This window comes from Peribacillus sp. N1, from assembly GCF_054600815.1.
Map to the genome: position 1 here is coordinate 230686 of NZ_BAAHZO010000006.1, position 57671 is coordinate 288356.

The following is a 57671-nucleotide window of genomic DNA, read 5'->3' on the forward strand; positions in this document are numbered from 1 at the left end:
CCTTTTCACCAAAGCCTTCAGTGCACGCTCTGAATCATTTTTATAAACTTCTGCACGGTCTGAAAACTTGCATAGTTCCAAATTGGCCTTAACCGTTTGATTTGCTTTAAAATCCCGGTCGACAAATATGGCTTTATCCATGCCTCTGCTTAACGCTTCAATTCCCAGTCCACCGCTCCCGGCAAACAAGTCGAGGACCAGCCCTCCTTCGAAATAAGGACCAATCATATTGAAAATGGATTCCTTGACTTTATCAGTAGTCGGCCGGGTTCCTGTACCCGGTACAGCCTTAAGTGGTCTTCCTTTGCAAATTCCGGAAACGACCCTCATAATCCTCACCACATTTTATGACAAATTTCTGTTACTTTCCTATCCTAACATATTAGAAAAAGCTAGCCAATATTTAAACCCATTTGGCTTCATTTCCAAGATGAAAATCAACGTATCATTTTGGACCATGGATTCTTTTTATAAATCTTTTACATTTTGAATAATAATGTGGTTTTTGGCAATAATGTGAATAACAACATTCCTTTTTAGGTGTTGTTGCCAACCGCGGAGAAGGCTTACGTTTCCCCATAAGCTCTTCCTCCGGTTTCTCCTCTCCCTTTGCCTTCTGGTCCTTAGTTAGACATAGAAGGACCCTGCATATTTTTGCAGGGCTTTTTTTTGTTAAATCTCTGATATCTAAGTGTCTTTGTCATGCTTCATCTATGAAGTTGTCCTTCTCTTTTATGAGGGATAATGATAAAGTAATGAATAATAAGTTAGTTAGGAGAGGTTTAATTGATTCAACGTTTTATTGAAATTGGACAAGGATATTCCGATATATATGAGTTGCTGGAAGTAGGACGCAATCAGAAACATCGAGTTGCAAGGCTTTTGTCCATGCATACTACTATAAATGATAAAAAGGTAACGTCATTGGTAATCGTCATGCACCCAACGGATCCCGGGAAATTCCAGCCGCTTTACATTTGCCGCGAAGGTATACCGAACCCTCATGCCACCAAAAACAAACGCTATGAGCTTTTTGAGAGCTTGGCGGAGGAACTGGATAGACCGATTATTGAAATCGACGTGAAACCTTCGGTGCTCTTTGCAGAAATCGAGTTGTACTACCAACACTTAATCGGCATTTTGCGAATGAATAGATATCTGCCCCCATTAGGTTGAGAAATGTTGATGCCCTGAAATGAAAAAGGCTGACTCCGCATGAGTCAGCTTTTTTTAAATTCCCATTTTATAATCATATTCTTTCGCTTTATCCGGTTTGGAGTTTTCGAACTCCACCTTCAAAAAAGGCTTGTAAGAAAGGTCCACTTTTTTAACGAACGAATAATTATTCAGCTTTTCCACTAGTGGCTCCACTTCATCCATATTCGTATAAAGCACCACATATTTCAACTTTTTTGAAACATAATGGATATTTCCAAATTTCCTAAGCATTTTGGCTTGTTTTAATGTATGTAAATAGACGATGATTCCCTGTCTCGCTCCAAGCATATCAATAACTCCCTTTTATAAAGGTTTTAACTAAGTGTAGCATAGCAGAATCTTTACTTTCAACCAAGAAAAAAGATTATAAACGAAATTCTCTCACTATTATGAATATATACACTGTGAAGGGAGCCTAACAAACGATGGATTTAAACCAAATTTGGCATCAATTTATTGATCATCTATTAGATAATGATGAAATTACCCAAGCTTCGATAAAAAAGTTCACAGGTATACCATTTTTATATATCCATTATCAACCGGCTCAAAATAATAATAGTAAGCTTTCTTTTTTAATAAAAAAAGCCGCAAGCCTTTCAATGCGTGGCAAGCAGCTTCATTGTGAAACCATTTTCGTACGGCAGGAAGAACATTTATATGTATTCCGGCACCGTTTTTATGTGCCGCAGCAAAAGATGTTTTGCTGCGGCAACCTATGTCCGGATTGTATTTTATATCGCAGTTAATCCCTTTGTCACGTATCCGGAATATAAATAACAAGAAAATCTTTATACATTCATCGGTTCATTGAACAATGTCTCGACGAAGGTTCCTTACATGACACAGCCACCGAACTCCGTAGTAATTTCGAATTTCGATGGCTGCATTCAATATACCGGCCTATTGTTCACAATATGGCCATTACCTTAAGCAGAGCATCCGCAGCTTCCGCCGGTTCCGCAGCTTCCCGTTGAACATCCACCGGATGAAACAAAAAATGGATTCCCCGCTGGAGTTTTGACCTGTTCAGAAACCGCTCGGCCAATCCTTCCGCTTATTTCATCAAGAACGGATTGCAATTCGGTCTCAGCCCGCTTAAACTCAGCAACGGCAGGATGCATATCCATGTCTCGTTTAGCTTGCCTGGTTTCTAAATTGATGCGTTTATAATCCGGATGATATTTACCGAACCTTTGAACATCTTCAAATAGATCCTTTAGCGAAGTAAACTTGGAAATTTTCCGCTGGGCCTCTTTGTCGCTTTGTAATTTATATAAACTAAGGAGGTATTCTTCCCCTATTTCAGAATGAAGGATCATTTCAGCTAATCCATCAGCCTGTTGTAAAATGTCGATGATTTCCATAGTAGCAAGCATTAACAAGCTCACCTCCACAACCATTTTACCATTTCTCCCTGTTAGATGCTAATGGTTTGATTAAATCGAGGAAGTGATATGTACCTCAATCTCTTTTTGCAGCCCCGTTTTTTCACCTGAACCATTCAAAATCTCCAGCTTGATTTTATGCTTGCCATTCGGGACTTCCTTTAAGATAAATGCTGCCGTTTTCATATCGACCTTCTTTTGATTATCAATAAATACGGACACAGTTGCCAACTGTTCTGGATTTGATTCAGAAAAACCATAGTTTTTCAAGTAGCACTCTACATAGACAGAGTTGCCTTTTACAAAAGTTTTTACCCGAAAGTCCTCATCTGAATTTCGGATGCCCGATACAGTGGTGGCAGCTTTAAGTGCAGAAACACTCTGCATGGCTACTCCTGAATTCTCAGGTTCCGGTATTTTCTTCCCACAACCCGACGCTGCCATCAACACTGTTAGAGCCAATATCAACTTTCTCATTCCATCGTCCCCCTTTTGCCTTTATTGTTCGCCAAAAGGAGTAAATTACTCTTTTTTTCTTCATTCACCTGAAACATTCATCGCTTGAAACATATGAAGCATCATGGAGGCGACCTGAACGCTTTCCGAAAATTTAGAGACCCGATGCGGAATCGACTTTTCAAAATAATATTTCGCCTCGGTTTCAAACACATCCACTTCATGGGGATTACGCATTAACCTTCTGTACCATCCAGGCTGAACCCTCAAGTAATTTCGCATATCTTCGTTTGTTTGGATGAATTCATATATATTCTGACGCATGAAAAACCCTCCTTAATCTTTTGTGAATAAAAAAGGGTTAGCTCTCTGCTCTTTTTCTTTTGGGGGAGGACTTGTATCACCTGATTTATTCCCTTGGAAAGCAGATAGCACTCCTTGGATTGCACCGATAGCCTGATTGGCATTCGTAATATATTGTTGAATCTGCCCCATATCCATATTTTTAACTGCACTCATTAACGAACCGATCAACTCAGTGCTTTGGTCCCCCTTTTCGTCCGGCGGTGATGGGGATTCTGTATTCACTTTGGTCTCACCCACACTGCCTTCAGCCTGCCAGCGTGGATGATCATCCCCGAGTAAATACCACTCTTCAAAAAGTTCCTGCCATGTTGCTTGTTTGCTTCTCACTTCATTCACTAAATGAGGATGCTCCTTTACAAACTCCCGAAATCGATCCACGGAGGGCCGTTTTCTTTTTGCCATTACTCTCACCTCACACTTAGACATCGCCTATTGCACCATATGCTAAAGGTAAATAAAAAGTGCATCACATTCCATTTTAAATCCAATTGGATGTTCCAAAGCAAAAAAGGATGTATTTTCATGCGCGTGAATGTGATTTAATCAAAGACATCCAGAACCTGCCTGAAGCTGCAGATGAAATAGAGTTATCTGATTCATCGGGAATTGTTTCAGGGTTAAAAGCCAAAGTAGAGCAAGGGAACCGCTCTTATTTTTCAATCCCGCTGCAATTAAATAAGGATGTAAGCGAACAGGGGACGACACTCACGATGGCCATGCCTTACACACCTCTTGATTGAACATGACTCATGAAGGCATGATGGCCACCTTCCGTTACTGCGGATATCCAAGTTCGTTACGTAATACCTTCCATTGCCGTTTGCGTGCAAATGAGGGAAGGTCCAGCGCGAGGATGGATGGGGAACTTTGCGCTATATCCAGAACAAGAAAACGGACCCAAATCGGATCCGTTTTTTTTATCTCTTTATGAAATTCTGAGTGTAATACTTTTTATATACCCCGACGCCCAGACCTGTAAATTCCTCGTTCAGCATCGCATCCCGATGACCTTTGCTATTTAGCCAGCCTTCCATGACTGCAGCTGCGTCCACATAATTAGCCGCTATATTTTCACCTGCTGCCCTGTATTTTACATGACCTGCATCGAGACGCTTTTCCAAATCCCCATTTGTTTCAGAAACATGGGTTCCTTCAGGTGTGTCTGTCATTTCACGGCTATGAAGGTAGGCAACCCTTGCTGTTGGAGCATCCCATTCTAAAGGCTCCAAATCAAACCGGCTGCGCATTATATTCGTAATATCGAATATTTGCTGCTCATTGCCATCTTCCACTTTCGCCATGTCTTCCTCAGAAAGATCCTTAATTGTCACAAGCTCACCATGATAGGTCAACTCATACGGCTGTTGTTTCAATAGGGCCGAATCATTCAAAAATCGGATGCTTGAAACAGTCCCTGTGAATTTATCCAAATAAAGCTGAACATTGATATTCCCTAAATCAATCAACGGTCTCATGTTCATGTCTTCCTCCGACAATTCGAAACGATAGGAACTGTCACCCACTTCAATATCAACAGTAGGTTCCACATATAAGCTGGAATAGATGGCATCAATCGATTGTCCAATTTTAAAAGGAGCGACATTGACCTCATCACCGATCCCATAAGCAGATACCACTTTTTCATTTTCAACGGCTAATTGAAAATAATTATTATAATTCTTTTTATATACCCACCATTCATATCCATATGCGGACATATCAATTCGATCTGGCTTACCGTATTCCTTTTCTATCTCTTTTGCATTTTTCCCGATTGTTACTGCCAGACCTTCTGTCACTTTAGTAACCCCTTCCTTTTCAGAGGAAGGGCTTTTTTCATTTATATGTCCATTGGGGTTAACACCTTTGTTACCATCAATAAGAGGGTTCCCTTCATCTTCATCGCCGATATTAAGATAAATACCGATTACGAAAAAAATAACGATCAACACCAACACCTTACCTAAATTGCGCAGAGGAACACTCCCTCTCTCTATCTAATTTATGTATCCAATGCAAAAAACCTTTCTTTCCTGATTATATCACTGTTCAATCATAATTTTCTAATTTACGATAGACTACCCCTTCATTAAATTTATTTTAAAAATGGAACTTTTGTGAATGATTGAAATACCATGGTTGAGTTCATTGCAACTTCCACCATTTCGTACTATTATAAAATATAGGATAAAATGGTATATTATAAACATACTTGGAGATTTTTAATATATTCATGTACATAATATTTTCCCGGTATGTCATTTTAATTCCCAATAGTAAACATAGGAGGTACTACTCGTGAAATTTGAAAGCTTTGGAATCGAAAACATCACAGCCGACTTAAACCGATTAGATGACCTAATGCCGCAATATGGTTTAATACGTGCAGAACAATGGGATTACGAAAGAGTCAGTTACGATCGTAAGTTCGAATTAAAAGAAGGCACGTTTTACCTGAGAATACTTGGCTATGCTACAGAGGGCGATGTAGGCTCTCACAGGGCCGTCATTAAACTTATGGTCCCTCTATTAGGAAAACACTATTATCCACACGGAGTTGAATATGGAGAAGGAGAGGATTTCCCTGCATCACTAGTTAAACAAAGTGAAAAAATCCTCTCTCAAATCAAAGAAGAACTTACACAATTCAACGGCCTGTAAAAGCCGCAAGTTAAAAGTGAGGTACAAAGAGAGAGGATCATGTGTGATGCTCTCTTTTTTCGTATCCATTACAAAAGCCTGATGCTTTTTTGCACCAGGCTTTTTCGTTATTTTAAAATCCTAGGATCGCCTTTATTAAAGATGTTGTTTCGCCGCCATGATAAATGACATAAAGCAGGATGTAAACAGCTACACCTGTAATCCCAGTGAAAAACCAAATGATGCTGGTAGCAGGTCCGATTTTTTTATGAATGGCGAATTTACCTTTAAAACCAGTGGTAAGCATGATGATCCCCAAAACTGCTCCAGTTGTCGCAAGCGTTATATGGAAGATCAAAAAAATTGTATAATAAATTTTAATGTCATCGGGTCCGCCAAATGACGTACTGCCAATGAAGACCGTCCGGGAAAGATATATAGTGAAAAAGATTACCGCAAAAACCGCAGCTGCCATCATGGTTTTTTTATGGGTCTCGATTTTGCGTTGTTTAATTTGATACCAGCCTATTGCAACAGTGATTGCACTTAATACAATGAAAGCTGTACTTATCGTTGGAAGGATTGGTAAAGACATATGTATTGTAGTCCTCTCTATATTTATTAATCAACTACCATTTTATAAGAGGCAATCATAAAATTCAATAAAATCAAGGATTATTAACAGAATGCTCACTTTTATAGAATAGCCAAGTCGAATCACTGGCTATTTGCTTTAAATCAAAAAACAGGCAAGGCAGATAAAAGACTTGTCCGTCCCAAGACAAGTCTTTTATCGTACAATTATTCTACAGTCTGAAAATCCGAAGGTATCGGATCGATATCATTTTGGCCGCCATTCTCCTTTTTGAACCAAGCAAAGAAAATGACACCTAATACATAGCCTAAAACAATTTCTTGGATTACCTTCATCAGAACCCCACCAAGCTGTTGATCCTCAAGCAATGGCAGTCCATTGAACATTTCCGGGCCACTGAGCGTTAAGCCGGACAGTGCTGAAGCCGGAACGCAAAGCTCCATGGCACTCGCCCAAGATTCCGCATTGGTGAATGTATCATACATCGGATCATTAGCAAAAATGATCAAAGCGCAAGCAGGGGTCATTAGAATGCCACTGCCGAAAATATAAGCTACTTTTTTCACACCTGATAGACTTTCACGTTCCGGAAGTTGATTGACAAGCGGGAACCACATCAAAACAGCAGTGGTAAATAAAAGGACCGTGTATCCGGCATGAAGCCACATCCCCGTTTTGATAAAGTCGAACACTAACGGGATATGGTACAACGAGAAAAGAACATTAAACAGTAAAAGGGCGACAAGAGGTTTCGTGAAAAATTGAAATAACTGCTTCACTCCCCTTGAGTTTATGAAAGTTCTCATAAGCCAATCTGGAATCGCTATGATAAATAAAGGCGGAATCACGAGATAGAGCAGTGCCATTTGAAACATGTGCGCACTGAACATGATATGACTCAATAAATCCAGTGGCGATCCTTTTACTGCATATAGAAGGAACATGGCTATCAAAAAATAAGTTGCCTGTTTAACGGATAGGACTGAACTGCCCGAAAACTTCTCCCTTTTTTTTGTCACCAGCCAAAAATAGCCAACGGTTATAAGTACGAGGACGGCAAAATAATAAGGACTCCACAAAGCGCGAAATCCGAAAATATCAATAGACAAAAAAATCACCTCGTTCATAAACTTTTTCTTACTTTCATTATACCTAAAATGAAACATGGTAACAAATATAGATAAACTTGGATTCTTTTTCTAGCTAATCAACACATAAAGAAAACCGGCTATCATTCAATAGCCGATTTCCTTTATGGTTTATAACCAAACAATCGTTGTGAACACAAGGACAGTTATCAAGCCGACTGCAAGGCCCGAAAATAAGAACAATGCAATGGTGCCATGCCCTTTATGCTTCATATGCATGAAATAATACAATTGGAAAATCACCTGTACAACTGCCAGCAGCAAAATGACTGGTTTAATGAACCAATGTGAAAAACCCTCGATTCCTACAGCAGCAAAAGCAAGTAATGTAAAGAAAATCATAAGTGTAAATGATATCACTTGGTGTTTCATCTCTTCAGCATTTTTCTTACGGCGATATTTTAAATCGACATTCGGGTTCGCTGAATTTGATTGTTCATTCGCCATCAGTTATCCCACCATTCCCATTAAGTATACGACAGTAAAGATAAACACCCAGACTACGTCAATGAAATGCCAATAAAGACTCGCGACATAAAATTTAGGAGCGTTATATAAATTCAAGCCCCTTCTTGCATTACGAACCATAAGAGATATGATCCAAACCAGACCGAAAGCAACGTGTCCTCCATGAAAACCAACTAACGTATAAAACGCGGAGCCGAATGCACTGCTCGTAAATGTATGATGGAATTCATGAACATAGTGATTAAATTCATAAATCTCGAGACCTAGAAAAGCAAAGCCGAGTGCAACTGTAATCACAAGCCATGCTTGCATTTGTTTAAAATGGTTATTTTTCATATGGTACATCGCATATACACTGGTTAATGAACTGGTCAATAAAAGCATGGTTGCTACAAAAGTCAGCGGTAATTCGAATAAGTCTTTAGCTAGGGCTGCATCACCATTTGGAACTTTATCCTTCAATGCAAGGTAAGTTGCAAAAAGTGAGGCGAATAGTACCGTCTCTCCACCAAGAAACAACCAGAATCCCAAATACTTATTTTTACCTTCTAAAGTCGCTTTCTCGGGAGATGCAGGCCAAGTGGCATCCGTGAATCTTTCATCTGCTTGCATTATGCCTTACCTCCCTTGTCTTTATTGTCCATAAGGTCTTCTTTATGAATGTGGTATCCATGATCGTCTTTAACGGAACGGATAAGCATTGAACCGAATGTGATCAAAAGTCCAACAATAATTATTGGCAGGGTCCATGTCTTATCATCCATATTATATAAAGCACCGAATGCGGCAACAAATAAACCCAAGGCAATCGTTAAAGGTAGTATGGATGAATTCGGCATATGGATATCCCCCAGTGGTTCTGCAGGAGTCATTTCCTTTTTCCCTTCCATTTTTTCAACCCAGTAAGGATCTAATCCGCGGACAAGCGGAAGTTGTTTGAAATTATAAAACGGCGGTGGTGATGGGATGGCCCATTCCAGCGTACGGCCGTCTCCCCATGGATCATTGCCGACCTTCTCATTCTTCACGGATGTAATGATTATATTGATGACCATAACCAAGACCCCAAATGCCATTAAGAAGGCTCCAACTGTACTAATCATATTACCTGTATTAAGACCTTGATCGTCCAAGAATGTAAATACGCGACGAGGCATCCCCATCAAACCTAAGAAATGTTGAATGAAGAATGTTAAATGGAAACCGATCAAGAACGTCCAAAATGTGATTTGTCCCAATTTTTCACTTAACATCGTTCCAAACATTTTCGGCCAATAAAAATTGATTCCAGCCAGTAAACCCAATACAACCCCACCAACGATTACATAGTGGAAATGGGCAACAACGAAATAACTATCATGGTATTGATAATCAGCTGGTGCTGATGCGAGCATGATACCTGTCACGCCACCCATGGTAAATGTAGGGATAAAGGCAACTGCATAAAGCATCGGTACCGTGAACTTGACGCTTCCGCCCCACATCGTAAAAATCCAGTTGAATATCTTAATACCTGTCGGCACTGCAATAGCCATGGTAGCCACGGCAAAAATCGCATTCGCGATAGGTCCCAAACCAGTCGTAAACATGTGATGCGCCCAAACCATGAAACCTAAGAAACCGATTAAAACGGTTGCAAATACCATCGATGAATATCCGAATAATCTTTTTCTTGAGAATGTAGCGAAAATTTCGGAAAAAATACCGAAAGCTGGAAGAATCAGGATATATACTTCCGGGTGACCGAATATCCAGAATAAATGCTCCCAAATGATCGTATTCCCTCCCGCTGCTACATCAAAGAAATTCGAGCCGAACATCCTGTCGAACATCATTAACACCAATCCTACGGTAAGCGGAGGAAAAGCGAATAATATCAATGCGGAAACAACGAAAGTTGACCATGTGAACAGCGGCATACGCATATATGTCATACCAGGCGTACGCATATTAATAATGGTTACAAGGAAATTGATCCCCGCAATTAATGTTCCCAATCCTGATATCTGTAATCCCAGGACGTAAAAATCAATACCATGGCCTTCGGAATGCAGGGAAAGTGATGCATATGATGTCCAGCCTGCATCAGGAGCCCCCCCTAAAAACCAAGAAAGATTCAAAAAGACTCCTCCAAAGAAAAACAACCAAAAACCTAACGAGTTCAAAAATGGGAACGCGACATCACGTGCCCCTATCTGTAAGGGTACAACCGCATTCATTACAGCAAACACCAATGGCATGGCTGCCAGAAATATCATAGTTGTACCGTGCATGGTCAATATTTCATTATAAAATCCGGCACTTACGAAATCATTATTTGGGATTGCAAGCTGGATACGGATAAACATCGCTTCCAAACCGCCGATTACAAAGAATAATCCGCCAGAGATAAGATATAAAATGGCGATTTTCTTATGGTCCACCGTCGTCAGATAATCCCAAAGCGTAGCGCCAAATCCTTTTTTATTAGCGTACGTACTCACGATTTAACCTCCTTAATCAATGTTCTATTTGTCTTCCACCTTAAGCTCTAATAGATAAGCTGCCAGTGCATTAATATCTGAATCCGAAAGTTCGCCGTAAGTACCGGTCATCGTGTTGCCCGGTTTATACTTCTCAGGATCCTTGATCCATTTTTTCACATTCTCTTCCGTATGATCCAATACGCCAGCCACTTTTTGGCGTTCACCGAATGTAGCGAGATTCGGAGCCTGACGAGCAGCTTCAGGCCTGCTGTCATTTGGTGTCACCGCATGGCAGCCTATACAACTTTGATTAAAGACATCTTCACCCTGTTTGGCTAGATCACCTTCAACGACAGGTTCCTTCGCGGCTTTCATATCTTTAGTCCAAGCTTCAAAATCGCTTTTGGACTTCGGTACGACCTTAAAATCCATCAAAGCATGTGAAGGACCGCAAAGTTCAGCACATTTTCCGTAAAACAAGTTGTTTGAATCTTCAGCCTTTTTACTATCGAATTCTAAGAAAAACTGATTGACCCCTTCTGTATTGGTATCCATCTTTCCTCCGACAGACGGTACCCAGAATGAATGCTTAACATCTGAAGCAGTTAGATTGAAATACACTTTTTGATCGGTTGGCACAACCAAATCCTGACTTGTTACAACGCCAAGGTCCGGATATTCAAACTCCCACCAATAAAGGTTCGCCCTGACATTCACGACAAGTGCATCCTTTGTTTTTCCATCCTTATCTTTCTTATCCATTGCCTTTGTGTCGGCTAAGTCGAAAGTCGTGACGACGGTTGGAACAGCCAGAACAATTAAAAGAAGGATAGGAATAACAGTCCAGATAATTTCGAGTTTATGACTTCCTTCAATTTGTTTCGGTATTGTTTCGTCGCCTTCCTTCCGACGGAAGCGTAGTAAAACTACAACGAACAAAATAATCACAACAATAATAACCAGTACCATGATTAGTGTACTCAATATCAGTAAGTCATACTGAGATTGCGCAACATCGCCAGCTGGCTTCAGCGCGGATAGAAATGGTTCGCCGCAGCCCGAAAGGACAAGTCCTACAATACCCAGCAGAGCAATTAGGCGCCATTTGTGCAGCCTTTTTTTCATAGCTTCAGAAACCCCTCTTTCGTCAAAATTTTCTCACAAAAATAAAAATGGGCGCAATTGCGAATATTCTCTCTATGTCAATTTCTAAAAAGAAAGAATCCCTAAACTAAGGAATTATTAAGATGATCCATGTAACCGCTCTTATGTATGACCCCGTTGGTTCCGTTAATATGTATGAGTCGCGGTCAGTGCAATATATATCAGTAAGCTGGAGCCTGTAAAAGAACAGGCCGCCAGCTTATTTTAACCAAAACTAGATGAGAGTGACAATAACCATCGCTACAAATAAAATGGTCATATAATTTAAAGAATATACAAACATGGATGTTGCCCATTTAACATCATCTTTCTTTTTATACCCCTTAATTCCCAAAATAAGCCACCCCGTACTCAATAATGCAGCAAGAATAACTAGCGGTGTTCCTAATGGAGTTAAAAAGAAAGGTACAAACATTAAACAGACGATCCATAGCATGATCGACCTTTTTGCGGCCTTGAAGCCTTTTACGACCGGAAGCATAGGTACCCCGGCTGCACGATATTCTTCGACACGCCTCATTGCTAGAGCATAAAAATGAGGCGGCTGCCACAAGAACATGATCGCGAACAGGACCCAGGCGATCTTATCAAGGCCCGGGTCGACTGCAGCCCACCCGATAAGTGGAGGCACGGCTCCGGATATACTGCCTATAATCGTATTCGATACAAATCTACGCTTGAAAACCATGGTATATAAAACAACATAGGCGAAGACGCCGAATGCACCTAGTATGGCAGTTGTCATATTAGTCAATGCAAGTAAAATCAGCCCTGCAGCAATTAAGCCGAAACTTAACGCCAATACCTTTGAAGGCTGTACTTTTCCAGTTACCGTTGGACGGTTTTTCGTTCTTTCCATTAAATGATCGATATCTCGGTCATAATAATTATTGAAACTGCAAGATCCAGCCATAATGAGCGCCGAACCTGCAAGTGTATAAAACACTACATCTAGATTGTTTAAGAAGCTAAGCCCCGAAAAATGAAGAGCTAACCACACGCCGGTAAAAGCTGTAATTATATTTGAATTGACAATCCCCACTTTTATAAGTGCGAGAAAATCCTTCCAAGCTGTTGTTTCAGGTATATCCGATTGAAGGGCGGCTTTACTGTCCTCCATGACAGCTTCTGACAAACCCCTTGTTTCTGACATTTGTTTTCCTCCTTTAAATCATTCAGCACAGACGCAAATGCAAAAAAATACTTACATATGCTATAGAACATTATTTCATACTTTTCGATATTTGTAACCAAGGAAGCGTAAACAAAAAGTAAATTATTTACCAATGACCGTTGTCAATGGAATCCATCGAGAGCTATCATTCTTAATATCATGCTTAATAACAGTAAAATTTAGTAAAATCATTTCTTCAATATATTAAAACACATTTTTGGAAGCTTTTGTGAAAATTTTTCGGATAATTTTTGACCAATTTGTGTCTCAATAATTTACTGCTGTTAATTAGATGTTCATCAAGAACATGAATAGTATGCTGTTATCATCATCCCCTAGGCTCTATCCCTATTTTGCTCCTACTTGAAGGTTTACACTCCCTTTATTTCTATCAAAGTCTTTTGCAACTTTCAACTATTTCAGGCATTTTAATTAATAGCTATAATATAAACTGAACTTGTAAAATCATTCTATTTTGTGTAATATCGAGGAAGTTCGACAAATATTATGAAAAACCTTATGCTATTATTAATTTTAAGAACAATCCTATTTGCTACAGAGAAAAAGGTGGGACTACTAGTGAAATCGTCTCTTAAATGGTTTGCTGTTTTAACAACGATTGTAATGCTTTTCATCTTACTTGGTGGAGCTTTAGTCACGAAGACGGATTCCGGCATGGGTTGCGGCAGGTCCTGGCCATTGTGCAATGGCCAATTGATCCCGGACAAAATCACGATTGAATTGGTCATTGAGCTTTCCCATCGGCTCGTTTCAGGTGCTGGAGGATTCTTGGTTTTAATTTTATCGTATATGTCTTGGAAAAAAATCGGTCATATTCGTGAAGCGCGTTTCTTATCCGTCCTTTCTTTTGGTTTTCTGTTACTGCAAGGGTTGATTGGAGCCGCTGCCGTCATTTGGTCACAATCCGATTTCGTCCTTGCCCTTCATTTTGGCATATCGCTCATTTCCTTTGCTTCCGTCTTTTTACTGACATTGTTGATTTTTGAAGTAGACAAGAAGTTCGAAGCCGAAAAACTTATAGTTGACAAACGTATGAAATTCCATATTATCGGCGTATTGATTTTTTGTCTGGCAGTCGTCTATACGGGTGCTCTTGTAAGGCATACAGAATCCAGTCTTATCTGTAAGGATTGGCCTTTATGTGTAAATGACAGCGCTGCACTCCCCTCCAACCTTTATGAATGGATTCAAATGGGGCACCGTGCAATGGCAGGCGCTATTTTCATTTGGGTATCATATGTGGCTTATATCGCCAAAAAACATTATAAAAATCAAAAAGTTTTATATGGCGGTTGGATTGCTGCATTCATTCTCGTATTTTTACAGGTTACCGCTGGAGCCTTTATCATTTTCTCAAGGCAAAACTTATATATCGCATTGACACACGCGTTGTTCATTGCCTGCTTTTTTGGTGTAATGAGCTATTTGATGCTATTGACATCAAGAAGTAAAAAAAATGCCCTAGCTCAGCAAAAAGGGAACTCCACGCACGCAGTCAAAGGGCAGGATGAACAGGATATAACACCAACGGTACCCGCCCGTTAATGTCTGATTGTTCAATCAAATTCAAATAGACAAAACAAAAACCACCATTCCCGGGAATGGTGGTTTTTGTTTTGTCTCAAGATGACAGTACATTGCCTAAAAAGAGGGTACAGAGCAGCTTGAAATCTCAAGCATACCCCATATACCCCAAATCATTACAAGGTCACAGTCAGCTAGATTACTTAGTTATTTCAATCAATAAGTCTCCAGTACTGATCGCTTCTCCATCTTTAACATAAATATCTTTAATGGTCCCGGAGAATGGTGCTTGCACGGTAGTTTCCATTTTCATCGCTTCCGTAATGATTAGGTGATCACCCTGCTTGACCTGATCGCCTTTCTCGACAACTACGCGAATAACCGTACCTGGCATTGTCGCACCGAGTTGTTCTTTATTTTTTGGATCTGCTTTCATTTTTGATACAACGGAAGATTTAATGTTTTCATCCTTGATGATCACTTCACGTGATTGACCATTCAACTCAAAATAAACGACCCTTGTTCCATCAGCCAATGGCTGACCGATTGAAACCAATTTTACGATGAGCGTTTTACCCTTTTCAATTTCAACTTCGATTTCTTCCCCTAGCCTCAAGCCATATAAGAAAGTAGCTGTATCGAGGTTGGAAACATCTCCAAACAGCTCAATCGTTTTATTGTAATCCAGGAATACTTTTGGATATAGGGCATATGCAAGCACATCGAAATCAGTGACTGCCCGTCCCAATTCCTTGAATAATTCTTCTTTAAGTGCTGCAAAGTCCACTTCTTCCAGTAATTCACCCGGTCTTACTGTTATAGGTTTCTTCCCTTTCAAGATAACTTCCTGAAGCTCTTTAGGGAATCCCCCAACTGGCTGACCTAGATAGCCTTCGAATAACTCTATGACTGAATCAGGGAAATCGATGGAATTTCCTTTTGTCAGAACATCTTCTTCAGACAGGTTATTTTGTACCATGAATAAAGCCATATCCCCAACAACTTTGGATGAAGGAGTTACTTTAACGATATCGCCGAACATTACATTGACGCGCTGGTACATCTCTTTCACTTCATGCCAGCGGTCTCCCAGCCCCACTGCTTTGGCTTGCTGCTGCAGATTACTATATTGACCGCCTGGCATCTCGTGTTTGTAAACCTCGGTATGAGGTGCATTCATGCCGCTTTCGAAGTCATGATAGAATTTCCTGACCTCTCCCCAGTATTCTCCTAAACGCTCTAGAGAATCGACTTCCAATTTAGGCTGTCTGCTTGACCCCTCCAATGCATAATGAAGTGTTTGTACACTTGGCTGCGAAGTCAGTCCAGCCAAAGAACCAATCGCCGTATCAACGATATCCACACCAGCTTCGATCGCTTTAGAATACATGTAAATTCCATTTCCGCTTGTATCATGAGTATGCAGATGGATCGGAAGGGATGTCGATTCTTTCAGTTCCGATACAAGGCGGTAAGCAGCTTCAGGTTTCAAGAGGCCGGCCATATCCTTGATCGCTAAAATATGGGCACCGGCTTGTTCTAATTCCACCGCCATATTTTTATAGTATTCGATATTATACTTGCTGCGTGATGGGTCATTCAAATCCCCTGTATAACAAATGGCAGCTTCCGCAATTTTGCCTGATTGACGGACTGCATCAATAGCCAATTCCATTCCTTTAACCCAGTTTAAACTATCGAAGATACGGAAAACGTCAATGCCTGCATCCGCTGATTTCTCTACGAATTCACGAATAACATTATCAGGGTAATTTTTGTAACCAACTGCATTTGAAGCCCTTAATAGCATTTGCAAAAGGACATTCGGAGCTTTTTTCCTGAAACTTAACAGCCTGTCCCATGGATCTTCTTTCAAGAAGCGATATGCGACATCAAAAGTTGCCCCGCCCCACATCTCCATTGAAAATAAATCAGGAAGGAGTTTTGCTGTAGGCTCAGCGATATCAAGGATATCTTTCGACCTGATTCTCGTCGCCAGTAAAGATTGATGTGCATCACGGAAAGTCGTATCGGTGATCAATACCTCTTTCTGTTCTTTAATCCATTTGACCAGTCCCTCTGCACCTTGCTCTTCAAGTATATTTTTTGTACCAGAGATAAGCGGCAGACCACCAACATTAGGAATCGGAGCTGGATCAAAAACCGGCTTTTTCTTTTTCTCGACTCCCGGGAATCCATTCACGGTCACATTTCCGATATATGAAAGCATTTTTGTCCCACGGTCTTTCCTGATTGGGAAGCTAAATAATTCCGGTGTTGTATCAATGAATGATGTATCATATTCCCCATTTATGAATTTTTCATGTTTAACAACATTTTCAAGGAAGGGAATATTAGTTTTAATTCCACGAATCCTGAATTCCTTAAGGTTACGAACCATTTTGGAAGCTGCCTGCTCAAATGAAAGCGCATGAGTCGAAAGTTTAACGAGAAGGGAATCATAATATGGTGTGATGACCGCACCTTGGAACCCATTCCCTGCGTCCAGACGAACACCGAATCCCCCACCGGAACGGTAAACCATCATTTTCCCGGTATCGGGCATGAAATTATTCAATGGGTCCTCAGTCGTCACCCTTGATTGAATCGCATATCCATGAGTTTTAATTCCCGCTTGTTCGGGAATCCCGATCTTTTTGCCATGGAGCTCATGCCCTTCAGCTACCATGATTTGAGATTGAACGATATCAATGCCCGTAATCATTTCAGTAATGGTATGCTCAACCTGAACCCGTGGATTGACTTCAATAAAGTAAAATTCGCCATTTGCGACAAGGAACTCGACCGTACCAGCGTTCACATAATCAATATTTTTCGCCAACTTGACGGCTGCCTCACAAATCCTTTCCCTTAAATCTTCGGAAAGGGAAACGGAAGGTGCCACTTCCACAACTTTTTGATGCCGTCTCTGAACGGAACAGTCACGTTCATATAAATGGACGATATTCCCATGAGTATCAGCCAAAATCTGAACTTCGATATGCTTCGGATTTTGTATGAATCTCTCTACATAGACTTCATCATTACCAAAAGCTGCTTTAGCTTCTGATTTTGCGCGATCATAAGCCTCTTCAACTTCTTCGATTTTTTCGACAATCCGCATTCCGCGTCCGCCGCCGCCTAAAGAGGCTTTTATAATAATTGGAAAACCATATTGTTCACCAAATTCCTTGACTTCTTCAACACTGGTCACCGGTCCATCGCTACCAGGGATAACCGGAATATCAGCCAGTTCAGCTTGTGTTCTGGCTTTCACTTTGTCACCAAACATATCTAGGTGTCTTGATTCTGGTCCGATGAAGATTATGCCCTCTTCCTCACAACGTTTCGCAAATTCAATATTTTCTGAAAGAAAACCATAACCTGGATGAATCGCATCGACTCCGCTCATTTTGGCAATCGCAATTATGCCTTCAATATCCAGATATGCATCAATCGGCTTTTTGCCTTCCCCGACCAAATATGCCTCATCCGCTTTATATCTGTGATAAGAACCATAATCTTCCTTTGAATAGATTGCAACTGTGTGAATGTCTAATTCCGTACATGCACGAAAAATCCTTATCGCTATTTCCCCACGATTTGCCGCAAGTACTTTTTCTATACGTTTCGCCATTGCTACCACCCTAATCAATATGTATTTTTATTGAATATATAGAAAAAAAGCGTGAAAGATTTCCACCACTTTTTATTCATGAATTGATTTCCCAAATAAGGAGTCCAATCTGATTAAGCTCATTTTATCGCTGATGTAATTATTTCGATATATTTTATATTTTCGATTTTTACATTCGATAAAGTTTAAAAAGAGCCCTATACCATTAACAAATGAAAATTTAGCTATAATAATATATTATCAATTTAATTTAACATTCAATTAATATAACAATAATACTAAAATTAACTGAATACAATAAAAAAATAAAAAATTGCATATATTCGTATATAAAAACAAGGAATTAAATCTGTTTTCCCTCCAAGACTCCAATGCCGCAGCAAAGGAACAGGACCATAAATTGCCAATATCAAAAAAAACTCAAATTGAGCTTCCGAGGACCAATTAGTATGTCACTATTTGATATAGTATAACACTATTAAATAATTATGTACATAAATAAAAAACTCAAACAATCATCGAGATTTGTTTGAGTTAGTATGTTTTATCTATTATTTTTTTAATGATGCTTCATGCAAAACTGACAATTCCTGTTCAAGGGTTTCCAAAAGGGATTTACCCTCGGTTTCCTCTACCAAACCTAAGCGTACGGCAAAATCAATTTCTCTTGATAGACCGAACATTTGTGTATCAAGGACCTCTTCATATAAAGGACATTGAGGCATAGTGAGATTTTCCATTTGAACTTTTATCAGTTTTAGAATCTTGTCAGCATCTGCTTTTAATAAAGCATAAGCTTTTTCTCGATGATTGACAAGCATATCAGATGCCATGTTAAATCCCCCCGCTCAGAGCGATTAAATCTTATCTTTAAATTCTACCTTTAGTTTTGTGAAAAAGCAAGGACATTGACAAACAATTTGCCATTGAGATAACACAATCACCTCTCAAATGAATATACCCAGCCATGAAAATTGTTCACCATCGTGAAGATGTGACAATTCAATTATAATTGATTATAATCATTAAAGAGCAACAGAAAGGAATGAGATATTTGGAACCCATCGTATTTATAAATGGAAAAGTGAAATATCCAATTACACTAGATCCCGGAGTATGGATTTTTGATGACCGTAAAGTTGAAATAAATACATATTTCCACGCAGAAAGAGTCCAAGTCAATGAATTAGAAGAATATACGATTGCTGCCTCCAAACATTGGCAAAAAGAAATACAGGAAGGCGCAATAATGCCACCTACATTAAAAACGGAACGAAAGTTCGAGAAGCAAAGATTGCTGGAAGGGACTTTCGGCATCCCTTTTGAACCTTTTTTAAAAAATGCCGAACCTGAAAATGGGGTAACTGAAGTCATCGTTACAACCGATGATGAGGAGCTTACATTCCCATTGGAAACGGCACTTGAATTTTTCCTGGGCTTTTCCAAGGAAGGAAAGCCGCTTAAAATATCCGAGGGCGGTCCTTTGGAAATTTATTTCGGAGACGCTTCCAACATCAATGATCCGATAAAAAATGTACGGTCTTTCACTGTTAAATAAGAATTATTCCATTCTCGCCAAAAACTTTAGAGCAATCGGCAAGGGATATCCCTTGCCGATTGCATTATAAAAGCGTAGCTGCCAGCTGGGCCAATCCAGATCTTTCCCCTTTTATCAATTTAACGTGGCCTGCAATACGCTCGGTCTTGAATTTTTCCACCACATATGTCAAACCATTATTATATTCATCTAAATACGGATGATCTATTTGTTCCGGATCTCCCATTAACACAATTTTGCTTCGCTCCCCGACCCTCGTCAAAATGGTCTTGACCTCATGTTTCGTTAAGTTCTGCGCTTCATCGATGATGATGAACTGATCCGGGATGCTCCTTCCCCTGATATAGGTGAGGGCTTCCACTTCGATCGAACTCATGCCTGCTAAAATGGCATCCAATTCCCCAGGTTTTTTCGTATTGAACAAAAATTCGAGATTATCAAAAATAGGCTGCATCCATGGTCTTAATTTTTCTTCTTTTTCCCCTGGCAGATAACCAATATCTTTACCAACCGGAACAATGGGCCTGGCAACCAAAAGTTTCTTATATTGTGACAAATCTTCAGTTTGCATCAATCCTGTTGCCAATGCCAATAAAGTCTTACCTGTCCCAGCTTTACCAATGAGCGTCACAAGCTTGATGTCCGAACGGAGCAACAAATCTAGGGCCATCGTCTGCTGGACATTTCTCGGTTTTATTCCCCAAATATGTTCCCCTTCATACATCAATTTCTTAACGAACCTGCAATTCTCATCCACAATCCCTATCGCAGAAGCTGAACTGCCCAGCGTGTCCTTCATCAACAGGAATTGATTTGGATAATATGAATCTTTTGTCAGTTCTTCCAATGCCAGAAAACTTTTTTCATAAAACTTATTCAGATTATCAATCGATACAAACACTTCTTTGTGCCCAGCGTAAATATGGTCCAGTTCTACGACACGGTCATTTAAAAAGTCCTCTGCCTCAAGACCGATTGCATCAGCCTTGACCCTGACGAGTGTATCTTTACTAACCAAAATGACCGTTTTTCCTGCTTCCTTCGTCTCTTCTTCCAATGATAAATTTTTCGCGACTGCCAATATCCTGTTATCATTCGTTTTCTCCACAAAAATTTCCTGAAGCTTATGAAATGAACGATGGTTGAGTTCAATCCTTATGCTGCCTCCATTATGAAGCGGAATGCTCTGATGAAGCTTCCCTTTTTCCCGAAAGCCATCGATCAATTTCGATACTTGCCTGGCATTCCTTCCGATTTCATCCATGTACCTTTTTTTCGAATCCAATTCTTCTAATACGACTGCTGGAATGACAACTTCATTATCTTCGAATGAATAAATCGAATACGGATCCTGCAACAGGACATTCGTATCTAAAACATAGATTTTTTTCCCCAATATGACGCCTCCTGCCTGCTCTATAGGATATGCCTTACCATTTACTACACTCAGCATTTATGTAGCGGACGAGACTGTTGATAAAATATATGTTCCTTTGCATAAAGATAGAAGAACATTTACAGACTATAAAGAAAACTTCCAGCAAAGAATGCAATCCCCATCATTGATAACACCATGTTTCACTGCATTTTATACTTATATGCATCAGACTTGGTTGTGATGGACAGGCTGGAACAAAAAAAGAGCATTAAGGAGGTTTTACATTGCGAAAAATCATATTGCCGCTCGCTGCGGTTCTGTTGATGTCAGGTTGCACAATGGATAATAATAACGAAGTGTCTGAAAATAACACAAAAAACAATATAACGAAAGTCAATAATACGACCATTAAGGAGGCAGACAGAAATACCGGCCAGCAAACAGCGGAAAGACTCACCGGTTTGGCTAAATCCATTCCGGAGGTGAACGATGCCACCGCAGTCGTACTTGGCAAATATGCCATCGTCGGAATAGATATTGACCAAGATATTGAGCGTTCACAGGTCGGAACGATAAAGTACTCTGTTGGAGAAACTTTAAAACATGATCCTGAAGGTGCAAATGCCCTCATCGTCGCTGACCCGGATATAAATGAGCGGATCAGGGAGGTGGCCAGGGATATTAAAGACGGCAGACCCGTAACAGGCATATTAAATGAACTGGCTGATATCACAAGTCGAGTCATTCCTGAGGTTCCTGGTGATATTTTAACCCCAACGCCGTCCAAGAACATTGAAAATGAAAAAAATAAACTTGATGATGAAACGGAAAGAAAAGAACTCGATAAAGAGCAAAATGATCAATCCAATCACTTTAAAGAATGAATTTTCCTGACCCGAAGTGAATCTTCGGGTTTTTTGTCTATACCCGCCATGCACCAAGTAACATAAACTTTCAAATGTCAGTTTCACTTTATCCTCGTTTTACCATAAAAATATTGGTATACTTAAAAGCATATTCGAATTGAAGTGAGGTTCAACTAATATGAAGGTTAAATGTGTAATATGCGATCAAATTGAATCTATACCTGACGATAGCCCAGAAGCAAAGAAACTTCGAAACCGTCCTATACATACCTATATGTGCAATACATGCAACCAACGCATAGAAGAGCGTACGAACGAACGGATTGCAACCGGAAACTTCCGTCTGTACCGGACGATCAAAAATGAAGATGAATGGTAGAATATTTTATAAAGTTTGCCTGATTGGTCTCATCAATGGAGTTCTGCTTGGATTAATAATGAAGTGGGTAGAAATGTTTTCCGGCAAGCAAGTGTATAAGCTTTTATTGAATGTGGATTTCATTCCTCTAATTGGAGCTGTTTCCTGGAGTGAGACATCATTGTTCTTTTTCCATCTCCTTTTTTCACTTGCCATTACGTTTATTTACGCTTATATTCTTCATCCTTTGAAAATTTTCAGGAGATGGAACGAATACGCACTTGCTTTTATCACGATCATTCCCGCCATCATGCTTTACTTCCCACTATCGGCGCTGTCGAAAACAGAAGTTGTCCTTCCTTCTGATTTGACAGCTTTCTTTTTGTGGACAATCTTACATCTTTTTTACGGACTTTTCCTCCCTAAAGCCATATAAAAAAAGAACCGTGCGTAAATCGCACGGTTCTTTTTATCATTACTCGATATTTTTATACTTTTCTGGCTCTAACTGAATTTGGTCTAACATGATATCAATCAATTCAATCGGATAACGTTGCTTTTTCATTTCGTCTCCCAAAAGGTACTCGACGAAATAAAAAGGTTCTGTCTTTGTAATCGAATCGATTATCACCTGATGATCGTCTTTCAGCATCTGCATGAAAAACATTTCTGTATCGCGTGCAGCTGTATCATCAGGCCTTGCATCACAGACAACTTTGATCGTCAACCAATTGTATAAAGCATCCTGTAATGATTTCATCATCTTAAGCCTGTTCTTCTTTTCTCGTATTATGAAGACGGATCCTATAAATCCCCAGAACAAGCGAAGCGATGACTAATGCTTCCCCCATAGGAAGAAACACCGCAAAGAAAGAAAGAAGGGTACATCCAAGTGCCATTACCACATAAATGACCACATTTTTTAGCAATGGTAACTTTTTAGCAAAACCTAACTGATAGACAAGGATGCATAATCCAAAGACCGTCAAATATAAATACCACATTCCTGCTTCAGGATTTTCATCCACTCTGTACAATGCTGCAAAAAATGATAATCGCTCTTGGATATCCAATCTTTTCTCCTCCTCTTGCTATTTATTTTTCTTCAACAGCAACTTTTTTTCTTTTAGCTGCTCTTTCACGCTCGTTTTTATCTAGAATTTTTTTACGAAGACGGATTGAATCCGGAGTTACTTCACAGTACTCGTCATCGTTCAAATATTCCAGAGCTTCTTCAAGGGACATGATTCTTGGTTTTTTCATGGAAGAAGTTTGGTCTTTATTTGCTGAACGCATATTTGTCATTTGTTTCGCTTTAACGATATTAACTGTCAAATCGCTATCACGGTTATGTTCCCCGACGATCATGCCTTCGTAAATATCCGTACCTGGCTCAACGAAAATAACACCGCGGTCTTCTACTTGCATAATACCATATTGTGTAGTTTTTCCTGATTCCATGGATACAAGTACACCTTGACGTCTTCCGCCGACTTGACCTTGGGCCATTGGTTGGTAGCTGTCAAATGAATGGTTCATGATACCATATCCGCGTGTAATCGTTAAGAACTCAGTTGAATAACCAATAAGTCCGCGAGCTGGGATCGTGAACAGTAAACGAACTTGACCGCTTCCGCTGTTGATCATATCCAATAATTCACCTTTACGGGCTCCCATTGATTCCATGATCGAACCAGTGTGCTCCTCAGGTACGTCGATTTGTACACGTTCAACCGGCTCACAACGGACACCATCAATCAAACGAACGATAACTTCCGGTTTAGAAACTTGCAGTTCATAACCTTCACGTCTCATGTTTTCGATCAGGATGGAAAGGTGAAGCTCCCCACGACCTGAAACAATCCAGACATCCGGAGAATCAGTATTTTCGACTCTTAAGCTGACATCAGTCTGCAATTGGTTTCTCAAACGCTCTTCAATTTTACGAGCTGTAACGAATTTACCTTCACGGCCTGCGAATGGGCTGTTATTTACAAGGAAAGTCATTTGTAATGTTGGCTCGTCAATACGCAGGATAGGTAGAGCTTCAGGGTGTTCAGTCGGACAAACTGTTTCCCCTACGTTAATATCCTCCATACCAGAAACGGCAATTAAATCACCGGCAACGGCTTCTTGGATTTCAACTTTCTTCAAGCCGATATAACCAAAGATTTTCGTTACACGGAATTGTTTAACCTTCCCATCAAGTTTCATTAATGAAACTTGTTGACCTACATGCATTTTACCGCGGAATACACGGCCAACGCCAATACGTCCTACATAATCATTATAGTCAAGTAAAGCCACTTGGAATTGAAGCGGTTCATCTGAGTTATCGATTGGTGCAGGGATCGTCTCAACGATTGTTTCGAAAAGTGGGGTCATGTCTTCTTCTTGTTTAGAAGGATCTGAATCCAAGCTTGCAGTACCAGCAATACCTGAAGTGAAGACAACTGGGAAGTCTAATTGTTCTTCTTCAGCTCCTAGCTCGATGAATAAGTCAATTACTTCATCGACCACTTCATTTGGACGTGCAGAATCTTTATCGATTTTGTTCACGACAACGATTGGCGTGATCTTTTGTTCCAATGCTTTTTTCAACACGAAGCGAGTTTGCGGCATACAGCCTTCATATGCATCAACAACAAGAAGAACGCCATCAACCATTTTCATGATCCGTTCCACTTCACCACCAAAGTCGGCATGACCAGGTGTATCCAAAATATTGATCCTTGTATCTTGGTATTGAACTGCTGTATTTTTCGCAAGAATCGTAATTCCGCGTTCTTTTTCAATCGCATTAGAATCCATCGCACGTTCTTCCACATGTTCATTTTCACGGAAAGTACCAGATTGCTTAAGCAACTGATCCACTAACGTTGTTTTACCATGGTCAACGTGGGCAATGATGGCTATATTACGAATATTTTCTCTTAATTTCAAAAAATTCACTCCTAAAAAAGTTTGTGTATAACGTATCACTAGTATTAACTTACATATTATATCACAAACATACTAGAAACAAATACAGAAATTATGTACAATAGATATATTAGGGGTGATATTAATGAACATTAAATGGAATTTCTTAATATTAGCGGTATTGGCAACATCCAGCATTGGCTCCATTGGCATCTTCATTGCTGAAAAAAGCTTGATTGGAATATTGGCTGCAATCGTTATTCTTTGCGGAATAATGGGGTTCGGTTTCACTCAGAAGAAGAAATTACGCGAAGCCGGGAAGTTATAATATAAAAAAAACTCGCTGACATACAGCGAGTTTTTTTGTTAATTATTTCAAAATGAGTATTTGATTCCATCCGTGCAAGATATTTATCCTGTATGCAATAAGGCCCTTGATGCTAACGGCTGGAGTTTCCTGACAAGTATTTATCGAATACTTCTTTGTGAAGCCCGGGTTTAGATACGAAAAGTGAGTCGCCTTCTAAATAATTCAATTTGTCACCTTTAATATTACTAACTTCCCCGCCCACTTCCTCAACCAGCAAAACTCCCCCGGCAAAGTCCCAAGGCATGAGTCTCATGGTAATGTATGCATCAATCCTTCCAGCTGCCACGAATGCCAGCTCCAATGCTGCCGAGCCATAAGAACGTGTCCCTCTTGCATCCCGAACCAGCGGTGCCAAAAGACTCGGGTCAATCCTCCGGTTTTCCGTTACCCAGCTAGCATTAATGGAAATGATCGCTTTGCTTACTGATGCCTCTTCAAGTGATGGGAGCCTTTGATCATTCAGAAATGCTCCCTGCCCCTTGACCGCATGATATAATTCATCACTGAAGACATCATAAACCATGCCAATCTTTCCAATGCCATCCACATAAACCCCTAGAGAAATTGCAAAATTCCGCTGTTGATGAATGAAATTCAAAGTTCCATCAATTGGATCGATGATCCACACCGTACCTTTTAGGTCTTTAATATCATGGCCCATTCCTTCTTCGCCAAAAATGCGGTGTTCAGGAAAGACTTCGCCGATTTTTTCGCAAAAAAACTTTTCTATCCCCTTATCCATATTAGTGACCAAATCATTCGGATTCGTTTTCATTTCAATATTCAACTTGGTTTTAAAGGACGCCCTAAGCCTAGTACCCGCTTCTTTCATCCATAACTTCGCATATGTATCCATTTCCTTGACCGATGCCATTATAATATCCCCGTCCTTTATGATCAGAAACTACATTAAAATGATCCACTTCTAAAGATTAAAGCAAATATAGCTTGCCTTCAAGTTTTTAACATCTTAAATTTTCCATTTTTTAAAAACATATGTGGAAAGAAGGTTCCTTGACCATCCATCCATTAATCGGTTTCGCAATCAAGAGTTAGCCCGCGGAAATACTTTTCAAACCACTTTACCTAAACGTCTCCCTTCCTTATTAAATGGGACCGAACCAAAATAAAATACCCACCTTATATATTTTGGACATTTAATGAAAAACGGACACAATATTTTTTATAAAATAAAGTGTCCGTTCATCTATAATAAAATTCCTTGTATTGAAATTGATTCATTTCCTTTATTCATTCTCCTTCAAGATCTCTGCAGCCAATCATTTACAAGGCTTTCAGTTTTAACAATTCCAAGCGGATGCGTTCAAGCCTTTGCTTGCATTGTGACCTCTTTTGGTCATTCTCTTCACCAATTGCTTCAAAAAGGGTTGCTAATTCATAGTCCATTTCCATTCTTAACACTGCAGCTCTATGTCTTTCAACTTCTTTAGCTTTTAATGCTTGGTTCATGACTTGTTTCATAATTAACATTCTCCCTTCATCAATTAACGTAATTTTCTGAATTTATATTATCATATGATTTCCTACAACAAATAGCAACTAATTTGTGCTTTAACCTATAAGTAATTTTACATAGCCAACCCAAATCGTATTTTTTAAATTTTACTTTTACTTATGCTACAATATGTGCAGATATTACGGTAGGAGAGATGAAAATGAATATAGCAAGTTTTACAGCAAGTGATTTTGATGTTTTTAAAATTGATGGATTGGAATCCCGCATGGATGCTTTAAAAGAACGGATCCAGCCCAAATTACAAGCCCTAGGAGAGCACTTTTCTCAAAAACTGTCAGTTATGACCGGCGATGAAATGTACCCTCACGTTGCAAAGCATGCTAGACGGACAGTGAATCCACCTAATGATACATGGGTTGCCTTCGCTGCCAACAGCAGAGGATATAAAATGATGCCGCATTTCCAAATCGGGTTATGGGAAACGCATATGTTCATCTGGTATGCCGTCATTTATGAAGCCCCTAATAAAACGGAAATCGGAAAGCATCTGGAGCAGCAGGCAGACCGATTGGTGAATAGCATTCCCTCCCATTATGTTTGGTCAATGGACCATACAAAACCTGATGTCATCCATCATGAAGGTCTTGGAGTAGATGATTTGAATTCAATGTTCACTCGTTTGCAAACGGTAAAGAAAGCCGAAATTCTATGCGGTATAAAAATTTCCCGTGATGACGCCATAAAGTTAAAAGATGATGATTTCATTAAAACCATTCAAGATGCGTTTGAACATCTTTTACCCTTATATCAATTAAATTAAACACATTTGATTTGTATTCGGATCCAACAAAAAACCGGTTAAGATAAAAGGAGAGCCTTATGGCTCTCCTTAGACTGTAGACAAACTCGATCATTTTAGAGTTTGTCTACAGTTTTTTTTAGGTTTTTAAAATATGACCGTTGCCTCCAGACACTCTCTTTCCGCAGCGGGCAGCCTGGGAGTCTCTCCATTCCTATTTTTGCACTACCCCTTTACTTGCTTGTATCAAGTCACTAATTTGATCTTCCTTACCTGTTTCGAAGCAATCGATGATCTTGCTGCCGACTATGACACCATCGCAGTATTGTATAGCATCACGTACATGATTTGGCGTTGATATGCCGAACCCAGCAAGAACGGGAACCGGACTTATCTCTTTTACCTTCTTTAAATAGCCTCCAAGTTCTTCCCCAAAGGCGTCACGGGCACCTGTAATCCCTTTGACTGTAACTGCGTAGATAAAACCCTCCGCCCCTGCGGTAATCTCAGTGATACGCTCTTTCGATGACGTGAGTGTCACAAGGCGGATAAGAACGATTCCTGCAGTTTTGATTGATGAAAAGATAGCTTCTTCTTCAATCGGTAAATCGGGGATGATGCACCCGGAAATCCCTGCTTGTAGACAATCATTGGTAAACTCTTTAAGTCCATATGCAAGGATTGAATTCGTATATCCCATTAAAATAATTGGGATGGTCACATCATTTTTGATTTCCATTACTTTTTTCAGGACATCTTTTAAAGTTGTTCCATTTTCCAAAGAACGGATGCCAGCTTGTTGGATAACAGGTCCATCTGCGACAGGGTCAGAGAATGGGATACCTAGTTCAACAGCAGTCGCCCCGCTGTTTTCAAGGAAAAGAAGCTGGCTCTTTAACCGTTCAAGACCTCCATCTCCTGCCATAATATATGGGATGAATGCTTTTTCCTGTTTTGTTTGACATTCTTGAAGCGCGTTTGTTAATTTATTCATGTTTACTACCTCCCATCAACGATTGGACCGTTTCAACATCCTTATCACCACGGCCGGACAGGCAAATCACCAGTCCTGTTCCTTTCTCCATTTCTTTAGCAAGCTTTAAACCGTAGGAAATCGCATGTGAACTTTCTAAAGCAGGGATGATGCCTTCCTCTCTTGAAAGCAACGTTAGAGCTTCTAAGGCTTCCGCATCGGTTACCGAAGTATATTCCACCCGATTTGTATCTTTTAAGTAACTATGTTCAGGCCCTACCCCTGGATAATCCAGCCCTGCTGAAATTGAATGCGCCTCTTGGATCTGACCGTCCTCGTTCTGCAACACATACATGAATGCCCCGTGGAGCACCCCAGGTTTCCCCTTCGTCAAACTTGAAGCATGCAATGGCGTTTCAAGTCCATGCCCTGCCGCTTCCACTCCGTATAATTTTACCGTTTCATCCTCAATGAAGGGATAAAACATTCCCATTGCATTACTTCCTCCGCCTATGCAAGCGACTACTGCATCCGGCAGGGAATGTACCGCCTCCGAATATTGACGCTTTGTTTCATATCCTATCACGCTTTGAAAATCACGAACTATAACGGGGAATGGATGCGGTCCAAGAACCGATCCCATTATATAATGGGTGTCATCCACATTCGCCACCCAATATCGTAACGCCTCATTCACAGCATCCTTCAGTGTCCCGCTTCCTTGTGAAACAGATATGACCTTGGCTCCCAAAAGCTCCATCCTGAATACATTTAATTTCTGTCTCCTGATATCTTCTTCTCCCATAAAGATGATGCATTCCAACTTCAGCAATGCACACACAGTCGCCGTTGCTACCCCATGCTGTCCTGCACCCGTTTCGGCAATCACCTTTTTCTTGCCCATTTTCTGAGTCAGCAAAGCTTGACCGATCGTATTATTTATTTTGTGGGCCCCAGTATGATTCAGGTCTTCGCGCTTCAGGTAAATATTTGCACCACCAGCCAGTCTCGTTAAGTTCTCCGCAAAATAAAGTGGTGTTTCCCGACCGATATATTGTTTCAGGTAATAGCTTAGCTGACTTTGGAATTCAGGATCATTTTTAGATTGTTCATATACTTCTTCAAGCTCCGTAATCGCCGCCATTAAAGTTTCCGGAACGAAACGGCCTCCATATGCTCCAAAATGTCCAGTTTTATCAGGCTGTGTATAAGTGTTCATCTATTCATTCCTCTTTTCCGGCTGTATATTTTGCCTCATTAATAAATGCTTTTATTTTTGCAGCATCTTTTAATCCGTTTGTTTCAACACCACTGGCTACGTCAACTGCGAACGGTGATACGGCATCAATCGCTTTTCCGACATTTTCCGGAGTCAGCCCACCCGCTAGAATCACCTTCCCCAGTGGCAGTTCCGCTTTTCGGATCATTTCCCAATCCAAAGTCAATCCCTTTCCAGATGAACTCTTAGGAAGATCGACTAATAGATAATCTGCTGGGTATTCATGAAGGTTTTCAAGGTCTTTCTCTGAATTGACGGCAAAGGCCTTGATCACCGGTAAGGGCATTCTGCGGGCGAAGCTGGCAGGCTCGTTACCATGAAGCTGAATATAATCCAATCCTGCAATTTCGGCATTTTTTATCACTTCTTGTTCAGTTTGATTGGCAAACACTCCGACTTTTTTAACATGTCCAGCTAGTTTGGCTCCGAATTCTCCCACTATCTCTGGCTCAACCTTCCTGCTGCTCTCGGCAAAAATGAAACCAATGAAGTCTGCCCCTGATTCAACAGCAGTCTGAGCGGCAGCCAATGTCTTTATCCCACAGATTTTCACTAACATATTAATCTCCTTATATACTCATTTGCAGTTCAGCCATCGTGTGCGGAAGATTTGATGCAGTCATCAGCGTCTCCCCGACTAAAATCGCTTTTGCACCAGCTTCCTTCACACGCATCACGTCTTCTTTTGTCTTGATCCCACTTTCACTGATAATGATATGGCGTGTTGGATCAAGTAACTTTGCCAGTCGTTCAGTTACAGCCAAATCCACTTTGAAAGTCTTTAAATTCCGATTATTGATCCCTATGAGCTCTGCATTCAGCTCGAGAGCCTGTTTTAGTTCGGCTTCATCATGGACTTCAGTCAATACTTCAAGCCCACTCTTTTTTGCATATTGATATAATTCATGAAGTCGTTCTTTAGAAAGTGCTGCCACAATCAATAGAATGATAGTTGCACCAGCTTGATGAGCACGATCGATTTGGATTTCATCGATGATGAAATCTTTGCACAGCCTGGGAATCCGTATAGCCTCGCTTACGTTTCTCAAATCTGCAATTGATCCTTTAAAGAAAACCTCATCCGTCAATACGGATATCGCTGCCGCTCCGCCGCTTTCATATGAAAGGGCCTGCTCGATCGGATTAACATTGATTTTAATGTCCCCTTTTGAAGGGGAAGCCCGTTTTATTTCCGCGATAACAGCCATCGATTTCGCCGTTTTCAAATGATCCACCAAAGATGGCCTGACTATGTTGACCATGACCGAATCACCTAAGCCCCTTTCTTTTAAATTTGCGACTTCCACCTTTTTCTGTTCGATGATTTTCGTTAAAATATTTTCCATTACATGACCACCTTATTTCTATTGCCATAAGCAATCAGATTTTCTAACTTTGCAAGAGCCGATCCGCTATCAAGGCTTTCCTTGGCCATGGAGATTCCTTTTTTGATCGTTGCTGCCGTTCCATGTGCGAATAATCCCAATCCAGCATTCAATAAAACGGTATCACGATAGGCCCCTTTTTCCCCCTTGAGAAGCCTGAGCATGATATCGGCATTTTGTTTGGCGTCACCGCCGCGAATGGCATCATTTCCATAAACCGGCAGATCCACTTCTTCAGGATGCAGCGTAAATGGGATAATATCCCCCTGCTCCAATAGCACGAGTGAATTTTCACCCTGCAGGCTCGCTTCATCCATGAATCCGGCACCATTTATCACTACCGCGCGTTTCCTGCCTAATTTATGCAGGACTTCCGCAAAAAGCTCGAGCATATCGCGTCGATTGATTCCCATTAATTGCGTATCGAGTTGGACTGGATTCGTTAAAGGTCCGATGAGATTAAATATCGTCGGGATTTTCAGTTCTTTTCTCACTTTCATTATCCGTGCAATATTAGGGTGGACCGATGGGGCAAATAAGAATGCGATCCCATTTACCTCCAACAGTTCTTTTAACATGTCTGGCTCCAAGTACAAATTAACACCTAGCTCTTCCAATACATCCGCACTGCCCGTTTTGCTTGAAATGCTACGGTTTCCATGTTTTGCAACCTTGACACCGGCACCTGCCAGCACGAAGGCCGATGCTGTACTTATATTGAAGCTTTGTGATCCATCCCCTCCCGTTCCGCAATTATCCATTACATTAAGGGAGCTTGTTTGTACACTTCTTGCTTCTTTTCTCATGACCCTGACAAGGCTCGCTATTTCACCTGCCGTTTCCCCTTTGGATTTTAGGGCAATGATGAATGCTGCCATTTCGCTTTCGGTGATATCTTTTGAAAATAACGATTGGGCTGCTCTGCTCATCTCTTCTTCCGTCAATGTTTGACGCTCTGCTAACTTCGCTAAATATTCCTTCACCGCTAACTCCCCCAGTCGTTTTTTGTTTTATAAAATGGATTGTTGCTTCTCTGATTGAAAGGTTCCGGCAATCTCATAAAATTGATGTAATAATTCCTTGCCGATTTTCGTCCCTATAGATTCAGGGTGGAACTGTAAACCGTAGAGCGGGAATTCCTGATGTTTCAGGGCCATGATTTCCCCATCATCCAGTGCTACTGCCGTCACAGTCAGTTCGTCTGGTAAACTCGCCCTTTCAACAACAAGGGAATGGTAACGCATTACTGGGAATTGTAAGTCCTGTTTAGCAAATACACCTGTTCCATCATGTTCGATTACCGATGTTTTCCCATGCATGATTTGTTTCGCTCCAACCACATTCGCACCAAAAACTGCACCAATGGCCTGATGCCCCAGACAAATGCCTAAAAGCGGAACCTTCTCATAGAAATTGCGGATGATCTCCATACTGATACCAGCATCTTCCGGCCTGCCGGGTCCCGGGGAAATGACGATTGCCATTGGATTCAGTTCCTCAATTTCCGCAAGGGTGATTTCGTCATTCCTTTTCACTACGATTTCTTTTTCCACTTCCCCTAAATATTGATAAAGGTTGTAAGTGAACGAGTCATAATTATCAATTAATAAAATCATTTAGTGTGAACCTCCATTAAAGCGCGTGCTTTATTTTGTGTTTCTTCATATTCCGTTTTGGGATCTGAATCATATACAATTCCAGCCCCTGCCTGTACATAGGCCTTGCCATCTTTAATGATCATCGTCCGAATGGCTAAAGCCATATCAAGATCCCCTCCAAAACCTATGTAGCCTATCGAGCCCGAATACATCCCCCGTTTACAATTTTCAAGTTCATTGATCAGCTCCATTGCCCTGATTTTAGGAGCACCTGAAACTGTTCCGGCAGGGAGGCAGACCGTAAGGGCATCTAAACTCGTGTACCCTTCCCTAAGCTTTCCGCTAACCTTCGAAGCAATATGCATGACGTGCTGATATCTTTGAATTTCCATTTCCTCAGTAAGGTGGATTGAACCGATTTCACAAACCCTGCCAAGATCATTTCTACCTAAATCAACAAGCATCTTATGCTCGGCAAGTTCCTTTTCATCCATCAGCAGGCTTTTTTCGAAGCCCTTATCTTCTTCATCCGTTTTCCCTCTCGGCCGTGTGCCGGCGATGGGATTAACATGAACCATTCCTGATGAAACACTGATTAAACTTTCTGGAGACGACCCAATGATTGTATAATCGCCAAATTCTATATAAAACATATACGGAGACGGGTTGGCTAATCGCAAACGTCGGTAAGCATCGAAGGGCTCCCCATCGAAGTCCGCTTTAAACCTTTGTGATAAAACGACTTGGAACACTTCACCAGCTACAATCGCCGCTTTGACTTCAAGGACCATTTTCTCGAATTCATCCTGACTGAAATTCGAATCGAATTCCAAATATTCCGACGATATTTCCTTTGACGGCTTGCTTGCCTGATTGATTTTCCCCTTCATCTCCAATAAACTTTTTTCACTATCTTCTTCCGCAGTCAATAGATGGATTTTCTGCAGAACATGATCGAATATATACAATTCTTTATAAAAAAGAAAATGAGCATCAGGCATTTGCAGAGAATCAGGAGGAACCGGACCTATATTTTCATATAGACGAATGATATCATAGCCCATATATCCGATTGCGCCGCCGTTAAAAGGAGGAAGATTTATGGGAGCCTCTCCTATTTCCACTAATAATTCGTTTTTTAGAAACTCGATGATATTGATGTTCTTTACGATTTGGTCACCTGTTTCGGTGTCTTTTACATATACTTGGTCAGCAATTGATGTAACCTCCAAGTACGGTTTTGAACCTAGATAAGAGTAGCGGCCGTTGTCATGATGCGAATTTGAACTTTCCAATAAAAACTTCTGGTCACCATCCAATTTCTGAAATATGGCAATGGGTGTGTGGATATCCCCTTCAATTGTGTCCATTTTAAAACGGAGTATTTTTTTTTCATCCAAATTATTCATCTCAATTCCCTCCCGATTCTTATACGTTTTTTGTAAACCTCCGAAGGGAAAACCCTTTTGGCCAAGTGCCGGAGTTTTCAGTTCCTCTGGATATTTTTTGATGCTTCTCTAAAAGGTATATATATTGAAATTCCAATAAAAAAATCCCCCGCAAACACAAATATGTGTCTGCAGAGGACGGTATACCGCGGTGCCACCTCAAGTTGGAAAAATGCATCATTTTTCCCTCTCAAGCAAGAATGAAAAATTCTTGCGATTACCCTTTAACGGTGGCAGCCGAGTTTCCCTACTTATTTCAAGAAACCACTCATAAGTCCATTCATCTTCTTATATCGTACCGGTTTCCACCTTTTCCGGCTCTCTGTGACGCATCTAAAAAGATTACTACTCTCATTCATAGATTTAATTATCATTTCCAAAAAAACGCAAAAAGGGCCCTCATCCAAAGGACGAGGAACCCGTGGTACCACCTTAATTAGCTAAATTAGCTCACTTTACGGCATTAACATGCCTATCTCCATTAACGATGAGATAATCGCCAAAGCCTACTCCGTTCATCCGTTTCGGTTTGGGGCTCGGAAGTCCATTCGCTTAAATTCGTTCACCAGTTTTCAGCAACCACTGGCTCTCTGCAGAACATCATTAAGGTACTCTTCTTCGTCACTGCCTTTATCTTTTTCTTGTTTATTATGTTAAAACAATCTTTTCAGTAAGTCAATGGAGTTTTCTAAAAATTATATTTTTAATTTTTCATTTTTATCCATTCTCCGTCATCGATTCCTTTTGCCTTCTTTATAACAAGATAGGCTGAATAGGTGCTGACTGACTCGAACTCATCCGTATACTTTTTTTCATCCGCCTTACCGGGGACTATTTCCTTGAACCTTCGGTAAGCCTTCATGAATTCTTCCTTTTGTATTTTATTTTCATAAGCCTTTTCTACCGCTTCAAAGAATTTAATCACATCTACGATTTCGTCGGTAGACCAATCAAGATCCATTGGATATTGATAATCCATACCCTAAACACGCTCCTTCTGGATAGTTTTTCATGTTGTCCGGCAGACCATTAATATCAGTCTGCCCATTTTGAACGAATTGCTTCCGCCTGGTCGATAATCCGGCTGAATAGTTCAGCAGTCGATGGTACATCATGTATCAGCCCCATCACTTGTCCAGCCCAGGCAAAGCCTTCAGCCTCAATACCGTCATGGATATAACGCTGGTTCGCTTTTCCACTTATGTAACCCTTCAATTGTTCATATCCGCCGTTTTCTTTTTCTATTTCAAGGATCTTATCGGTCCAGCTGTTAGCAATTACCCTTGCTGGTGCACCAATGGACCGCTTGATGATAACGGTATCATTTTCCGTGCCGGAAACCAAGGCATTTTTATATAATTCATGTGCATGAACACATTCCTTGACTGCTATGAATCTTGTCCCCATCTCGATTCCTTCTGCACCAAGTGCCATTGCTGCCATCAAACCGCGTCCATCGCCAAAACCACCCGAGGCGATGACTGGAATTTTAACGGAGTCCACAACTTGAGGAATTAACACAGAAGTTCCAATATCATCACGGCCTAAATGTCCTCCTCCCTCCTGACCAACCACCATCACTGCATCTGCCCCAAGCTGTTCAGCCTTCATTGCCTGCCTTCTTGCAGCAACAAGCACGAGTTTTTTAACCTGGGTGCCATTGACGTAATCAAGAAATGGGCCAGGATTGCCGCCGGTTACGGAAACAGCTGCTATATCCTCTTTCAAGGCTGCTTCCAACATATGTTCATAAGGCCTTCCATGCTGACCGATTGCAAAGTTCACACCAAATGGTTTATCCGTCAATGATTTCGTTTTTCTAATTTCATCTACCAATTGCTCTGGGTTGTCCAAGGACATGGCCGTTACCTGCCCTAGCCCCCCTGCATTCGATACTGCCGCAGCCAGGTCTGCATATGCCAAATGAGCCAATCCCCCTTGTACGATTGGGTATTGAATGCCTAATAAATCGGTCACACGCGTTTTCCACTTCAAACTCCTCATCTCCCTTTTCATTCTGGTCGTTTGTTTATTTAGCTGAATGATCATTAGCTTCATTATGGCAAATATTGTTTACCCGTTCAATTTTTAAACTCGCACATACAAATTAATAAAAGAAGAATTCTAAAGTAAATCCAGTAAATACTAGGAAAATGGACATTTATAAACTGCAGATAATTTTATTGAGCCCTTAACAACAAAGTCATATATAAATTGATTAAGCCAGGACATTAAAGTCACTCTAGGCATTTATTATAAGACGTGCTATAATTCATATGTTTTATGTCTATCCACAAGCTTACAAACCATTTGAATGGAATCGGAGAAACATACGATCGTTAATAGAAAGGGAGTATATGCTCCCAAATATTTCGTACCTATTTTATTGAAAAGGGGCCACAAAGAATTGTCACAGAATGAAACACCCTTATACACTGCCTTATTGCAGCATGCAAAAAGAAATCCCGTTCAATTTCATATTCCAGGTCATAAAAAAGGAAAAGGAATGGACGCAGATTTCCGTAATTTCATTGGAGAAAATGCATTGTCCATAGATTTAATCAATATCGCTCCACTCGATGATCTCCATCAGCCAAAAGGGATCATTAAACAAGCTCAGGATCTTGCCGCTGAAGCTTTTGGGGCAGATCACACCTTCTTTTCCGTTCAAGGAACAAGTGGAGCAATCATGACGATGGTCATGACAGTATGCGGACCTGGGGACAAAATCATCGTTCCAAGGAATGTACATAAATCCGTAATGTCTGCCATTGTATTTTCTGGAGCCGTTCCCATTTTCATCACTCCTGAAATAGACAAAGATTTGGGCATATCACACGGTATCACCGTCGAGGCCGTTGAAAAAACTTTAAGCGAACATAGCGATGCAAAAGGATTGCTTGTCATCAACCCCACTTATTTCGGCATTTCGGCTGATTTGCAGAAAATAGTGGAAGTGGCTCATTCCCACCAAATCCCAGTACTCGTAGATGAAGCGCATGGTGTCCATATTCACTTCCACGAAGACTTGCCGATGTCAGCCATGCAAGCTGGAGCAGATATGGCTGCAACCAGTGTTCATAAACTGGGAGGTTCACTGACGGGAAGTTCCATATTAAATGTTAAGACTGGATTGGTTTCCGCAAATCGTGTTCAAGCCATATTGAGCATGCTCACAACCACCTCAACCTCCTATATCCTTCTGGCTTCACTGGATACGGCTAGAAGACAACTTGCGACGGTAGGAAGGAAAATGGTCGATGAAGCGATCAATCTCGCAGGGTATATCCGTGAGGCCGTTAATGAGATTCCTTATCTATACTGTGTTGGCAGCGAAATTCTCGAGAGTAAGGCAGCATATAGTTATGATCCGACTAAATTGATCATATCCATTAAGGAATTGAATATCACCGGATACGACGTTGAGAAATGGCTTCGTGAAAAGCATAATATCGAAGTGGAACTTTCTGACTTGTACAATATCCTTTGCCTGATAACACCTGGAGACTCAAAAACAGAAGCGGATCTGCTGATCGCTGCACTTAGAGACTTATCGGATGAGTTTAAGGAAATGGCTGCTGAACATGAAAAAATTGAAGTCCTGCTTCCTGATACACCACCACTGGCTTTATCACCCAGGGAGGCATTTTATGCAGAAACCGAAGTGGTGCCCATTGAGGAATCGGTCGGCAAAATCAGCGCTGAATTCATCATGGTTTACCCGCCTGGAATCCCGATCTTCATTCCAGGTGAATTGATTACAGAAGATAATATCAATTACATCCAGAAAAACATCGAGGCCGGCCTTCCTGTTCAAGGCCCAGAAGACCCAGAAATAAAATATTTACGCATTATTAAGAATTGATCGATTCCATCAAACCAGGGCAGAGTACTGCTCTGGTTTTTTTGAACCTTTTATTATTAAGCACTGGCTTCTATAAAAAGGGTGCTCCAGGTTACAATCCTGAAACACCCTTAAATTCTATTAATCTTGAAAACCTTTTTTCGATTTATTTTTCAGAGGCAGCTGTATCACAGCTTTGGCAGTTGTGATTATGTGTATATAGTACACTTACTTTTTCATCTTCAAAATGTTCAATCGTGCTATTGCAAGTTTGACATACGATAGTTCCCATTTTTACAACCCCTTCCCCTATATTGTATGCATCAATGACGTAATGTAACCGCTTTACATGAATTATAATATAACACATTTATAATTTCAAGCTAAAAAGTATAACATATATACTTTTTCCCATTTAATGAAACCTCATGTTGGATTAAATCGATTTCAATCGTTCGTTAGACATATTCTTTTTATTAATACACGAGATTTTTTTATAAACGAAGGGCCCCCTGTAGCTGCTTTTACATATTTCATCACACGCCTTGCTTCAGCATAGCAAGGTGAAAAAGGAATTTCACCTTTTCATTTACATATAGATAAGTATATAATACATCCATAAAATGTTAATATATTCTTACATTCTATCTATTTAAGGGGGATCCACATGACTGAAAATGCCTATATCAAACTTGTTCCTGAGTCCGCGAAAGGGACTGTAACCATCGAAGACGTGAAAGAATTACTGAACTATTATCGAATGATCACAGCGAAAACCGGAAAGCAGATGGATTGGGACTACGATAAGAAGGCATTTCCTTATGAAATGAAAGAACCGGAAAGAATGAAAGATAAGGCAATATACCTCCAATCCAAAGAAGATCGATATCACATGATATTGATAGGCGTCGACCAAGAGGTCGTTAAGGATGAAGATGGATCTGAGCGGATTCAATCCTATATCCAATTCACGCTCCCTGAAACAGCCACTTTCGGTGATAAGGGAAAAGCAAATGAATTGTGCAAGTTCCTTGCAAAGAAATTACGGGCACAGCTTCACCTCTTCAATAAACGGGTGATGTATTATTATCCAAGGAAATAAAAAAAACCTGCAGATGCCGAAATTGGCTCATGCAGGCGTTTCAATTAATTTTGGACCAAGGATCTCATAACCTTTCTTTTGAAAACCTTTCACGATATCCTCTATCGCTTCACTCGTCCAGTTCCGGTCATGCATCAGTAAGTTCGCGCCATTTCCTAAATAAGGGCTGTTCAACATGATTTCCGTTAAAGCTTTTTTATCCTGATACTCTTTTTCCCAGTCATATCCGTATGTCCAGTTCATGACCAACATTTTTTCTTTCTCAGCGACTTTTTTTGAATGCTCGGTATTCGATCCAAATGGCGCCCTGAAGTACTTAGGGCGTACCCCTGTAATGCCCTCAACCAAATTGTTCAATTTTATGATTTCCCGCTCCTGTTCCTTTTCGGTCAACTCTTTTAAATTCACATGGGAATAAGTATGATTGCCGATAGAAAAACCCATTTCATGAATTTCTTTTAACATCGCTTTATTTTTATCATTTTCAAGAAAGTGACCGTTCACGAAAAATATTGCAGGTACTTTAAGTCGCTTCAGGGTTTGGGCGATTGCCAGGGAATATTTATCAGGTGCATCATCAAATGTTAACAACACAACTTTCGGATTTGCATCCCCAATGGGTTTAAATGACCAATTCTCTTTATCCACCCGATATTTTGCCTTTACATTCCTTTCGCCAATTGTTTTTGACGTTTCTTTTTTCAACTCTTTCTCTTGATCGCTTTCATCTTGGATCGTTGTTGCCGTTTCAACACTTTTTTGATTCTCATTTTCAGTTTGACCGGAACTCGGATCATTACAAGCCATCAACAAAAATGATACAAATGTAAATATTGCTACTACTCTGTTAATCATGACTCCTCCGTGGTTGCTTGTGTCATTGCGGCTTACTTAAAAATTCAATAAACGGGTACCAGCGTTTCTAAAAGGATTTGTAAAATCCCGTAACATAATAGACTTATCACGGTAACAAGCATGGTTCGTCTATTGGATTTTAAAATCATCTTTCCAATATAGATGGCTAAATAGGAAAAGACCAGAAACATGAATACTTTAAAAACGAATCGATCGTTAACAGACAGCCATTCAACTAATGTATACCCGCTCCAAACGATTAGTTGAAAGAGGATTACCAGATAGTTTTTCAAGTGATCCACCTCATTTTAATATGAATATATCAGCCATGATCTTTTAATTGGCAAAAAATATTCGTATAGCAAATCGCTCATCTTATTTTTTATCCTCTATTAACTTTTTCAAACCCTTTCAAGGAAAAAAGTAAGAAGTCCTTTTTATAGCTTATGCCCTTTTTGTCCTTTTCATTTAACAAGTGTGAAGAAAATCCTTCATTTTTGTATATCAAATCAATACAAAAAAAAGCGTACTGCATTAGCAGTACGCTTTTATAAAACAATTATTTAATGATGTGAATAGGAGTTCCAAGGGCAACTTCAGCAGCTTCCATTGTGATTTCCCCTAAAGTTGGATGTGCATGGATTGTCATTGCAATATCTTCGGCAGTCATTCCTGCTTCGATAGCCAAACCAAGTTCTGCAATCATATCAGAAGCGTTTGGTCCTGCAATTTGTGCTCCAATAACCAATCCGTCTTCTTTGCGAGTGATAAGCTTCACAAATCCGTCCGTATTATTTAAGGAAAGAGCACGTCCATTTGCAGCGAATGGGAATTTGGAAGCAAGCGCTTCGATTCCAGCTTCCTTCGCTTCTTTTTCATTGTAACCGACAGAAGCAAGTTCCGGTTCAGAGAATACAACAGCCGGAATAGCAAGATAGTCGATTTCAGATGAATGTCCTGCAATGGCTTCAGCTGCAATTTTACCTTCATAAGAAGCTTTATGAGCCAACTGAGGTCCAGAAACGATATCACCGATTGCGTAAATGTTTTTCACGCTTGTACGGCATTGTTTATCCGTTTCGATCAAACCACGGTCAGTCATTTTGATTCCGACTTGTTCCAGGCCGATTTCTGCAGTATTTGGACGACGTCCAACTGTTACTAAAACGTAATCGGCTTCAACTTTTTTCTCTTCGCCTTTTACTTCATAAGTAACTGTAACGCCTGTTTCAGTTTCTTCCACGCCTTTAGCATTAGCTTTAGTTACAATTTCAGCACCTTTGTTTTTAAGGTTACGCTTAACAAGTGCTGCCATTTGTTTTTCAAAGCCTGCAGAAAGGATTTCCTCCGTACCTTCAAGGATGGTCACTTTAGTGCCAAAGCTAGCGAATGCTCCGCCTAGCTCAGTTCCAATGTAACCTCCGCCGATTACAACGATCGAACTTGGAACTTCTTCCAAAGCAAGAGCGCCAGTTGAATTAAGTACACGTTTCGTATATTTAAATGACGGAATCTCGATTGGCGATGAACCAGTGGCGATGATTGCGTTTTTAAATGTATATGTTTGGGCTGAGTCTTCATTCATAACACGGATGCTGTTTTCATCAACGAAATAAGCTTCGCCAGTTACAACATCAACATTATTACCTTTTAACAGGCTGCTTACACCGCCTGTTAATTTTTTTACAACAGAACCTTTCCAAGCTTGTACTTTAGAAAAATCAACAGTAACCTTTTCTGCAAAGATACCCATATCTTCTGAATGCTGAGCTTCATGGAAACGGTGTCCAGCCGAAATCAAAGCTTTCGATGGGATACAGCCTACATTCAAACAAACTCCGCCGATTGTTCCTTTTTCAACGACCGTTACTTTCTGTCCAAGCTGCGCTGCGCGAATTGCGGCAACATATCCCCCTGGGCCTGAACCGATTACTAAAGTATCTGTTTCGATTGGAAAATCTCCTACTACCATTGTTTACGCCTCCATTAACAATAATTCTGGGTCGTTCAATAACTTTTTGATATGATTCAATGCATGTTGAGCTGTTGCTCCATCAATCATGCGGTGATCAAAGCTCAGTGATAATGCCAGAACTGGAGCGGCGATAATTTCCCCGTCGCGTACAATTGCTTTTTCGGCAATGCGTCCAATCCCTAGAATGGCAACTTCTGGATGATTGATTACAGGTGTGAACCATTGACCGCCTGCGGAACCGATATTCGTAATGGAGCAAGAAGCACCTTTCATTTCGTTAGGAGCCAATTTGCCGTCACGGGCTTTTGTCGCTAATTCGTTAATTTCTTGTGAAATAGCAAAAGTTGATTTACGATCTGCATCTTTTACAACTGGAACGAGCAGTCCTTTATCTGTGTCTGCCGCAATTCCGATATTGTAATAGTGTTTATGGATAATCTCACTAGCTTCATCATCAAATGATGTGTTAAGCATAGGGAATTCACGTAATGCACTTGTTAACGCTTTAACAACATAAGGTAGGAATGTAAGCTTGATTCCTTTTTCTGCAGCAATTTCCTTGAATTTCTTACGGTGAGCAACCAATAGCGTCACATCGACTTCATCCATTAATGTTACATGCGGAGCTGTCTGCTTGGATTTAACCATTGCTTTTGCGATCGCTTTTCTCATACCGCTCATTTTCTCGCGAGTTTCAGGATATTGCCCTTCTGGAATTGAAACTTTTTGTTTTTCGGTTGTTTCCGTATCATTTTGTTGTGAAGCTTCACTTTGAGCTGCTGGTTGCTGTGGAGCTGTTTTGCCGTTTTTGAAAGCATCTATGTCTTCTTTCATGATGCGGCCGTTATCCCCAGAACCAGAGATCTCGCGAATGTTTACCCCTTGTTCGCGTGCATATTTCCTGACAGAAGGCATGGCGATAATACGTCGTGAAGGATCTGCCTCAACCTGTGGTTGTGCTCCTGCGCCCGTTACTCCGCTATTTTCTTGAACCGGAGCAGCCTCTTTCTTGACTTCCTGTCCAGCTTCAGCAGTTGCTTGAACCTGGGCCTCCGTATTCTTCTCGCCTTCTGCCTTCGCTTCTTCTCCATGATCCCCTTTAAACTGAAGATTTTCATAACCTGGAGCATCGAATGTTACAAGTACATCGCCAACAACGGCAACCGTTCCTTCTTGTACAAGGATTTCTTCAACGGTACCTTCCACCGGTGATGGGATTTCAACGACGGCCTTATCGTTTTGAACCTCGCAAAGCACGTCATCCTCTTGAATCTTATCTCCTGGTTTTACAAACCATTTCACTATTTCACCTTCGTGTATACCTTCTCCGATATCAGGGAGTCTAAATTGGAATGCCACTGAGTTCAACCTCCTATATTAAATCATACTTAGTGCTTTGAATAAAGTCCTTTATCTTGCATTACCGTTAATGCAAAACTACTTTCCCAAGCAGGACATTCATTCCATTACTTAAGATTGTTAAAACTTCAAGACTTTAGTCGCCGTTTCAATAATGTCTTTATAATTAGGGAGCCATACTGTTTCAGCTTGTGAAAACGGGAATACTGTATCAGCTGCCGCCACTCGCAGTACTGGAGCATCCAAGCTCAAAATGGCACGTTCGTTAATTTCCGCTACAACATTCGCTGCTATACCAGCTTGCTTTTGTGCTTCTTGAACAACGATAGCGCGTCCTGTTTTTTCTACAGAAGCAATGATTGTATCGATATCCAATGGAGATACAGTACGTAAGTCGACCACTTCGACGGAATGACCATCCTTAGCCAATTCCTCAGCTGCCTTGATGGATTCCTGCACCATCGCACCATACGTAATAATGGATAAATCCGTTCCTTCTCTTTTCACATCCGCTTTTCCTAATGGAATTGTATATTCTTCTTCAGGAACTTCCTGACGGAAAGAGCGGTACAATTTCATGTGCTCAAGGAAAATGACAGGGTCATTATCACGAATCGCAGAAATCAATAAGCCTTTTGCATCGTAAGGAGTGGAAGGGATAACTACTTTTAACCCTGGTTGCTGAGCCATTAAACCTTCTAAGCTATCAGCATGCATTTCCGGTGTATGCACTCCTCCTCCAAAAGGTGAGCGAATTGTAACAGGTGCACTGTAACGTCCGCCTGAACGGTAGCGCATACGAGCAAGCTGACCGCTTACGGAATCCATTACTTCATATACAAATCCGAAGAATTGAATTTCAGGAACAGGACGGAAACCTTGTAAAGAAAGACCGACCGCTAATCCACCGATTCCAGATTCAGCAAGAGGTGTATCGAATACACGATCTTCACCGAATTCTTTTTGAAGATTTTCCGTTGCACGGAAAACCCCTCCATTAAGACCAACATCTTCCCCAAAAACGAGTACATTCTCGTCATTTTTAAGTTCTGTACGTAATGCTTCTGTAATTGCTTGAATCATCGTCAATTGAGCCATGGCTTACTTCGACTCCTTCTCTTTATAAATTTCATATTGTTCTTTTAAGTTATAAGGCATTTCTTCATACATGATTTCAATTAGGTCTGTAACCTTTTGTTTAGGTTCTGCATCAGCCAATTTGATTGCTTCTTTAATATCGTCTTTTGCTTTTTCTATCGTTTCGTTTTCTAATTCTTCATTCCAAAGCTTTTTGTTTTCCAAGAACTTGCGGAAACGAACCAATGGATCTTTCAGTTCCCACTCGTTATCCATTTCGGAAGTACGGTAACGTGTCGGGTCATCCCCAGCCATCGTATGCGGACCATAACGGTAAGTTAATGTTTCAATCAATGTAGGGCCTTCACCATTGATTGCACGTTCACGTGCTTCTTTAACGGCTGTATAAACGGCCAACGCATCCATACCATCAACCTGGATTCCAGGAATACCTGCAGCCACACCCTTTTGAGCCAATGTTTTAGCTGCTGATTGCAAATCAACCGGTGTCGAGATTGCGAAACGGTTATTTTGCACGATGAAAATAGCTGGCGCTTTAAATGCACCTGCAAAGTTAATTCCCTCATAGAAGTCACCTTGTGAGGTTCCACCGTCACCCGTATATGTAACGGCAACAGCTTTTTTCCCGCGTTTCTTCAACCCAAGAGCCACTCCGGCAGCTTGGATATATTGAGCGCCGATAATGATTTGAGGGGAAATGACATTGACGTCTTCAGGAATTTGATTTCCTTTAAAATGTCCCCGGGAGAATAAGAATGCTTGCCAAAGCGGCAGACCATGCCAAACGATTTGCGGAACATCACGGTAACCAGGCAGAATGAAATCTTCTTTTTCCAAAGCATACTGGGAAGCGATTTGAGAAGCTTCTTGACCGGCAGTCGGTGCATAGAAACCTAATCTGCCTTGGCGGTTCAGTGATATGGAACGTTGATCCAAGATACGTGTATAAACCATACGACGCATTAATTCTTGCAATTGTTCATCACTTAATTCAGGCATAGCCGCTTCATTAACGACTTTTCCCTCTTCATTTAAAATTTGAAAAGTTTCAAATTGTTCTTCTACTTTTTTAAGCTGATCTTGAACATTAATTTTAGCTTGCTTAGTTTTTTGAGCCATTTGGCACCTCATCCTTTCATTAAAAAGGTTTGCTATTATTATTCTATAAAGCAAAAAAAGTTTGCTTTTTAGTTTCTTCCACAATGCATTCTTTTATTTTCCCCTTAAGACCAATCCCTCAAACGTGGATATGCTTAATATGTCTCAATCTTATTCTGTACCATAAAAAAAATCAAGGAAAATGATACAAGAATTTTTATAGATTAAGTTTACAAGATGAATTAACATCAAGTCAATCACTTGGAGTTCCTTATAATTTTGATTTAATACAATTTCCAGCACTCACACTTCTTCTCTGTATTAGTTTTCACTTTACAACTGTACTATTAAAATTCACGTCTTTATCGATTTAAGGTTGGCGAAGGATAACATTTCAATTCCCCCGCATATCCCATCGATTCCAAAACCGCTTTAACTAAAGGCATTTGAGGCATCGGAATAATATTCCAAAAAAATATTCAAACGCTTTCATATAACGCTGCTGTTAGATTTTTAATTATCGATTTTTTTTAGTACAGGTATAAAAGCTCACATCAATCCGGTTACACAAAAAAAGATCATTCTAGAAATTTTCAGTCCATAATCGGACTGGATGGAATAAAATATGGGCTGTGATTGAGGATCACAGCCCATCATTATTTATATTATTTTGTTGAATCAGCCATTTCTATGCCGGAACTATCATAAAAACTTTCTTTTTTTTGATTTGATTTTTCCGTTAATGCATTAAATTTCTCATTCGCTTTCAAAACTTTTGTATAAGAAGTATTGATTTTCTCGATTTGCACTTGTAATTCATCCATTTTCAAATCCTCTTTTTTAAACAGTTCATATAATTCACGATCATAAGCCAGACTTTGTTGATAGGCATCATATAAATTATCGTAGGTGCTATAGCGCTCACTCATGACCTTTTTCATTTCAGTCGCTTCTTTTTTTATCTTTTCATCATCTATTTTCCCGATTTGTTCGTCAATCTGATTGAATTGTTCTTTTGAGGATTGCATACTGCTTTGTTCTTTTTCAATTATTTCTTCCCTTTGGTCGATATTCTTGGTTGCTTCATCTGATAGCTCGACGATCTGTTCATAATCATCCAATCCAAGTTTAATGATTTTCTCATATTTTTCTTTTTCTTTTTTCTCCAAATCATTAAGAGGCTCTTGATTCTCGGTGAAATCACTTTCCTTTTCTGCAGTTTTCTCTAGGATTTTGTGGATTCTTTCTTCCGGCGAACCATTGAAACAACCAGTCAAGACCACTAAAGCAAGAAGTAAAATAACATATGGGCCAAAACGATTCAAAATAGACAGCTCCTTCTGATAATTCTTCGAAGATTCATATTTCCCTAAATTCCCTTTAAGCCGCTGACACTTGTTACAATAATATTCCGAACAGGTTTTTTTCATTACTGGGCGCTAGCCTACACCCTTTAAACCATACTGCATAGGCTGTAGGGACCGTTTCAAATCAGAGTGGTCAGCATTTTAATAATACAAAAACGGAGGTATGAAATTATGTATGGAGGTTCCAACCAGGAATGTTGTTATCCGGTTTCCGTTGCACCCAGCTATGGTTATGGTGATGGTGGAGGCTGCGGCTTTGGAAGCGGCTTCGCTATAATCATTGTCCTGTTCATTCTGCTAATCATTGTCGGCGCGTGTTTATGCTAAGCAGGTAATTACTATTACCTTTACCCGAAAATGTTAACTATTTACCCTGATTCACAAAAAATTATTTATTTTTTTAAATAGACCTCAACAGGCAATAAAATAATGGTTGGAATAGGAATTAATCGATTTGATTCCATTCCTTCCATTTTTCTTTAATTAGGCCATCCATTAACTTTCAGCATTTTTTTTGTTAAAATAACCCTATACATATTATTAGAATTTTTATGGGGTGAGAGATTATGCTAACCATGGATGATTTTGTTAATGAAGACGACCCAATCTTAAGGCAAGTCGCGGTAGAGGTTCCGCTTCCGGCATCATTTGAAGATAAACAACTTTTAGCCAGCCTGATGGAATATGTCCAAAACAGCCAGAAGCCCGATATTGCTGCTATATATGGGTTAAGGGCAGGAATTGGCCTGGCTGCACCTCAAGTGAATGTTTCAAAAAGGATGATTGCAGTACATTTGAAAGAAAAAGATGATCAACTGTATAGCTATGCACTTTTCAACCCTAAACTCATTAGCCATTCAGTGGAAAAAGCATACTTGACATCCGGAGAAGGCTGCCTTTCCGTAAATCGTCCCGTTTCTGGCTACGTGCCACGTTATGCTCGAATAACGGTTGTGGGTACGGACCTGGAAGGAAAATCGGTTCAACTCCGCCTGAAAGGCATCGCAGCAATTTGTTTTCAACATGAAATCGACCACCTTAATGGAATCATGTTCTATGATCATATCAACCCGGAAGACCCTTATGCCATTCCGAAAAATTCCATTGCGGTGGAAAGGTAACGTAATAAGCAAAACCCCCGCCTGTTGGTGGACGGGGGTTTTGTTTTTTTTATATCAATTCAAGCTCCTTCAAACCAAAAAGTATGCCATCATCATCGACATCCTTCGTTACAAAGTCGGCCTCTTGCTTCACAAGTTGACCGGCATTCCCCATTGCCACGCCATATCCCGCTACTTTTAACATCTCTATATCATTTAAGCCATCTCCAAAAGCGTAAACATCCTCCAGAGCAAACCCGACTTTTTCCATTAATATTTTAATGCCTTCAGCTTTCGAACCCCCGAATGGAAGTACATCCGTCGAATACTCATGCCATCTAATGAAATGAAAGTCATCATAATTCCCAACAAAGTTCCCTTCTTCAACTTCCGAGCAGAATAATAACGCTTGGTATATATCATGGTCCTCATAAAAATCTGCCACATGTTCAGGATGGGGAAACTTCAGGCTGCTTAATGCCTCTTCAATTCGGCTATGATGAGGAACACTCGATTTCATTGTCTCCTCATTCATGAAAACGATCGGGATTTCATTTTTTTCAGCATGTTCGTGGAGCCGTTTTATTTCAGGTATGCTCAAAGGGTTTTTATAAACGACTTTCCCTTCAAAAACAACATATTGTCCATTGAAACTTACGAATGTATCGATGCCAAGCTCTTCCCTTAAGGACTCGAACATGAAGGGAGCCCTTCCTGTGGCAATCGCTACAAAAACCCCGCTATCCTGCAGTTGCTTTATGGCTTTTTTTGTTGAAGCAGGTAACTTTTTTTCATGATCAAGCAATGTTCCGTCAATATCAAAGAATACGATTTTCACTAACGATTCACTTCCAATTCATTCATTTTTTCCTTTTTTAATATGTACCCATTTAATAATTGTCATCAAGATAAGTCAAGTAACTCTACCGTATCCAACTCAAAGTTACGTTTTTTATTCAGGAATGGGCATATACTATTCTTAATTAGAAACCAGCTAAGGCTTTTCAGAATACACTTCTCCCACCCTTCTTGCCTCTAAAATCCCAGTTGCTTGTTTGAATGAGCCTTTTTTTTCAAAAATGGGCCAAGTACCTGTAAAGACGTATTTACATTATTGAATAATCCTATACAATAATAACTAAGGGAGCGTGATCGCCATGTTAAAAAAGCTTCGTAAAAAGCTTGTTAAACAGTGGAATGATCTTTTAAGAAAAAAATCTATCGCATGATTTGCCACTCATTCCTGCCTTGGCCGTCATCCATATGCGAATTTTTTTCGGACAGCCCTTCAAAAACTTGCGGAGGGCTTCTTCCTTGTTGTAAAGTTCTTGTTAAGCATTCTTTCTTGGCTTTTATATGGTCAGGTGAATACATATTTCAATCAAAATATGAGTCGTTGTCTTTTCATGAAACGCTGTACACAGTGATACTATATTAATTTAGAAAGAAATCGTTTGCGAAAAAAAGATCAGATGATTTAAGTTTTACACATGGCAAAAACGGATAGGATATAAGATAGAGGAAGCTACAATCGGGTTGATACCAAATCTGCCATCTATTTTTTTATATACTTTTAGACATTGGTATATTTAATTCATCAAACCCCTTCCGTTTTTATGGCGGAGCTGGGTTTATTTTTACATGATGTTGAAAAACATGAAAAAATTGTTGTTTTTATATATAATGAAAAAAGCAATGCAAACAAGTGAGGAGAGATTAAAATGGTTTTTAAGGTATACTATCAAGTAACCATATCAGAGGTTCCCATCAGGGAGAATACTAAAACAATGTTTGTCGAAGGTGAATCCGTTCGTGACGTCCGTTTAAAATTAAAAAAAGAACCTTATAACGTAGAAATCGTACTACCCGTAACCGGAGCATATTTAGAATATGAAAAACAAAATGAAGATTACAAAGTATTGGAGCTATAATTTATGAAATTTGTAAAAAACGATCAAACAGCTGTATTCGCCCTGGGCGGTTTAGGCGAAATCGGTAAGAACACATATGCTGTTCAGTTTCAAGATGAAATCATCATCATTGATGCTGGAATTAAATTTCCTGAAGATGAACTTCTCGGTATTGACTATGTGATTCCAGATTACAGCTATTTAGAGAAAAATGTAGATAAAATTAAAGGTGTTTTCATTACCCATGGTCATGAAGACCATATTGGCGGGATTCCTTATTTACTTAGAAAAGTGAATGTCCCTGTATACGGCGGGAAGCTGGCACTTGGACTGCTTCGTAATAAATTGGAAGAACACGGCCTTTTACGTCAGACAACCATGATTGAAATCAGTGAAGATGAAGTGATCAAGTTCCGGAAGACGTCCGTTTCTTTCTTCCGCACAACTCACAGTATCCCTGATTCTTATGGGATCGTCGTTAAAACGCCACCTGGACAAATTGTCCATACTGGTGATTTTAAATTCGACTTCACACCAGTGGGCGAGCCTGCTAACCTGACCAAGATGGCGGAAATCGGTAAAGAAGGCGTATTGTGCTTACTCTCGGATAGCACAAATAGTGAAGTGCAGAACTTTACTATGTCCGAAAGCCGTGTCGGCGATACCATTCAAGACATTTTCCGTAAGGTTGACGGCCGGATCATTTTTGCAACGTTTGCATCGAACATCCATCGCCTTCAGCAAGTTGTGGAAGCAGCCGTGGCTAACGGACGTAAAATAGCCGTTTTTGGCCGGAGCATGGATTCAGCCATATCAATTGGACAAGATCTTGGTTATATCGTAGCGCCTAAAGATACATTTATTGATGTACAGCAATTGAATCGCATGCCTGCGAATAAAGTAACCATCCTTTGTACAGGCAGCCAAGGGGAACCAATGGCAGCGCTGTCGCGCATAGCGAATGGCACTCACCGCCAAATTCAAATCATCCCTGGTGATACTGTCGTATTTTCTTCTTCACCTATCCCAGGTAACACAATCAGTGTTTCCAGAACGATCAATCAATTATATCGTGCAGGAGCAGACGTCATTTCAGGTCCTTTGAATGACATTCATACATCGGGGCACGGAGGACAGCAGGAACAAAAGCTAATGCTTCGCTTGATAAAACCAAAATTCTTCATGCCAATCCATGGTGAATACCGTATGCAAAAACTTCATGCCCGCCATGCAGTCGATTGCGGAGTTCCGGAAGAAAATTGCTTTATCATGGATAATGGTGAAGTTCTTTCCTTAAGTGAAAACACAGCACAAATCGCTGGTAAAATCCCTTCAGGTTCGGTTTATATCGATGGAAGCGGCATCGGGGATATCGGTAATATCGTTCTCCGAGATCGTCGGATTCTTTCCGAGGAAGGTCTTGTCGTCGTCGTTGTCAGCATCAATATGAAGGAATTCAAAATCGCATCGGGTCCTGACATCATTTCACGCGGATTTGTTTATATGAGAGAATCTGGAGACCTGATCAGCGATGCTCAATCCTTGATCACCAAGCATCTAAATAAGGTGATGGATCGCAAAACTACACAATGGTCTGAAATCAAAAATGAAATTACAGACACTCTATCTCCATTCCTATATGAAAAAACTAAACGCCGTCCGATGATCCTACCAATCATCATGGAAGTGCAATAAATAATAGAAGAAGCCCAGCCATCATTTGGCTGGGCTTTTTTTGTTTGGGTTTGTAAATCTCGAACGTTGAATTCACTCCAGGCACTCGCTTTCCGCGGGTTTCCGGGAGCCCCCTCGGCGCCTGTGGGGTCTCCCCTTGGCCGCGGTACTCCGCAGGAGTCTAGAGAACACTCGCACCAATCAACTTTGTTTTAACAGTAGATAGAACTCTTTTTGCCTACAGTCTTTTTTATTTTAAAAAGGAGTATTAAAACTTGTGGTGATAAGGATACTTGAATAGATTTTCTATCGCATCTTAATGGAAAGCTTCCGAAAGTAAACTGATAAGAAGCATGTATTTGTTGATTCCACCCTGTGGAAAGCCAGTGCCGGAAACACGAGCCTATCAGTACGCTTTCAAGAAGAAATAAACCAAAATAGAGAGTATTAATCATCCAAACCCATTTGTACGACTTGTTCACTTTTATCACAGTGTACAGAAAGTAAAGATCATTATGTCGATGTAAAATCTATATGCGAAACGCAAAGAAACAATATTGCGTGTAATTGCAGATGTAAAAGAAAAGAATGGTTTTCGTAGGACTACTTAAGGGAATTAAAAAATGTCGATGCAGGCTATTTCTCTATAACTACTTCAAATCCAATTTAAAAAACAAAAAAGTTTCGGAATGAGACCATTCCGAAACCTTTTTGTTTTCCTTTGATAAAAGCGCTGCTCGATTTTATCAGGACGCTTGCTTATTCCACAATTTTTTTTTCAAAGCGATTGATGTCCGAATCCGCGCCGATGACGATCAATATATCACCCTTATGAATTAAATCGCTCGCCTGCGGGGAGACATTTATTTCGTTCCCTCTTTTGATCGCGACGATATTCAGCCCATAGTGAGCACGGATATCAAGGTCAAATATCGAGTTTCCATTCATCTTTTGGCTGGCAACAATTTCGACGATGGAGTGTTCATCAGAAAGCTCCAAATAATCGAGAATATTATTGGAGACGATATTATGGGCAATCCTTCTTCCCATATCTCGTTCGGGATGCACGACAAAATCGGCCCCGATTTTCCGGAGAACCTTCTCATGATAATCATTTTGCGCTTTAACCGTTACATTTCCGACACCCAATTCCTTAAGCATGAGGGTCGTCAATATACTAGCTTGAATATTCTCGCCAATCGCTACAATGACGTGATCAAAATTACGAATACCTATGTTTCTAAGCACATTTTCATCTGTAGTATCCCCTACAACGGCATGTGAAGCTATCCTGGCAAATTCATTCACTCGATCTTCGTCAGCATCGATGGCCAGAACCCCTAATCCTTCTTCAGCTAATGTCCTGACTATGCTGCCTCCAAAACGGCCAAGTCCAATCACCGCAAATTCTTTTTTCACAATAAGCCCTCCAACGTGATTCGTTCTCTCTTTAGAGCATGTTCTGTACTGAAAAGCATTTTTACGCTTCGCTTCCTTTAAACGTTATATATTCCGTCAAGTGATTGATCGCGAGTTCAATCGCTTTTTCATCAGGACTTAACTTGGCGTGGTGCAATCCGTATTCCGATGCAACCCCCAGCCAGAACATGAATCCTGGAATCTCCTTTAACATATATCCAAAATCTTCACCAGTCATCGCTTCAGTACAACAATGCAAATGAACAGCATTTGACTTCTCTGTAAATTCCATGAATTCCCTGGTCAACCGTTCTTCATTATATACCTGGTGATACATAGCTCCATAGTCGATATCAGCCAAGCACTCATATCCCACTTGTATACCATCCACAAGCGCTTTTATTCTTGACTTGACCTTTACCATCGATTCGGGGTTAAGGGTGCGTATTGTGCCTTCTAACCGTGCTGTCTCCGCAATAATGTTTTGAACGGTGCCTCCAGTAATCTTCCCAACTGTAATGACAGCTGAATCAAGTGGATTGACATTCCTTGAAACGATTGTTTGCAGCTGCCCTACAAGCGAGCAGGCCGCAATGACCATGTCATTTGTTTCATGCGGATAGGCTGCATGCCCCCCTTTCCCCCTCAAATCGATGAATAATTCAGATGTATTGGCAAATAGAAGCCCTTCTTTTACGGCAATCGTACCAACTGGATACTCTGGAGCAATATGTAAAGCAAGGATCATGTCCGGCTTCCATTTTTTCATGGTTTCCGATTTAAGCATTGGTTCAGCTCCTCCAGGCCCCTCTTCTGCAGGCTGGAAAATGAATAGCAAGTCATCATCAATCGGATTTTCAGTGAAATATGTCAATAACCCCAAACCTATGCTCATATGAAAATCATGACCGCAGGCATGCATATATTCCTCGTGGTTGGATGTGAACGGTAATCCGGTTTCCTCTTTTATCGGCAGACCGTCAATATCAGCCCGGTAGCCAATAGTTTTTCGCGGATTCCTTCCCTTCACTTTCACGAATATCCCAGTCCGCCAAGTTTCGATTTCCATTCGCTCCTGGGCAAGGTTCGTTATGTAATTCAGTAGGTATTGCTGCGTCTTGAATTCCTTGAATCCTATCTCCGGTATTTGATGCAAATCACGCCGGATCTCGGCAAAAGGATTTATTTTCACGTTATTCCCTCCCTATACAGAAAGCGTGGATATAGTTATCCACGCTTCAGGCAATATTCACTAAAGAAATTAAAGTTGACGAAGTTCTTGCATGATTTCTGTTTTTGATTTTGTTTTTTCGTCAATTTGTTTAATGACCCTCGCCGGGATACCAGCAGCCACGGAATATGGAGGAACGTCTTTCGTTACAACTGCACCAGCAGCCACAACGGAACCTTCACCGATTTTGACACCTTCCAGTACGACCGCATTGGCTCCGATTAACACATCATCTTCCAAAATGACCGGTTGTGCGGAAGGCGGCTCGATCACACCTGCTAAAACGGCACCTGCACCTACGTGACAGTTTTTGCCCACTGTTGCACGTCCGCCCAGTATTGCGTTCATGTCGATCATTGTACCTTCACCGATAACAGAACCAATATTGATTGATGCACCCATCATGATGACTGCGTTGTCTCCAATGGATACTTGGTCACGGATTATTGCACCAGGCTCGATACGGGCTTTGATGCCTTTTAGGTCCAATAAAGGAATGGCAGAGTTACGACGATCATTTTCAACTACATAATCCTCGATTTTTGTTCCTGCTGCCTTGATTGCTTCTTCGACTTCAGACCACTCACCGAATACAACCCCTGTATTTCCTGTAATGAAAGTTTTAGAAGCTGGACCAAAATCCATGCCTGCTAAATCGCCTTTCACATATACCTTTACAGGTGTAGATTTTTTACTATTTGAGATAAAAGAAATAATTTCGTGTGCATCCATTTTATTCATTCCTGGTAAACCTCCTAAATATGTATCATTACTCGTTTTAAATTTACCAGACAACAGCCGGCAAGACAAGTTGAATGTCACTCTTATATATTATTCTGCCCTATTGTCATTTTCGTAGGCGGACCTATAACATTCCTTGGTCACGAATATGCTCTTTCACCACTTCCGTGAATGCCTGAACTTGCTTTAACTGAAAGGCAGATTCATAGCCGCAAAGCCATGTATCACGTTCGATTGAGTGGTTATGCCCATCCAGTAGAGGGATTTTAAAAACATTCGTATCCTTATCATGTAAAGTGATGGCTGGCAGGATCGCATATCCTATACCATTAAACACCATTTGTTTGCATGTTTCGATTTGATCCACGACTATGGTGTTTTTTGGTGTCGTTTTAAATTGACGATGCCACCAGTCCTGGATTTCCTGGTAATAATTAGAATCGCTTTTAAACTGAATGAATGGCCGGTCCGTTTCGAACACTTGATTCAGTTCCTTCATTTCAGTATCCACCAAATAAAGCATATCCGTGAATAAATGCTGTTTTACCCCTTTCCAATCCGGGGCTCCCCTTATGATGCCAATATGCACTTGCCCTTCATACAAAGACTTTAAAATCTCACTGCTCCAGCCAGTGATCAAGGAAATTTTGGCATACGGGTATTTTTGGACGAACTTTTTCAATACTTGCGGCAGCCAATTTTGACCGACAATCGAGGCGCAGGCTATCTTCAAGGTCCCATATACTTCATGGTCCATAGCTTGGATACTTTCCCTGACCTTTTCTTCTTTTTCTATGACTTCATTGGCCAAACGAATTACCGCTTCGCCTGCTGGCGTCAGTGACAGCCCTTTTTGTGAACGCAAAAACAGTTTCGAGCCCCAATCCTTTTCTATTGATTGTAAACGCTGAGATAAAGCAGGCTGGGAAACGAACAGCCGCTCAGCCGCTTTTCTCATATTCATTTCCTGAGCAAGCACGGATAATAAATGAAATTCTGAAAATGACATACACACCAACCTCTTGATAATCAAATCTTATCGTGATGAATTAATTTATTTAAATTTTATTATCAACAAAGTCGGCTTATAATACAAGTGAAAAGAAACGGAGTAGATATCCTTTGACGATCATTTTATTGCTTGTCATCAGTTTTGTAGCATCCTTTGTCGGCACATTGGCCGGGAGCGGCGGTCTTATCGGCATGCCATCCCTTTTGTTGATAGGTTTACCCATCCACCAGGTTATTGGTTCAGTCAAGTTTTCCAATATGTTTTCTTCTTTTTCCAGTTTTTATATTTTATTCAAGAAGAAACAGTTAAAACTGAAGGATGCCCTCCAGTTAATCCCATTTGCCCTTTTCGGTGGCTTCTGTGGCGGGCTGCTTGCTAATTCATTCTCTGAAAAGGCGATGAATCTATTGGCCATCTGTCTTTTGACTGTCGCTTTGATCATGAATTTCATAAAAAAACCGAAACCTTCCGGTGATACGGATTGGCATCTCCCAAAAAAGGTTTACCCATCCCTATTCGGAATCAGTGTTTATGACGGTATGTTCGGACCGGGACAGGCAACCATGCTCATGTATACCTTTTTAAGAAATGGGGCCACCTACCTTCAATCCCTGGCTTTTACTAGATTCCAAACTTTCATTAGCTGTACAGCTGCATTCATCACCTATTTCCTTGCCGGTAACATTGCCTGGGAGATCGCCATTTATTACACGATAGGTTCCCTAATCGGATCACAGCTGGCCCTGCGGGTGGCTCAAAAAATCTCCACTCGACAATTGAAATTCATTTTACATTCGGTCACGATCGCATTATTGATTCAATTGATCATCAGAGTCGCGTTTCCTTAAAAAAGGCAAACTCCATTTAAAGAGTCTGCCTTTTTTTTCTATGCCTTCTTATTTTTTCTTAATCTCGTAAGTAACAGGAAGCTGATTATAGAGAAGACTAGAACAATGAGATAAATCGTCTGCAGTGACAATGTAAGTCCTTCCTGTAAAACCTTCACCACATTTTCAGGAAGCGACATGCGTTCTTCACTGTTCAACAGTTTGTTAGCCGTATTTATCGTCACTCCCGAGCCGGAAGGCGCATGCTCGTTCAAATAGGCTTGAAGTCTCATATTCATGATTCCTCCAAGCAATGCGGCACCTACCGTATTACCTAAATTACGCATAAACATATTGGAAGCTGTCGCAATGCCCCTGCGTTCC

Annotated in this window: 63 protein-coding genes and 2 other annotated features (2 of these 65 only partly in view); of the genes, 18 read left to right on the plus strand and 45 right to left on the minus strand. The window is 40.4% G+C overall.

Annotated elements, in window-relative coordinates:
• On the minus strand, positions 1 to 330 hold the 5' portion of the coding sequence (gene rsmD, locus ACYP5M_RS21880; protein WP_034313946.1) for a 16S rRNA (guanine(966)-N(2))-methyltransferase RsmD. The gene continues 246 nt to the left of window position 1, outside the view; only the first 330 of its 576 coding nucleotides appear in the window; its start codon is at positions 328 to 330; its stop codon lies beyond the left edge, outside the window.
• Between the two features lie 456 nt (positions 331 to 786).
• Between rsmD and ACYP5M_RS21885 the strand changes: the two genes are divergently transcribed.
• Complete coding sequence (locus tag ACYP5M_RS21885) at positions 787 to 1176, plus strand: DUF7147 family protein (RefSeq protein ID WP_434169030.1); 390 nt, start codon at positions 787 to 789, stop codon at positions 1174 to 1176.
• Positions 1177 to 1230: 54 nt separating this feature from the next.
• Here ACYP5M_RS21885 and ACYP5M_RS21890 read toward each other — a convergent pair whose 3' ends face one another.
• On the minus strand, positions 1231 to 1506 hold the full coding sequence (locus tag ACYP5M_RS21890) for a YlbG family protein (protein ID WP_048684554.1): 276 nt from the start codon (positions 1504 to 1506) through the stop codon (positions 1231 to 1233).
• A gap of 137 nt (positions 1507 to 1643) precedes the next feature.
• On the opposite strand from ACYP5M_RS21890, the gene ACYP5M_RS21895 reads away from it, so the two are divergent.
• Entirely contained in the window at positions 1644 to 1967 is a 324-nt protein-coding gene (locus tag ACYP5M_RS21895) for a hypothetical protein (RefSeq protein ID WP_459735517.1), read from the plus strand.
• Positions 1968 to 2147: 180 nt separating this feature from the next.
• Here ACYP5M_RS21895 and ACYP5M_RS21900 read toward each other — a convergent pair whose 3' ends face one another.
• Genes ACYP5M_RS21900 through ACYP5M_RS21915 form a run of 4 tightly spaced genes read right to left on the minus strand, consistent with a single transcriptional unit; the run spans position 2148 to position 3830 of the window.
• Positions 2148 to 2597: a YlbF/YmcA family competence regulator gene (locus ACYP5M_RS21900; RefSeq protein WP_063232132.1), complete on the minus strand. Its 450-nt coding sequence runs from the start codon at positions 2595 to 2597 to the stop codon at positions 2148 to 2150.
• A gap of 60 nt (positions 2598 to 2657) precedes the next feature.
• On the minus strand, positions 2658 to 3083 hold the full coding sequence (locus tag ACYP5M_RS21905; RefSeq protein ID WP_459735518.1) for a hypothetical protein: 426 nt from the start codon (positions 3081 to 3083) through the stop codon (positions 2658 to 2660).
• Positions 3084 to 3143: 60 nt separating this feature from the next.
• Complete coding sequence (locus ACYP5M_RS21910; RefSeq protein WP_101224562.1) at positions 3144 to 3386, minus strand: YlbE-like family protein; 243 nt, start codon at positions 3384 to 3386, stop codon at positions 3144 to 3146.
• Positions 3387 to 3398: 12 nt separating this feature from the next.
• Positions 3399 to 3830, minus strand: coding sequence for a YlbD family protein (locus ACYP5M_RS21915; RefSeq protein ID WP_230177569.1), 432 nt, complete (start codon positions 3828 to 3830; stop codon positions 3399 to 3401).
• 110 nt (positions 3831 to 3940) lie between these two features.
• Here ACYP5M_RS21915 and ACYP5M_RS21920 point away from each other — a divergent pair, with 110 nt between their 5' ends.
• Positions 3941 to 4168: a hypothetical protein gene (locus tag ACYP5M_RS21920; RefSeq protein ID WP_459735519.1), complete on the plus strand. Its 228-nt coding sequence runs from the start codon at positions 3941 to 3943 to the stop codon at positions 4166 to 4168.
• A 177-nt stretch (positions 4169 to 4345) separates the two neighbouring features.
• Here the strand turns inward: ACYP5M_RS21920 and ACYP5M_RS21925 are convergent, their stop codons facing one another.
• On the minus strand, positions 4346 to 5380 hold the full coding sequence (locus ACYP5M_RS21925) for a CAP domain-containing protein (protein ID WP_434169027.1): 1035 nt from the start codon (positions 5378 to 5380) through the stop codon (positions 4346 to 4348).
• 346 nt (positions 5381 to 5726) lie between these two features.
• On the opposite strand from ACYP5M_RS21925, the gene ACYP5M_RS21930 reads away from it, so the two are divergent.
• The gene (locus ACYP5M_RS21930; RefSeq protein WP_101224559.1) at positions 5727 to 6089 is read left to right on the plus strand and encodes a YugN family protein; all 363 of its coding nucleotides are present in this window, start codon (positions 5727 to 5729) and stop codon (positions 6087 to 6089) included.
• A 112-nt stretch (positions 6090 to 6201) separates the two neighbouring features.
• Here ACYP5M_RS21930 and ACYP5M_RS21935 read toward each other — a convergent pair whose 3' ends face one another.
• The 7 genes from ACYP5M_RS21935 to cyoE form a co-directional block, all read right to left on the minus strand.
• Positions 6202 to 6663: a DUF420 domain-containing protein gene (locus tag ACYP5M_RS21935; RefSeq protein ID WP_057278459.1), complete on the minus strand. Its 462-nt coding sequence runs from the start codon at positions 6661 to 6663 to the stop codon at positions 6202 to 6204.
• Positions 6664 to 6869: 206 nt separating this feature from the next.
• The gene (ctaG, locus tag ACYP5M_RS21940) at positions 6870 to 7781 is read right to left on the minus strand and encodes a cytochrome c oxidase assembly factor CtaG (protein WP_459735543.1); all 912 of its coding nucleotides are present in this window, start codon (positions 7779 to 7781) and stop codon (positions 6870 to 6872) included.
• Positions 7782 to 7922: 141 nt separating this feature from the next.
• Entirely contained in the window at positions 7923 to 8258 is a 336-nt protein-coding gene (ctaF, locus tag ACYP5M_RS21945; protein WP_048684534.1) for a cytochrome c oxidase subunit IVB, read from the minus strand.
• 3 nt (positions 8259 to 8261) lie between these two features.
• The gene (locus ACYP5M_RS21950; protein ID WP_101224556.1) at positions 8262 to 8891 is read right to left on the minus strand and encodes a cytochrome (ubi)quinol oxidase subunit III; all 630 of its coding nucleotides are present in this window, start codon (positions 8889 to 8891) and stop codon (positions 8262 to 8264) included.
• Positions 8891 to 10762: a cytochrome c oxidase subunit I gene (gene ctaD, locus ACYP5M_RS21955; protein ID WP_101224555.1), complete on the minus strand. Its 1872-nt coding sequence runs from the start codon at positions 10760 to 10762 to the stop codon at positions 8891 to 8893. The genes ACYP5M_RS21950 and ctaD overlap by 1 nt, the downstream gene beginning before the upstream one ends.
• Before the next feature lie 24 nt (positions 10763 to 10786).
• Entirely contained in the window at positions 10787 to 11869 is a 1083-nt protein-coding gene (gene coxB, locus ACYP5M_RS21960; RefSeq protein WP_402941705.1) for a cytochrome c oxidase subunit II, read from the minus strand.
• 253 nt (positions 11870 to 12122) lie between these two features.
• Positions 12123 to 13061, minus strand: coding sequence for a heme o synthase (gene cyoE / locus ACYP5M_RS21965; RefSeq protein ID WP_101224553.1), 939 nt, complete (start codon positions 13059 to 13061; stop codon positions 12123 to 12125).
• A gap of 600 nt (positions 13062 to 13661) precedes the next feature.
• On the opposite strand from cyoE, the gene ACYP5M_RS21970 reads away from it, so the two are divergent.
• A complete protein-coding gene (locus ACYP5M_RS21970; protein ID WP_427574016.1) occupies positions 13662 to 14648 on the plus strand; it encodes a COX15/CtaA family protein in 987 nt (328 codons plus the stop codon).
• A 178-nt stretch (positions 14649 to 14826) separates the two neighbouring features.
• Here ACYP5M_RS21970 and pyc read toward each other — a convergent pair whose 3' ends face one another.
• Together pyc and ACYP5M_RS21980 are read right to left on the minus strand one after the other, a co-directional pair.
• On the minus strand, positions 14827 to 18264 hold the full coding sequence (gene pyc, locus ACYP5M_RS21975; protein WP_459735520.1) for a pyruvate carboxylase: 3438 nt from the start codon (positions 18262 to 18264) through the stop codon (positions 14827 to 14829).
• A gap of 551 nt (positions 18265 to 18815) precedes the next feature.
• Positions 18816 to 19097: an Fpa/YlaN family protein gene (locus tag ACYP5M_RS21980; RefSeq protein ID WP_034313996.1), complete on the minus strand. Its 282-nt coding sequence runs from the start codon at positions 19095 to 19097 to the stop codon at positions 18816 to 18818.
• A 221-nt stretch (positions 19098 to 19318) separates the two neighbouring features.
• Here ACYP5M_RS21980 and ACYP5M_RS21985 point away from each other — a divergent pair, with 221 nt between their 5' ends.
• On the plus strand, positions 19319 to 19822 hold the full coding sequence (locus ACYP5M_RS21985; RefSeq protein ID WP_101224551.1) for a hypothetical protein: 504 nt from the start codon (positions 19319 to 19321) through the stop codon (positions 19820 to 19822).
• A 64-nt stretch (positions 19823 to 19886) separates the two neighbouring features.
• On the opposite strand, the gene ACYP5M_RS21990 is transcribed toward ACYP5M_RS21985, so the two are convergent.
• The gene (locus ACYP5M_RS21990) at positions 19887 to 21218 is read right to left on the minus strand and encodes a PhoH family protein (RefSeq protein ID WP_413243322.1); all 1332 of its coding nucleotides are present in this window, start codon (positions 21216 to 21218) and stop codon (positions 19887 to 19889) included.
• 266 nt (positions 21219 to 21484) lie between these two features.
• On the opposite strand from ACYP5M_RS21990, the gene ACYP5M_RS21995 reads away from it, so the two are divergent.
• The 3 genes from ACYP5M_RS21995 to ACYP5M_RS22005 all read left to right on the plus strand — a co-directional run bounded on the left by ACYP5M_RS21995 (position 21485) and on the right by ACYP5M_RS22005 (position 22860).
• Positions 21485 to 22084: a YhcN/YlaJ family sporulation lipoprotein gene (locus tag ACYP5M_RS21995; protein ID WP_434169023.1), complete on the plus strand. Its 600-nt coding sequence runs from the start codon at positions 21485 to 21487 to the stop codon at positions 22082 to 22084.
• Between the two features lie 160 nt (positions 22085 to 22244).
• Complete coding sequence (locus ACYP5M_RS22000; RefSeq protein ID WP_072272690.1) at positions 22245 to 22445, plus strand: YlaI family protein; 201 nt, start codon at positions 22245 to 22247, stop codon at positions 22443 to 22445.
• The gene (locus tag ACYP5M_RS22005) at positions 22429 to 22860 is read left to right on the plus strand and encodes a hypothetical protein (RefSeq protein ID WP_459735521.1); all 432 of its coding nucleotides are present in this window, start codon (positions 22429 to 22431) and stop codon (positions 22858 to 22860) included. Before ACYP5M_RS22000 ends, ACYP5M_RS22005 begins: the two co-directional genes overlap by 17 nt.
• Before the next feature lie 39 nt (positions 22861 to 22899).
• Here ACYP5M_RS22005 and ACYP5M_RS22010 read toward each other — a convergent pair whose 3' ends face one another.
• Genes ACYP5M_RS22010 through typA form a run of 3 tightly spaced genes read right to left on the minus strand, consistent with a single transcriptional unit; the run spans position 22900 to position 25367 of the window.
• The gene (locus ACYP5M_RS22010) at positions 22900 to 23184 is read right to left on the minus strand and encodes a hypothetical protein (protein ID WP_459735544.1); all 285 of its coding nucleotides are present in this window, start codon (positions 23182 to 23184) and stop codon (positions 22900 to 22902) included.
• A 4-nt stretch (positions 23185 to 23188) separates the two neighbouring features.
• Positions 23189 to 23497, minus strand: coding sequence for a YlaH-like family protein (locus ACYP5M_RS22015; RefSeq protein ID WP_459735522.1), 309 nt, complete (start codon positions 23495 to 23497; stop codon positions 23189 to 23191).
• Positions 23498 to 23519: 22 nt separating this feature from the next.
• Complete coding sequence (gene typA, locus ACYP5M_RS22020; RefSeq protein WP_241590418.1) at positions 23520 to 25367, minus strand: translational GTPase TypA; 1848 nt, start codon at positions 25365 to 25367, stop codon at positions 23520 to 23522.
• A 124-nt stretch (positions 25368 to 25491) separates the two neighbouring features.
• On the opposite strand from typA, the gene ACYP5M_RS22025 reads away from it, so the two are divergent.
• Positions 25492 to 25674, plus strand: coding sequence for a YlaF family protein (locus tag ACYP5M_RS22025; RefSeq protein ID WP_034314013.1), 183 nt, complete (start codon positions 25492 to 25494; stop codon positions 25672 to 25674).
• 112 nt (positions 25675 to 25786) lie between these two features.
• On the opposite strand, the gene ACYP5M_RS22030 is transcribed toward ACYP5M_RS22025, so the two are convergent.
• Together ACYP5M_RS22030 and ACYP5M_RS22035 are read right to left on the minus strand one after the other, a co-directional pair.
• The gene (locus ACYP5M_RS22030) at positions 25787 to 26590 is read right to left on the minus strand and encodes an inositol monophosphatase family protein (RefSeq protein ID WP_402941692.1); all 804 of its coding nucleotides are present in this window, start codon (positions 26588 to 26590) and stop codon (positions 25787 to 25789) included.
• 410 nt (positions 26591 to 27000) lie between these two features.
• On the minus strand, positions 27001 to 27198 hold the full coding sequence (locus ACYP5M_RS22035; RefSeq protein ID WP_034314018.1) for a hypothetical protein: 198 nt from the start codon (positions 27196 to 27198) through the stop codon (positions 27001 to 27003).
• 194 nt (positions 27199 to 27392) lie between these two features.
• On the opposite strand from ACYP5M_RS22035, the gene ACYP5M_RS22040 reads away from it, so the two are divergent.
• The gene (locus ACYP5M_RS22040) at positions 27393 to 28013 is read left to right on the plus strand and encodes a YktB family protein (protein WP_434169022.1); all 621 of its coding nucleotides are present in this window, start codon (positions 27393 to 27395) and stop codon (positions 28011 to 28013) included.
• 193 nt (positions 28014 to 28206) lie between these two features.
• On the opposite strand, the gene trpA is transcribed toward ACYP5M_RS22040, so the two are convergent.
• The 9 genes from trpA to ACYP5M_RS22085 form a co-directional block, all read right to left on the minus strand.
• Complete coding sequence (gene trpA, locus ACYP5M_RS22045) at positions 28207 to 28986, minus strand: tryptophan synthase subunit alpha (protein ID WP_230177581.1); 780 nt, start codon at positions 28984 to 28986, stop codon at positions 28207 to 28209.
• On the minus strand, positions 28979 to 30184 hold the full coding sequence (gene trpB, locus ACYP5M_RS22050; RefSeq protein WP_459735523.1) for a tryptophan synthase subunit beta: 1206 nt from the start codon (positions 30182 to 30184) through the stop codon (positions 28979 to 28981). Before trpB ends, trpA begins: the two co-directional genes overlap by 8 nt.
• A gap of 4 nt (positions 30185 to 30188) precedes the next feature.
• Positions 30189 to 30803, minus strand: a complete 615-nt coding sequence (locus ACYP5M_RS22055; RefSeq protein ID WP_434169020.1) for a phosphoribosylanthranilate isomerase — start codon at positions 30801 to 30803, stop codon at positions 30189 to 30191.
• A gap of 10 nt (positions 30804 to 30813) precedes the next feature.
• Positions 30814 to 31590 carry an indole-3-glycerol phosphate synthase TrpC gene (gene trpC, locus ACYP5M_RS22060; protein WP_202190635.1) on the minus strand — a complete coding sequence of 259 codons (777 nt, stop codon included), beginning with the start codon at positions 31588 to 31590 and terminating at the stop codon, positions 30814 to 30816.
• On the minus strand, positions 31590 to 32612 hold the full coding sequence (gene trpD, locus ACYP5M_RS22065) for an anthranilate phosphoribosyltransferase (protein ID WP_101224543.1): 1023 nt from the start codon (positions 32610 to 32612) through the stop codon (positions 31590 to 31592). Before trpD ends, trpC begins: the two co-directional genes overlap by 1 nt.
• Before the next feature lie 27 nt (positions 32613 to 32639).
• Positions 32640 to 33245, minus strand: a complete 606-nt coding sequence (locus tag ACYP5M_RS22070) for an anthranilate synthase component II (protein WP_230177587.1) — start codon at positions 33243 to 33245, stop codon at positions 32640 to 32642.
• Positions 33242 to 34636 (minus strand): anthranilate synthase component I, encoded by a 1395-nt coding sequence (gene trpE, locus ACYP5M_RS22075; protein ID WP_434169018.1) that lies wholly within the window; start codon positions 34634 to 34636, stop codon positions 33242 to 33244. Before trpE ends, ACYP5M_RS22070 begins: the two co-directional genes overlap by 4 nt.
• A 170-nt stretch (positions 34637 to 34806) precedes the next feature.
• Positions 34807 to 35043 (minus strand) — a binding site (T-box leader).
• A gap of 35 nt (positions 35044 to 35078) precedes the next feature.
• Positions 35079 to 35309: a binding site (T-box leader), on the minus strand.
• Between the two features lie 69 nt (positions 35310 to 35378).
• On the minus strand, positions 35379 to 35654 hold the full coding sequence (locus tag ACYP5M_RS22080) for a UPF0223 family protein (RefSeq protein ID WP_063596342.1): 276 nt from the start codon (positions 35652 to 35654) through the stop codon (positions 35379 to 35381).
• 56 nt (positions 35655 to 35710) lie between these two features.
• The gene (locus tag ACYP5M_RS22085) at positions 35711 to 36670 is read right to left on the minus strand and encodes an NAD(P)H-dependent flavin oxidoreductase (protein ID WP_452445086.1); all 960 of its coding nucleotides are present in this window, start codon (positions 36668 to 36670) and stop codon (positions 35711 to 35713) included.
• Positions 36671 to 37082: 412 nt separating this feature from the next.
• Between ACYP5M_RS22085 and ACYP5M_RS22090 the strand changes: the two genes are divergently transcribed.
• Positions 37083 to 38540 carry an aminotransferase class I/II-fold pyridoxal phosphate-dependent enzyme gene (locus ACYP5M_RS22090; protein ID WP_434169016.1) on the plus strand — a complete coding sequence of 486 codons (1458 nt, stop codon included), beginning with the start codon at positions 37083 to 37085 and terminating at the stop codon, positions 38538 to 38540.
• Positions 38541 to 38685: 145 nt separating this feature from the next.
• On the opposite strand, the gene ACYP5M_RS22095 is transcribed toward ACYP5M_RS22090, so the two are convergent.
• On the minus strand, positions 38686 to 38811 hold the full coding sequence (locus ACYP5M_RS22095; RefSeq protein ID WP_072272684.1) for a GapA-binding peptide SR1P: 126 nt from the start codon (positions 38809 to 38811) through the stop codon (positions 38686 to 38688).
• A gap of 375 nt (positions 38812 to 39186) precedes the next feature.
• Here ACYP5M_RS22095 and ACYP5M_RS22100 point away from each other — a divergent pair, with 375 nt between their 5' ends.
• Positions 39187 to 39621 carry a DUF1885 family protein gene (locus ACYP5M_RS22100; protein WP_459735524.1) on the plus strand — a complete coding sequence of 145 codons (435 nt, stop codon included), beginning with the start codon at positions 39187 to 39189 and terminating at the stop codon, positions 39619 to 39621.
• Positions 39622 to 39648: 27 nt separating this feature from the next.
• Here ACYP5M_RS22100 and ACYP5M_RS22105 read toward each other — a convergent pair whose 3' ends face one another.
• The 7 genes from ACYP5M_RS22105 to ACYP5M_RS22135 form a co-directional block, all read right to left on the minus strand.
• Positions 39649 to 40476: a polysaccharide deacetylase family protein gene (locus tag ACYP5M_RS22105; RefSeq protein WP_459735526.1), complete on the minus strand. Its 828-nt coding sequence runs from the start codon at positions 40474 to 40476 to the stop codon at positions 39649 to 39651.
• A gap of 44 nt (positions 40477 to 40520) precedes the next feature.
• A complete protein-coding gene (locus ACYP5M_RS22110) occupies positions 40521 to 40778 on the minus strand; it encodes a hypothetical protein (RefSeq protein WP_306804763.1) in 258 nt (85 codons plus the stop codon).
• A 257-nt stretch (positions 40779 to 41035) separates the two neighbouring features.
• Entirely contained in the window at positions 41036 to 42448 is a 1413-nt protein-coding gene (gene lpdA, locus ACYP5M_RS22115; protein WP_101224536.1) for a dihydrolipoyl dehydrogenase, read from the minus strand.
• A 3-nt stretch (positions 42449 to 42451) separates the two neighbouring features.
• Positions 42452 to 43810: a dihydrolipoamide acetyltransferase family protein gene (locus ACYP5M_RS22120; protein ID WP_101224535.1), complete on the minus strand. Its 1359-nt coding sequence runs from the start codon at positions 43808 to 43810 to the stop codon at positions 42452 to 42454.
• 120 nt (positions 43811 to 43930) lie between these two features.
• Entirely contained in the window at positions 43931 to 44908 is a 978-nt protein-coding gene (locus ACYP5M_RS22125; protein ID WP_034314063.1) for an alpha-ketoacid dehydrogenase subunit beta, read from the minus strand.
• 3 nt (positions 44909 to 44911) lie between these two features.
• Complete coding sequence (pdhA, locus tag ACYP5M_RS22130) at positions 44912 to 46027, minus strand: pyruvate dehydrogenase (acetyl-transferring) E1 component subunit alpha (protein WP_434169015.1); 1116 nt, start codon at positions 46025 to 46027, stop codon at positions 44912 to 44914.
• Positions 46028 to 46671: 644 nt separating this feature from the next.
• Positions 46672 to 47331 (minus strand): YkyA family protein, encoded by a 660-nt coding sequence (locus ACYP5M_RS22135; protein ID WP_434169014.1) that lies wholly within the window; start codon positions 47329 to 47331, stop codon positions 46672 to 46674.
• A gap of 213 nt (positions 47332 to 47544) precedes the next feature.
• On the opposite strand from ACYP5M_RS22135, the gene ACYP5M_RS22140 reads away from it, so the two are divergent.
• Positions 47545 to 47700 carry a YjcZ family sporulation protein gene (locus ACYP5M_RS22140; protein ID WP_063231991.1) on the plus strand — a complete coding sequence of 52 codons (156 nt, stop codon included), beginning with the start codon at positions 47545 to 47547 and terminating at the stop codon, positions 47698 to 47700.
• Between the two features lie 239 nt (positions 47701 to 47939).
• Positions 47940 to 48494: a peptide deformylase gene (gene def / locus ACYP5M_RS22145; protein WP_434169013.1), complete on the plus strand. Its 555-nt coding sequence runs from the start codon at positions 47940 to 47942 to the stop codon at positions 48492 to 48494.
• Between the two features lie 49 nt (positions 48495 to 48543).
• Here the strand turns inward: def and ACYP5M_RS22150 are convergent, their stop codons facing one another.
• A complete protein-coding gene (locus ACYP5M_RS22150) occupies positions 48544 to 49311 on the minus strand; it encodes a Cof-type HAD-IIB family hydrolase (protein WP_434169012.1) in 768 nt (255 codons plus the stop codon).
• An 883-nt stretch (positions 49312 to 50194) separates the two neighbouring features.
• Here ACYP5M_RS22150 and ACYP5M_RS22155 point away from each other — a divergent pair.
• Both ACYP5M_RS22155 and rnjA read left to right on the plus strand, forming a co-directional pair.
• Positions 50195 to 50404, plus strand: a complete 210-nt coding sequence (locus ACYP5M_RS22155; protein ID WP_034314070.1) for a DNA-dependent RNA polymerase subunit epsilon — start codon at positions 50195 to 50197, stop codon at positions 50402 to 50404.
• A gap of 3 nt (positions 50405 to 50407) precedes the next feature.
• On the plus strand, positions 50408 to 52078 hold the full coding sequence (gene rnjA / locus ACYP5M_RS22160) for a ribonuclease J1 (protein ID WP_034314071.1): 1671 nt from the start codon (positions 50408 to 50410) through the stop codon (positions 52076 to 52078).
• A gap of 738 nt (positions 52079 to 52816) precedes the next feature.
• Here the strand turns inward: rnjA and ACYP5M_RS22165 are convergent.
• From ACYP5M_RS22165 to ACYP5M_RS22180, 4 genes are all read right to left on the minus strand, one after another.
• On the minus strand, positions 52817 to 53479 hold the full coding sequence (locus ACYP5M_RS22165) for a potassium channel family protein (protein ID WP_284702805.1): 663 nt from the start codon (positions 53477 to 53479) through the stop codon (positions 52817 to 52819).
• Positions 53480 to 53537: 58 nt separating this feature from the next.
• Entirely contained in the window at positions 53538 to 54662 is a 1125-nt protein-coding gene (locus ACYP5M_RS22170) for an N-acetyldiaminopimelate deacetylase (RefSeq protein WP_427574172.1), read from the minus strand.
• Between the two features lie 75 nt (positions 54663 to 54737).
• Positions 54738 to 55448: a 2,3,4,5-tetrahydropyridine-2,6-dicarboxylate N-acetyltransferase gene (gene dapD / locus ACYP5M_RS22175; RefSeq protein WP_459735527.1), complete on the minus strand. Its 711-nt coding sequence runs from the start codon at positions 55446 to 55448 to the stop codon at positions 54738 to 54740.
• Positions 55449 to 55572: 124 nt separating this feature from the next.
• A complete protein-coding gene (locus ACYP5M_RS22180) occupies positions 55573 to 56457 on the minus strand; it encodes a LysR family transcriptional regulator (RefSeq protein ID WP_063231999.1) in 885 nt (294 codons plus the stop codon).
• A 113-nt stretch (positions 56458 to 56570) separates the two neighbouring features.
• On the opposite strand from ACYP5M_RS22180, the gene ACYP5M_RS22185 reads away from it, so the two are divergent.
• On the plus strand, positions 56571 to 57308 hold the full coding sequence (locus tag ACYP5M_RS22185; protein WP_452445084.1) for a sulfite exporter TauE/SafE family protein: 738 nt from the start codon (positions 56571 to 56573) through the stop codon (positions 57306 to 57308).
• Positions 57309 to 57346: 38 nt separating this feature from the next.
• Here the strand turns inward: ACYP5M_RS22185 and ACYP5M_RS22190 are convergent, their stop codons facing one another.
• Positions 57347 to 57671, minus strand: the final stretch of a protein-coding gene (locus tag ACYP5M_RS22190; protein ID WP_434169010.1) for an MDR family MFS transporter. 1181 nt of this gene lie beyond the right edge of the window; the window shows 325 of its 1506 coding nt (coding positions 1182–1506); its start codon lies beyond the right edge, outside the window; its stop codon occupies positions 57347 to 57349.

Coding starts and splice junctions, on each gene's coding strand:
- def (WP_434169013.1), top strand. CDS start 47,940: ATGCTAACCATGGATGATTTTGTTAATGAAGACGACCCAATCTTAAGG.
- ACYP5M_RS22035 (WP_034314018.1), bottom strand. CDS start 27,198: ATGAAACAAGTCATGAACCAAGCATTAAAAGCTAAAGAAGTTGAAAGA.
- trpB (WP_459735523.1), bottom strand. CDS start 30,184: ATGAACACTTATACACAGCCTGATAAAACTGGACATTTTGGAGCATAT.
- cyoE (WP_101224553.1), bottom strand. CDS start 13,061: ATGTCAGAAACAAGGGGTTTGTCAGAAGCTGTCATGGAGGACAGTAAA.
- ACYP5M_RS21900 (WP_063232132.1), bottom strand. CDS start 2,597: ATGCTTGCTACTATGGAAATCATCGACATTTTACAACAGGCTGATGGA.
- ACYP5M_RS21915 (WP_230177569.1), bottom strand. CDS start 3,830: ATGGCAAAAAGAAAACGGCCCTCCGTGGATCGATTTCGGGAGTTTGTA.
- pdhA (WP_434169015.1), bottom strand. CDS start 46,027: ATGGCTCAAAAAACTAAGCAAGCTAAAATTAATGTTCAAGATCAGCTT.
- ACYP5M_RS21920 (WP_459735519.1), top strand. CDS start 3,941: ATGTATTTTCATGCGCGTGAATGTGATTTAATCAAAGACATCCAGAAC.
- ACYP5M_RS21980 (WP_034313996.1), bottom strand. CDS start 19,097: ATGGCATCTGATATGCTTGTCAATCATCGAGAAAAAGCTTATGCTTTA.
- ctaF (WP_048684534.1), bottom strand. CDS start 8,258: ATGGCGAATGAACAATCAAATTCAGCGAACCCGAATGTCGATTTAAAA.
- coxB (WP_402941705.1), bottom strand. CDS start 11,869: ATGAAAAAAAGGCTGCACAAATGGCGCCTAATTGCTCTGCTGGGTATT.
- ACYP5M_RS22025 (WP_034314013.1), top strand. CDS start 25,492: ATGAACATTAAATGGAATTTCTTAATATTAGCGGTATTGGCAACATCC.
- trpC (WP_202190635.1), bottom strand. CDS start 31,590: ATGGAAAATATTTTAACGAAAATCATCGAACAGAAAAAGGTGGAAGTC.
- ACYP5M_RS22000 (WP_072272690.1), top strand. CDS start 22,245: ATGAAGGTTAAATGTGTAATATGCGATCAAATTGAATCTATACCTGAC.
- ACYP5M_RS22005 (WP_459735521.1), top strand. CDS start 22,429: ATGAAGATGAATGGTAGAATATTTTATAAAGTTTGCCTGATTGGTCTC.
- dapD (WP_459735527.1), bottom strand. CDS start 55,448: ATGAATAAAATGGATGCACACGAAATTATTTCTTTTATCTCAAATAGT.
- ACYP5M_RS21890 (WP_048684554.1), bottom strand. CDS start 1,506: ATGCTTGGAGCGAGACAGGGAATCATCGTCTATTTACATACATTAAAA.
- ACYP5M_RS22040 (WP_434169022.1), top strand. CDS start 27,393: ATGAATATAGCAAGTTTTACAGCAAGTGATTTTGATGTTTTTAAAATT.
- ACYP5M_RS21935 (WP_057278459.1), bottom strand. CDS start 6,663: ATGTCTTTACCAATCCTTCCAACGATAAGTACAGCTTTCATTGTATTA.
- ACYP5M_RS22140 (WP_063231991.1), top strand. CDS start 47,545: ATGTATGGAGGTTCCAACCAGGAATGTTGTTATCCGGTTTCCGTTGCA.
- ACYP5M_RS22095 (WP_072272684.1), bottom strand. CDS start 38,811: ATGGGAACTATCGTATGTCAAACTTGCAATAGCACGATTGAACATTTT.
- ACYP5M_RS21905 (WP_459735518.1), bottom strand. CDS start 3,083: ATGAGAAAGTTGATATTGGCTCTAACAGTGTTGATGGCAGCGTCGGGT.
- lpdA (WP_101224536.1), bottom strand. CDS start 42,448: ATGGTAGTAGGAGATTTTCCAATCGAAACAGATACTTTAGTAATCGGT.
- ACYP5M_RS21895 (WP_459735517.1), top strand. CDS start 1,644: ATGGATTTAAACCAAATTTGGCATCAATTTATTGATCATCTATTAGAT.
- ACYP5M_RS22055 (WP_434169020.1), bottom strand. CDS start 30,803: ATGTTAGTGAAAATCTGTGGGATAAAGACATTGGCTGCCGCTCAGACT.
- rnjA (WP_034314071.1), top strand. CDS start 50,408: ATGAAATTTGTAAAAAACGATCAAACAGCTGTATTCGCCCTGGGCGGT.
- trpE (WP_434169018.1), bottom strand. CDS start 34,636: ATGAATAATTTGGATGAAAAAAAAATACTCCGTTTTAAAATGGACACA.
- ACYP5M_RS22070 (WP_230177587.1), bottom strand. CDS start 33,245: ATGATTTTATTAATTGATAATTATGACTCGTTCACTTACAACCTTTAT.
- ACYP5M_RS22180 (WP_063231999.1), bottom strand. CDS start 56,457: ATGTCATTTTCAGAATTTCATTTATTATCCGTGCTTGCTCAGGAAATG.
- ACYP5M_RS22100 (WP_459735524.1), top strand. CDS start 39,187: ATGACTGAAAATGCCTATATCAAACTTGTTCCTGAGTCCGCGAAAGGG.
- ACYP5M_RS22010 (WP_459735544.1), bottom strand. CDS start 23,184: ATGAAATCATTACAGGATGCTTTATACAATTGGTTGACGATCAAAGTT.
- ACYP5M_RS22155 (WP_034314070.1), top strand. CDS start 50,195: ATGGTTTTTAAGGTATACTATCAAGTAACCATATCAGAGGTTCCCATC.
- ACYP5M_RS21950 (WP_101224556.1), bottom strand. CDS start 8,891: ATGCAAGCAGATGAAAGATTCACGGATGCCACTTGGCCTGCATCTCCC.
- ACYP5M_RS22125 (WP_034314063.1), bottom strand. CDS start 44,908: ATGGCTCAATTGACGATGATTCAAGCAATTACAGAAGCATTACGTACA.
- trpA (WP_230177581.1), bottom strand. CDS start 28,986: ATGAATAAATTAACAAACGCGCTTCAAGAATGTCAAACAAAACAGGAA.
- ACYP5M_RS22080 (WP_063596342.1), bottom strand. CDS start 35,654: ATGGATTATCAATATCCAATGGATCTTGATTGGTCTACCGACGAAATC.
- pyc (WP_459735520.1), bottom strand. CDS start 18,264: ATGGCGAAACGTATAGAAAAAGTACTTGCGGCAAATCGTGGGGAAATA.
- ACYP5M_RS22030 (WP_402941692.1), bottom strand. CDS start 26,590: ATGGCATCGGTCAAGGAAATGGATACATATGCGAAGTTATGGATGAAA.
- ACYP5M_RS21910 (WP_101224562.1), bottom strand. CDS start 3,386: ATGCGTCAGAATATATATGAATTCATCCAAACAAACGAAGATATGCGA.
- ACYP5M_RS22105 (WP_459735526.1), bottom strand. CDS start 40,476: ATGATTAACAGAGTAGTAGCAATATTTACATTTGTATCATTTTTGTTG.